The organism is Ralstonia flatus, from assembly GCF_958439105.1.
Lineage (GTDB): Bacteria > Pseudomonadota > Gammaproteobacteria > Burkholderiales > Burkholderiaceae > Ralstonia > Ralstonia flatus.
Genome location: NZ_CAUDLI010000002.1, coordinates 54,915 through 112,585 on the forward strand (window position 1 = coordinate 54,915; position 57,671 = coordinate 112,585).

General features: G+C 63.8%; 46 protein-coding genes (2 of these 46 cut by a window edge). 33 read left to right on the plus strand and 13 right to left on the minus strand.

All coding sequences use genetic code 11. The features are described 5' to 3' along the window. Positions 1-1,886 carry the 5' portion of a hybrid sensor histidine kinase/response regulator gene (locus tag R2676_RS03980; protein WP_206273852.1) on the minus strand. It extends 532 nt beyond the left edge of the window, so the window shows 1,886 of its 2,418 coding nt (coding positions 1-1,886); its start codon is at positions 1,884-1,886; its stop codon lies off the left edge, out of view. Positions 1,887-1,976: 90 nt separating this feature from the next. Beyond that, a complete protein-coding gene (locus tag R2676_RS03985; protein ID WP_206273853.1) occupies positions 1,977-2,759 on the minus strand; it encodes a DUF4397 domain-containing protein in 783 nt (260 codons plus the stop codon). A gap of 297 nt (positions 2,760-3,056) precedes the next feature. Between R2676_RS03985 and R2676_RS03990 the strand changes: the two genes are divergently transcribed. Beyond that, positions 3,057-4,319 (plus strand): integrase, encoded by a 1,263-nt coding sequence (locus tag R2676_RS03990; protein ID WP_206273854.1) that lies wholly within the window; start codon positions 3,057-3,059, stop codon positions 4,317-4,319. Positions 4,320-4,607: 288 nt separating this feature from the next. Here the strand turns inward: R2676_RS03990 and R2676_RS03995 are convergent, their stop codons facing one another. Beyond that, positions 4,608-5,912, minus strand: a complete 1,305-nt coding sequence (locus R2676_RS03995) for an NCS2 family permease (protein WP_206273855.1) — start codon at positions 5,910-5,912, stop codon at positions 4,608-4,610. A 1,437-nt stretch (positions 5,913-7,349) separates the two neighbouring features. On the opposite strand from R2676_RS03995, the gene R2676_RS04000 reads away from it, so the two are divergent. Continuing rightward, a complete protein-coding gene (locus R2676_RS04000) occupies positions 7,350-8,426 on the plus strand; it encodes a replication protein RepA (RefSeq protein WP_009240208.1) in 1,077 nt (358 codons plus the stop codon). Between the two features lie 78 nt (positions 8,427-8,504). On the opposite strand, the gene R2676_RS04005 is transcribed toward R2676_RS04000, so the two are convergent. Beyond that, positions 8,505-8,708 carry a cold-shock protein gene (locus R2676_RS04005; RefSeq protein WP_004632415.1) on the minus strand — a complete coding sequence of 68 codons (204 nt, stop codon included), beginning with the start codon at positions 8,706-8,708 and terminating at the stop codon, positions 8,505-8,507. Between the two features lie 415 nt (positions 8,709-9,123). Here R2676_RS04005 and R2676_RS04010 point away from each other — a divergent pair, with 415 nt between their 5' ends. From R2676_RS04010 to R2676_RS04040, 7 genes are all read left to right on the plus strand, one after another. Next, positions 9,124-9,792, plus strand: a complete 669-nt coding sequence (locus R2676_RS04010; protein ID WP_027679620.1) for a ParA family protein — start codon at positions 9,124-9,126, stop codon at positions 9,790-9,792. Further along, on the plus strand, positions 9,789-10,799 hold the full coding sequence (locus tag R2676_RS04015) for a ParB/RepB/Spo0J family partition protein (RefSeq protein ID WP_027679619.1): 1,011 nt from the start codon (positions 9,789-9,791) through the stop codon (positions 10,797-10,799). The genes R2676_RS04010 and R2676_RS04015 overlap by 4 nt, the downstream gene beginning before the upstream one ends. A 316-nt stretch (positions 10,800-11,115) precedes the next feature. Next, positions 11,116-11,931: a DNA-binding protein gene (locus R2676_RS04020; protein WP_206273857.1), complete on the plus strand. Its 816-nt coding sequence runs from the start codon at positions 11,116-11,118 to the stop codon at positions 11,929-11,931. 266 nt (positions 11,932-12,197) lie between these two features. Then, positions 12,198-13,148 (plus strand): UTP--glucose-1-phosphate uridylyltransferase GalU, encoded by a 951-nt coding sequence (galU, locus tag R2676_RS04025; RefSeq protein WP_206273858.1) that lies wholly within the window; start codon positions 12,198-12,200, stop codon positions 13,146-13,148. A 291-nt stretch (positions 13,149-13,439) separates the two neighbouring features. Then, a complete protein-coding gene (locus tag R2676_RS04030) occupies positions 13,440-14,780 on the plus strand; it encodes an MFS transporter (RefSeq protein ID WP_206273860.1) in 1,341 nt (446 codons plus the stop codon). Positions 14,781-14,783: 3 nt separating this feature from the next. Beyond that, positions 14,784-16,700 (plus strand): sensor histidine kinase, encoded by a 1,917-nt coding sequence (locus tag R2676_RS04035; RefSeq protein ID WP_206273861.1) that lies wholly within the window; start codon positions 14,784-14,786, stop codon positions 16,698-16,700. Next, positions 16,697-18,055 (plus strand): sigma-54-dependent transcriptional regulator, encoded by a 1,359-nt coding sequence (locus R2676_RS04040; RefSeq protein ID WP_206273862.1) that lies wholly within the window; start codon positions 16,697-16,699, stop codon positions 18,053-18,055. Before R2676_RS04035 ends, R2676_RS04040 begins: the two co-directional genes overlap by 4 nt. Here the strand turns inward: R2676_RS04040 and R2676_RS04045 are convergent. Continuing rightward, complete coding sequence (locus R2676_RS04045) at positions 18,052-18,852, minus strand: YhfC family intramembrane metalloprotease (RefSeq protein WP_206273863.1); 801 nt, start codon at positions 18,850-18,852, stop codon at positions 18,052-18,054. The two genes, R2676_RS04040 and R2676_RS04045, sit on opposite strands and share 4 nt — an antisense overlap. A gap of 129 nt (positions 18,853-18,981) precedes the next feature. Between R2676_RS04045 and R2676_RS04050 the strand changes: the two genes are divergently transcribed. The 7 genes from R2676_RS04050 to R2676_RS04080 all read left to right on the plus strand — a co-directional run bounded on the left by R2676_RS04050 (position 18,982) and on the right by R2676_RS04080 (position 27,277). Then, positions 18,982-19,422 carry a surface-adhesin E family protein gene (locus tag R2676_RS04050; RefSeq protein ID WP_206273864.1) on the plus strand — a complete coding sequence of 147 codons (441 nt, stop codon included), beginning with the start codon at positions 18,982-18,984 and terminating at the stop codon, positions 19,420-19,422. Positions 19,423-19,530: 108 nt separating this feature from the next. Then, the gene (locus R2676_RS04055) at positions 19,531-22,212 is read left to right on the plus strand and encodes a diguanylate cyclase domain-containing protein (RefSeq protein ID WP_206273865.1); all 2,682 of its coding nucleotides are present in this window, start codon (positions 19,531-19,533) and stop codon (positions 22,210-22,212) included. Positions 22,213-22,658: 446 nt separating this feature from the next. Beyond that, complete coding sequence (locus tag R2676_RS04060; protein WP_206273866.1) at positions 22,659-23,819, plus strand: ABC transporter substrate-binding protein; 1,161 nt, start codon at positions 22,659-22,661, stop codon at positions 23,817-23,819. Positions 23,820-23,949: 130 nt separating this feature from the next. Beyond that, positions 23,950-24,831, plus strand: a complete 882-nt coding sequence (locus tag R2676_RS04065) for a branched-chain amino acid ABC transporter permease (RefSeq protein WP_009240220.1) — start codon at positions 23,950-23,952, stop codon at positions 24,829-24,831. A 10-nt stretch (positions 24,832-24,841) separates the two neighbouring features. Continuing rightward, entirely contained in the window at positions 24,842-25,750 is a 909-nt protein-coding gene (locus R2676_RS04070; RefSeq protein WP_206273867.1) for a branched-chain amino acid ABC transporter permease, read from the plus strand. Between the two features lie 7 nt (positions 25,751-25,757). Next, positions 25,758-26,555, plus strand: a complete 798-nt coding sequence (locus R2676_RS04075) for an ABC transporter ATP-binding protein (protein ID WP_206273994.1) — start codon at positions 25,758-25,760, stop codon at positions 26,553-26,555. After that, positions 26,552-27,277: an ABC transporter ATP-binding protein gene (locus tag R2676_RS04080; protein WP_004632384.1), complete on the plus strand. Its 726-nt coding sequence runs from the start codon at positions 26,552-26,554 to the stop codon at positions 27,275-27,277. Before R2676_RS04075 ends, R2676_RS04080 begins: the two co-directional genes overlap by 4 nt. A gap of 108 nt (positions 27,278-27,385) precedes the next feature. Here the strand turns inward: R2676_RS04080 and R2676_RS04085 are convergent, their stop codons facing one another. Continuing rightward, the gene (locus tag R2676_RS04085; protein WP_206273995.1) at positions 27,386-28,258 is read right to left on the minus strand and encodes a LysR family transcriptional regulator; all 873 of its coding nucleotides are present in this window, start codon (positions 28,256-28,258) and stop codon (positions 27,386-27,388) included. 204 nt (positions 28,259-28,462) lie between these two features. Between R2676_RS04085 and R2676_RS04090 the strand changes: the two genes are divergently transcribed. From R2676_RS04090 to R2676_RS04110, 5 genes are all read left to right on the plus strand, one after another. Next, a complete protein-coding gene (locus R2676_RS04090) occupies positions 28,463-29,461 on the plus strand; it encodes a quinone oxidoreductase family protein (protein WP_206273868.1) in 999 nt (332 codons plus the stop codon). Between the two features lie 127 nt (positions 29,462-29,588). Continuing rightward, complete coding sequence (locus R2676_RS04095) at positions 29,589-29,906, plus strand: YciI family protein (protein ID WP_206273869.1); 318 nt, start codon at positions 29,589-29,591, stop codon at positions 29,904-29,906. A gap of 52 nt (positions 29,907-29,958) precedes the next feature. Then, positions 29,959-31,362, plus strand: a complete 1,404-nt coding sequence (locus tag R2676_RS04100; protein WP_206273870.1) for a ClcB-like voltage-gated chloride channel protein — start codon at positions 29,959-29,961, stop codon at positions 31,360-31,362. A gap of 284 nt (positions 31,363-31,646) precedes the next feature. Then, positions 31,647-33,875, plus strand: a complete 2,229-nt coding sequence (locus tag R2676_RS04105) for a TonB-dependent receptor (RefSeq protein ID WP_206273871.1) — start codon at positions 31,647-31,649, stop codon at positions 33,873-33,875. A 48-nt stretch (positions 33,876-33,923) separates the two neighbouring features. Further along, positions 33,924-34,610, plus strand: a complete 687-nt coding sequence (locus tag R2676_RS04110) for a Fe2+-dependent dioxygenase (protein ID WP_027679602.1) — start codon at positions 33,924-33,926, stop codon at positions 34,608-34,610. Positions 34,611-34,694: 84 nt separating this feature from the next. Here R2676_RS04110 and R2676_RS04115 read toward each other — a convergent pair whose 3' ends face one another. The 3 genes from R2676_RS04115 to R2676_RS04125 all read right to left on the minus strand — a co-directional run bounded on the left by R2676_RS04115 (position 34,695) and on the right by R2676_RS04125 (position 38,122). Then, complete coding sequence (locus tag R2676_RS04115; protein ID WP_180815217.1) at positions 34,695-34,841, minus strand: hypothetical protein; 147 nt, start codon at positions 34,839-34,841, stop codon at positions 34,695-34,697. A 123-nt stretch (positions 34,842-34,964) separates the two neighbouring features. Next, a complete protein-coding gene (locus R2676_RS04120; RefSeq protein ID WP_206273872.1) occupies positions 34,965-37,493 on the minus strand; it encodes a PEP/pyruvate-binding domain-containing protein in 2,529 nt (842 codons plus the stop codon). Beyond that, on the minus strand, positions 37,493-38,122 hold the full coding sequence (locus tag R2676_RS04125) for a TetR/AcrR family transcriptional regulator (protein ID WP_206273873.1): 630 nt from the start codon (positions 38,120-38,122) through the stop codon (positions 37,493-37,495). The genes R2676_RS04120 and R2676_RS04125 overlap by 1 nt, the downstream gene beginning before the upstream one ends. Before the next feature lie 119 nt (positions 38,123-38,241). On the opposite strand from R2676_RS04125, the gene pip reads away from it, so the two are divergent. The 5 genes from pip (at position 38,242) to cysC (ending at position 42,875) form a co-directional block, all read left to right on the plus strand. Then, on the plus strand, positions 38,242-39,195 hold the full coding sequence (gene pip, locus R2676_RS04130; protein ID WP_147214892.1) for a prolyl aminopeptidase: 954 nt from the start codon (positions 38,242-38,244) through the stop codon (positions 39,193-39,195). 3 nt (positions 39,196-39,198) lie between these two features. Then, positions 39,199-40,104, plus strand: a complete 906-nt coding sequence (locus tag R2676_RS04135; RefSeq protein WP_206273874.1) for a LysR family transcriptional regulator — start codon at positions 39,199-39,201, stop codon at positions 40,102-40,104. Positions 40,105-40,206: 102 nt separating this feature from the next. Further along, on the plus strand, positions 40,207-40,875 hold the full coding sequence (locus R2676_RS04140) for an HAD-IA family hydrolase (protein WP_206273875.1): 669 nt from the start codon (positions 40,207-40,209) through the stop codon (positions 40,873-40,875). Positions 40,876-40,885: 10 nt separating this feature from the next. Next, positions 40,886-42,034: a DSD1 family PLP-dependent enzyme gene (locus R2676_RS04145; protein WP_206273876.1), complete on the plus strand. Its 1,149-nt coding sequence runs from the start codon at positions 40,886-40,888 to the stop codon at positions 42,032-42,034. Between the two features lie 301 nt (positions 42,035-42,335). Further along, positions 42,336-42,875, plus strand: coding sequence for an adenylyl-sulfate kinase (gene cysC, locus R2676_RS04150; protein WP_206273877.1), 540 nt, complete (start codon positions 42,336-42,338; stop codon positions 42,873-42,875). A 171-nt stretch (positions 42,876-43,046) separates the two neighbouring features. Here cysC and R2676_RS04155 read toward each other — a convergent pair whose 3' ends face one another. Then, positions 43,047-44,978, minus strand: coding sequence for a sensor histidine kinase (locus R2676_RS04155; protein ID WP_206273878.1), 1,932 nt, complete (start codon positions 44,976-44,978; stop codon positions 43,047-43,049). A 132-nt stretch (positions 44,979-45,110) separates the two neighbouring features. Next, positions 45,111-45,818: a response regulator transcription factor gene (locus R2676_RS04160; RefSeq protein ID WP_316856913.1), complete on the minus strand. Its 708-nt coding sequence runs from the start codon at positions 45,816-45,818 to the stop codon at positions 45,111-45,113. A 415-nt stretch (positions 45,819-46,233) separates the two neighbouring features. Here R2676_RS04160 and R2676_RS04165 point away from each other — a divergent pair, with 415 nt between their 5' ends. From R2676_RS04165 to R2676_RS04185, 5 genes are all read left to right on the plus strand, one after another. Further along, entirely contained in the window at positions 46,234-47,604 is a 1,371-nt protein-coding gene (locus R2676_RS04165) for a nucleotide sugar dehydrogenase (RefSeq protein WP_206273880.1), read from the plus strand. A 68-nt stretch (positions 47,605-47,672) separates the two neighbouring features. Continuing rightward, positions 47,673-48,731, plus strand: coding sequence for a hypothetical protein (locus R2676_RS04170; RefSeq protein WP_206273881.1), 1,059 nt, complete (start codon positions 47,673-47,675; stop codon positions 48,729-48,731). Positions 48,732-48,805: 74 nt separating this feature from the next. After that, a complete protein-coding gene (locus R2676_RS04175; protein WP_206273882.1) occupies positions 48,806-49,879 on the plus strand; it encodes a hypothetical protein in 1,074 nt (357 codons plus the stop codon). Positions 49,880-49,937: 58 nt separating this feature from the next. Next, a complete protein-coding gene (locus tag R2676_RS04180; RefSeq protein ID WP_316856911.1) occupies positions 49,938-50,645 on the plus strand; it encodes a glycoside hydrolase family 16 protein in 708 nt (235 codons plus the stop codon). Continuing rightward, positions 50,639-51,913, plus strand: a complete 1,275-nt coding sequence (locus R2676_RS04185; RefSeq protein ID WP_206273884.1) for a glycosyltransferase family 2 protein — start codon at positions 50,639-50,641, stop codon at positions 51,911-51,913. The genes R2676_RS04180 and R2676_RS04185 overlap by 7 nt, the downstream gene beginning before the upstream one ends. A gap of 82 nt (positions 51,914-51,995) precedes the next feature. Here R2676_RS04185 and R2676_RS04190 read toward each other — a convergent pair whose 3' ends face one another. Continuing rightward, positions 51,996-52,883, minus strand: coding sequence for a glycosyl hydrolase family 18 protein (locus R2676_RS04190; protein ID WP_316856910.1), 888 nt, complete (start codon positions 52,881-52,883; stop codon positions 51,996-51,998). A gap of 572 nt (positions 52,884-53,455) precedes the next feature. Between R2676_RS04190 and R2676_RS04195 the strand changes: the two genes are divergently transcribed. Further along, positions 53,456-54,877, plus strand: a complete 1,422-nt coding sequence (locus tag R2676_RS04195) for a sensor domain-containing diguanylate cyclase (protein ID WP_316856943.1) — start codon at positions 53,456-53,458, stop codon at positions 54,875-54,877. Positions 54,878-54,903: 26 nt separating this feature from the next. Here R2676_RS04195 and R2676_RS04200 read toward each other — a convergent pair whose 3' ends face one another. Then, positions 54,904-56,115 carry a sensor domain-containing phosphodiesterase gene (locus tag R2676_RS04200; protein ID WP_206273887.1) on the minus strand — a complete coding sequence of 404 codons (1,212 nt, stop codon included), beginning with the start codon at positions 56,113-56,115 and terminating at the stop codon, positions 54,904-54,906. A 291-nt stretch (positions 56,116-56,406) separates the two neighbouring features. On the opposite strand from R2676_RS04200, the gene R2676_RS04205 reads away from it, so the two are divergent. Continuing rightward, positions 56,407-57,671 carry the 5' portion of an ATP-binding protein gene (locus tag R2676_RS04205; protein WP_206273888.1) on the plus strand. The gene runs 127 nt beyond the window's last position, so 1,265 of the gene's 1,392 nt are visible here — the first part of the coding sequence; it begins with the start codon at positions 56,407-56,409; its stop codon lies beyond the right edge, outside the window.

Below are 57,671 nucleotides of genomic sequence, written 5' to 3' on the forward strand. Positions count from 1 at the left end.
CCTTCGCTGCGCGCATACACGCGGCCGCCGTGCAGTTCGGTCAGCCGCTTGACCAACGCCAGCCCCAGCCCAAGCCCGCCTGTGCGCCGCGTGTGCGCACCATCGGCCTGCCGGAACGGATCAAACAGATACGGCAAGAAGGCAGGTGCAATCCCGCGGCCGTTATCGCGCACGACAATGCGCGCGACCTCGCCCAACAGATCGGCCGACAGCCAGACGTCGCCGCCCTCCTGTGTGAACTTGATGGCGTTGGTCAGCAGGTTCCAGACGATCTGCTCGACACGATCGGCATCGCCGTCGATCTCGTGTTCGTTCACATCAATGGTGGTGTGCAGCGTGATGCCGCGTTCGGAGGCCAGCGTGTGCACGCTGTTGAGCGCGCCCTCCAGGGCGGTGCGCAGCGCGAACGGTGCGCGCGTCAGGCGCAGCTTGCCGCTCATCACACGCGTGGCGTCCAGCAGGTCTTCGATCAGGCGCACCTGCTGCTCGACGCCGGTCTTGATGCCCGCCAGCGCGCGCTGCATGAGCGGCGCGCCACCGGCCACCTGGCTTTCCAGGACGTAGGCCCAATTCTGAATGCCGTTGAGCGGCGATCGCAGTTCATGCGACACCACCGCCAGGAACTGGTCGCGGGCCAGTGCGGCGGCTTCCGCCTGGGCGCGCGCGGCCTGTTCGCGTAGCAACAGCGCGTCGCGCTCGCGCTCGGCCTCGGTGCGCTCGGTCACGTCATAGACGATCAGCAGCGCCGACTCCATCGCGCCGCTCCGATCGGCTTCCGGAATGACACGCGCGTTGTAGTGGGCAGTGCGCGGACGCCCGGCCTGCACGTCCAAATGCAGCGTGATCGTCTGCTCCTCGCCCGCGGCGAAGGCGCGGCGCGCCGCATCCTCCAGCGGATGCGCGATGTCAGCCGAGAGCGGCGAGGCCGCCAGCGTCTTGCCGATCATCACGGCAGGCGTCACGCCAAACGCTTCGGTGACGGCGCGATTGACATATACGCAGCGCAGTTCTCGATCGAGCCGGGCGATCACGTCGGGTGCGTTTTCGACCAGCGTCACGAATTCGCGCTGATGGCGAAAGCGCTCCTGCTCGGCGTCCTTGCGTTCGGTAATGTCTTCGACCACGCAGACGAGCGCTTGCACGCGGCCGTCCGGACCGCGCTGCGGCGAATACGCGGCATGCACGAAACGACGGCCCACACTGGCCGGATACGGCAACTCCATTTCGAACTCGACGCTCTGCCCCGAGAAGGCATCGTTCAGGTGCGACAGGACACGCGCATAAGCGGCCTCGCCCATCACCTCGCGCAGATGGCGCCCCAGCACGTCTTCAGACCCGAAGCCAAGGCGCTGTGCGTAAGCCCGGTTGGCAAAGCGCACGCGGTGCTCGGGGTCGATCTGCACGAGCGGAAACGGCACGCTTTCAGTCAGCCATTGCAGTTGGAATTCCGACTCGGCGAGCGCGGCCAGGGTCTGCTGGCCCTGCGTGACGTCTTCAACGAGGCCCACGGCGTGGGCGGGGACACCGTCGAGAGGGGGCACGAGAAAGCCGCGTTCGCGGACGCGGTATTCGCGTGCCTCGCCGTCATCGGAGCCAAGCAAGCGGTATTCGATCGCAAACGCCTGCCCCTGCGCCAGGGCGTCCCAGGCGGCACGCAGCGCGACATGATCGTCCGCATGCACATGGGCAAGCCAGCGGTCACGGACACCGCACAAGGCGTCGGCCTGCACGCCCCACGTCTGCGCACCGGCGCTCACGTGCAAGCGTGTTCCCGTCAGCGGATCGTCTACCCAGAACACATCAACCTGCTTCGTGGCGGCCAGTGCAGCACGCGTCTCGCGCGCCGCGCGCACGGGTGCCGACCAGCCCGTTACGGATTCACTCATTGCGCCCTTCGTTAGCAGTTTTCATTCCTGAGGCCGCCGTCGAAAAAAAATGCGGTGCCGTAGCACCGCATCATAGGGCGATAAGCGACGTTACTGCGAGGGCAATTCGGAGGCCGTCTGGGAAGCGCCATTGGCCTGGGCCACCAGCACGCGAATCGCGTTCGGCGTAACGGCACCCACGCCCCCCGCCGGCAGCGTCGTGATCAGCCAGTCGGCGTTGTTGCCCAGGCTGAACGGCTGCGAGGTGAAGATGATGTTCTTCGTACCCGCCGTCGCCACGCGCACTTGGTACGTGCCGCCATCGACATAGATCGAATCCTGCGTGCTGGCCGGCGATGCGCCCCCATAGGCGGCACCGCTCATGGTCGGTGCGATGGCGGAAAGATCGACGTTCGGCGCAGTCACGTAGACGTCGACGTTGGGCGCGTTGTACGAAGCGTTGAAGGCACGCACGCGCGCCTTGTCCGACAGGATCGACTTGTTGTACGGATCATCGATCAGCGCGAGGCTCGTGGCCGAACCGTTGGCGCCCACGATGGCCAGCGCCGTATAGCGGTGGCCGTTGGCCGGCGTGAATCCGGTTGAGGCCAACGGCGTACTGCTGCCCGTGTTGGACACCGTGGCCGTGCTGGCCGTCGCGTCGATGCCGAAGTAGTTGCTGACGTTCTTGAACGCGACATTCGAGATCTTCGTGGTGCCGTTCACCCCGAAATCGACGTTGCCGATGAACGGGTTCGCGTGCACCGTGCGGTACTGCGGCGCGCTGGTGCCGATGATCTGGCCGATGTCATTGTCACCGCCACCGCACCCCGCCAATACACCTAACGAACCCAGCGCCAACACGGCGACGATCTTCCTGATCTGTATCTTCATCTTGCACCTCGGAGGGAGAGTCTTTTCATGAATCGGGCCGCATGCATCGCACGCCCATGGTCGTTGTTGTCGACTTGCGGAGCTGAAGATAAGCGCGCACATTCCGCGCGCCTATCGAACCGGTTCCGATCGTTTTGTCGGAGGCGTCCGACACACGAAGCGACGTTCCCGCATTGAGCATGGCACGTGCCCATCGCGCTTGAAGACTTCCTCGAATCGGCACGCACGGCCGCCTGCGAGTACGGATCGCTATACTTGCGCGATCTGTTTTTTCTTTGTGCGCCACACCCGCTTCGCATGCTCGAACCACGCCCCGCCGACGCCGCGCCTCGTCCCGACAACGCCGCTTCCCAGGCCGCTCTGCAGGCATTCGCCCAAGAGCGCGAGCGCGTGCAGGCATGGCTTGCGGCAAGGGCTTCAGGCGCGCGCGCGGTGAGTGCCTCCACGCTGTCGCAGTACCGCGTGGAAGCCGAGCGCGTGTGCTGGTATGCGCGCACCGTCGGTAAGCCGATCGCAAGCTGGCAGCGCGACGACGCATCGGCCTATCTGCGCTTTTTGCAAGAACCGCCTGCATGGGCGGTCAGCGCGCGCGGCACCGAACGTGACGATGCCAACTGGACGCCGCTGCGTGGTCCGCTCTCGGCACGTTCCGCGCGGCAAAGCAGCATCATCGCGGCGAACCTCTGCGGCTGGCTGCTGCGCACGGGCTATCTGCGCGCGAACCCGTTTCTCGATGACGATGCGATCGTCATTACCGTACCGGTGCCGAATGCGCGCGCGCCCAGAGCGCTCGCAACGTCCAACGTGGACACCGCACTGGGCGCGTCGGATATGGCATTGGTGATCGACGCCGTGCGGGCGCGCGTGGCCCTTGGCCGGGAAGCGCGCTTGCGCCAGGCGCGCGATCACTTTCTCGCCGTGCTACTCGCCCAGGCGGGCATGCGTGTGTCGGAACTGGTGAGCGCGCGGATGGGTGACGTGGCGCTCCACGCCGTGCCGGCCTCGCACGCAACAGCCGACGCACAGCTGCCGGCATCGGTCTGGCTTCTGGCGGTCGGCACGGGCCGCGCGCAGCGCTGGCTGCCATGCGATGCGCTGATGTCTGCACTGCGTGAGTACCGCACGGCTTTCGGCCTGTCGCCACTGCCGCTGCCGGACGAGGCCACGCCGCTGCTGCTGTCGGTGCGCAAGCGTTCGCCGCGACGCGCAGACGGCACCATCATCGACTCGCCCGCCCTGCGCCGCGACTTCGGCGAACGCAAGGGCATCGCCTCGCGTTCGCAACTCCTGCTCATCGTCAAGGCCATGCTGGGCGAAGCCGCTGAATACGCCCGCGCCATCGGCCACGCCGACGCGGCTGTGCGCCTCGAGAATGCCTCACTGCGCAGCGTGCGCGGTGCCCATTTGCGCGAGCGGCTTGCCACCGGTGAGCCGGCAGCCGACGTTGCGCACGCGCTCGGCCTTGCGGCGCTGCCGAGCGTCGCGGTGCGTGCGCGCGAAGCCGATCTGGCCGCCAGCATTGCCGACGCCGCCCACAAACTGGCCGTGCCGTCCACCTGACATTCCTCCACACATCGCGCAGAAACGGGTACGCCCTGCTCGCGTGGGCGCCGCATCAACGCATTGTCGAAACCAATTGTCGGCGCGATTTGCGCGACAGTTGTCGCTTACCTCGTCCGCAGAATTGGGTACGCTTTGCCGTTGAATCGTCGACGGCAGCACGCAGAAACGGGTACGCTCGCCTGCGCAATCGCACGCAGAAATGGGTACGCTTCGGCGCAAATGCCCAAAGAAAAAACGCGGACCTGAAAGTCCGCGTTCGTTGTGGCTCGCTTCAAGGCCCGGCGCTCAGTGCCCGCCGGACAGATAGAAGAAGCGGAACAGGAACACCGCCGAGATGATCCACACGATGACCGGCACCTCCCGCATGCGGCCCGTGAACAGCTTCAGGCCCGCGTAGGTGATGAAGCCGAACGCGACGCCATTGGCGATCGAATACGTGAACGGCATCATCAGGGCTGTCAGCACAGCAGGCACGGCCTCGGTGGTGTCTTCCCAGTTCAGGTCGACCAGCTCGCGCAACATCAGGCACGACACATACAGCAGCGCCGGCGCCGTCGCATAGGCCGGCACCACGCCCGCCAGCGGCGAGAAGAACAGACACAGCAGGAAGAGCGCGGCCACCGTCAGCGCAGTCAGCCCCGTTCGGCCGCCCGCCTGCACACCCGAAGCGCTCTCGATATAGGCGGTGGTCGACGACGTGCCCAGCAGCGAGCCCGCCATGATGGCCGTGCTGTCCGCCAGCAGCGCCTTGTTCAAGCGATCCATCTTGCCTTGCTTGAGCAGGCCCGCGCGGTTGGCCACGCCCATCAGCGTGCCGGTCGCGTCAAACAGCTCCACCAGGAAGAACACGAGCACGACGTTCAGGATGCCGACCGACAGCGCACCCATGATGTCGAGCTGCATCAGCGTGGGCGCAAGCGACGGCGGCATCGACACCACACCGTGGAACGTATTGCCGGCAAAGAAGAAGCTCGCAGCCGTCACGGCCAGAATGCCGATCAGGATGGCGCCCTTCACGCGCAGGTGGTCCAGCGCCACGATCACAAAGAAGCCGATCACCGCCAGGATGACCGACGGCTGGTGCACATCGCCCAGCGTCACGAGCGTCGCCGGATTCCCGACGATCAGCCCTGCGCCCCGCAGCGACACGATGCCCAGGAACAGCCCGATGCCGGCCGTGATCGCCACGCGAATCGAATGCGGGATGCCGTTGACGATCATCTCGCGAATGCGAAACACGCTCACCAGCAGGAACAGGCAGCCGGAAATGAACACCGCGCCCAGCGCCGCCTGCCACGTAAAGCCCATGCCCTTGACCACCGCATACGCAAAGTAGGCGTTCAGGCCCATGCCCGGCGCCATCGCGATCGGGTAGTTCGCGTACATCCCCATGATGATGGTGCCGATCGCCGCGGCAATGCAGGTGGCGACAAACACTGCGTTGTGCGGCATGCCGGCGTCGGCCAGGATGTTCGGGTTGACGAAGATGATGTACGCCATCGTGAGGAACGTTGTCAGCCCCGCAAGCACTTCCGTGCGGACGTTGGTCTGGTGTTCCTCGAGCTTGAAGGTGCGGGCAATCCAGGTCATTCAGGTTGTCTCCTCTTGTTGTGAAGTGTCATCGCTGGCTGGCGCTGTCCTGCGCCCCGCTCCCCCGATGCACGCCCGCCATGGGGCGAGGCTACTCTTAGCAAGATTCCGGCGCCCGCAGGCGGCACGGTTGAAATACGGTTCATGCGAATCGAATGATGGAAAACGCGCCAACCAAGTGCCAGGCCGGCGCGCGGGATGCGCATCATGCCCGAAACACCATGGGCGTGCACGCCCTCGGTAGCGCGCGCCGCCTGGGCCAGGGGAGGTCGACGCCTCTCGAGCAACCGTACCCGTTTCTGCGAAAGCCCGAAACGACGCGGCCTGCGCAGCGATTGGCGTACTCATTTCTGCGCGTGCCTTCGCAGAAACGGGTACACATTCCCGAATATCCGAGCGCGCAGGATGACACAGCGACGGCGTACCTGTTTCTGCGGACCAGCGGAGAGTTGGCCGTACCCGTTTCTGCGCATCATTGCGCGCGCCGCACGGCGCAACGCGAACCCGTTTCTGCGTAAAGACCTGGGTTGAGGCGTACCCGTTTCTGCGAGCGCTTACGCAGAAACAGGTACGCTCCTTTTGCAGGCTGCTACGCCAAGCCCTTGGCTGATAAGGCTTTTTACCCGCAGAAACAGGTACGGTGGCCTGCGATCAAGGGCCCGAAGTATCGGCAAACCAACCCTGTCGCCCAGGTTTCAGCGATGAAAGTTGTGAATCTTCCCGTCGTACTGAAGCCCGGAGCAATGTACCCATGCGCGGACCGCCCAGAGGATGGGCGCAGAAACGGGTACGCATGAAGACTGGGATAGCGCTTTCGAAGCGTGTGCTTGCTTTCAAGGGAAATCCTGCAACAAAAAGAAGTACGGAAATGGCAGAAGCGATTGCGCACGCAGATTCGGGTACGCACGCGCACGCTGAAACTGCGCTGGCGTACGCAGAAACAGGTTCGCTTTAGTGGCGATCAACCGCCCAGGGCTTCGAAAATCGGCAAATCGAGCGCAGAAACGGGTACGCAGACGAAAAAACGCATCGAATTGAGCCGGCGCGCGCCGGTTTTCTGTGGATAACACTGTGGACAACACGATGTTGTCCCCGCAGATTCCGGTACGCCCATTGCGCAGAAGCGGGTACGGTTTTGCGCAGAAGCGGGTACGCCATCGCGCAGAATCTGGTTCGCTCCTTCGCAGAATCTGGTTCGGTTTACCCCTCTGGACCCAGTACTGACAAGGGTTTGCGGGCCGCGTATACGGTTTACCTGTAGTAAACGTAGAAGGTATATATGGCTTGTAGTGAGGAAAGGTCTTCCGTGGACAACCTTGACGGTTGCCCACCGATGCCCTTCCCGCGACAACGAGCAAAATTCAGAAAACGTACCCAATTCTGCGTGACAAGCCGAAGGCGTTTTAGTACAAAGGCTCTGAACAAATCTTGCCCACCATGGTCACCAAACGCCTCACACCCAATGGGAAACCGGACGACGATTCGCCCGGCCGCATCATCGTCCCCTCGGGAGGGCAAGTCATTGCCGCGCCGGAGAAATTTCAGCGTCTGTTCGACGAGGCGCAGGCAATGGAACGCGAAGATGCCTGGCAAAGCGGCGAGGTCGGGTTTCTTAGCCGCGCGAGCGTGCAGGTCACCCTCCCCTATCGCGCGCCCAAAGGCGCACCGCCCGTCTGGACGCGTTCCAGCGGCAACATCTCGCTGATGATCCAGCCAGGCTACTTCACGCAGCAGCGTTCGGAGCGGGCCAGCAATGGGCGGCAGCGCATCGTCTCTGAAACCGTTTCCTTCGGCTATCCCTATGGCTCGTACCCGCGCCTGATGCTGGCCTGGATCGGCAAGGAGATCATGGCCAAGAAAAAGCGCGGCGAGTTCCAGGGCACGGTGGAAGATCGACGCATTTCGCTGGGTAACTCGTTGTCCGAGTTCATGTACAACTTGGGCATCCCGATGGCCACCGGCGGCAAGCGGGGCACCATGACGTTGGTGCGCCAGCAGATGATTCGTCTGTTCTCGGCCACGATTGCCATCGTGCAGAACAAGTCGGCACCGAGCAGCCAGAATCAGAACCAGGAACCGCTATCGATCGATCGCATCGGTTACCTGCTGGCCGATCAACTGTCGACCTGGTGGGATCCGATGCAGCCGGGTCAAGGTTCGATGTTCGAGAGCTTTGTGGTGCTGTCCGAGCCGTTCTTCAACGAGCTGGTGAATCGGCCGGTGCCGGTGGACATGCGTGCATTGAAGGCGCTCAAGCAGTCGCCGTTTGCACTGGATGTGTATTCGTGGCTCACCTACCGCTTCTTTACGATCCAGAAGCGTACAGAGATTCCTTGGGAAGCACTGCAGATGCAGTTCGGTACCGAGACCGAAAGCGAGCGGAAATTCCGTGCACTGTTCCGCAAGGCGCTGAAGGATGTGCTGGTTGTCTATCCGGACGCCAAGGTGGATGCTGACTCTTCCAAGGCCCTGATTCTGCAGCCTTCGCGTACCAGCGTGCGGAAATTGGCCTGAAGCTCGGCGGGTGTGACAGGCAAAAAGAAAGGGGAGCAGAAGCTCCCCTTTTTTCATCTCAGGCGATCAGCCTGAAACTTATTCCGGCTTGATCGCCGAGGCTTGCAGACCCTTCGGGCCTTGCTTCACCTCGAAGGTGACCTTCTGGCCGTCCTTCAGGGTCTTGAAGCCCGAACCCTGAATTTCGGAGAAGTGCGCGAACAGATCTGCGCCGCCGCCGTCCGGAGTGATGAAGCCGAAGCCTTTGGTTTCGTTAAACCATTTGACAGTACCCGTGGCCATGCAAAAATTCCTTTAAAAAACAAAAAACACGTCGTCCAGCCGATCCGGACATCGCACGAAGAACCGGCTGATTCCGAATCTTGCGTAGACAAAGTCTTCAGACGACTGTCTAAGCATCATAACGAGTTTGGGGCAGAGTGTCGATGGGCGGCATTTTTCCGAAATGTCGCTTTTATGCATCTCACTGGTAAACACCTAGGAAGCCTGTAAATGCAGGGTTGAATGCATGTAGTTATGCGCTAAAGACCGCATTTACATCTCAATTTAAGTGCATTGAAAACCGCGCGGCCCACGCTTTCTGTGTGCGGCCTTTTCGATGAAATTTGTATGAATTGAATTTTATCGATCTTGTGTTTTCTTGCCGTCTTCCCTAAGATGAGCGCTGCTGACTTTCAGCGCTGAAAGTGGAGGGCCAGTGAGCGCCAAGATCGTAACGGTATTCAATCAGAAGGGCGGCTGCGGCAAGACCACGGTCAGCATGCATATCGCAGGCACCCTCGGTTTGCGCGGTAATAAAACGCTGCTCGTCGATATGGACGAGCAAGGGACCGCCACACGGTGGGCCGCGCAGGCTCCGGAAGAGAAGCCCTTCCCGGCTTCGGTCATCGGTCTGGCGCCTTCTGGAGGCGCCATGCATCGCGAGGTCCGCAAATTTGTGGCGGACTACGATTACATCGTTGTGGATTGCCCCCCGGCGGTTCACTCGCCGTCGTCGTCCAGCGCGTTGTTGATCTCCGACATTGCCCTCATCCCTGTTGTGCCTTCCCCGCCTGACCTCTGGGCTGCCGTGGCCGCCAAAGCCCTGGCTCAGCAGGCTCAGGTCACCAATGAGACGTTGCGTATTCGTGTGCTGGCAAACATGGTCCAGCGGCGTGTCTCGCTCGCCAAGCAAGCAATTGAAATTCTTGGTGATGATGGTGATATTCCTTTGATGGATTCCATGATCGGTTCCCGCTCGGCGTTTCGGGAGTGCCAGGCGATCGGTGCCACGGTGCACGGGGTGTCCGGCGCCCGGGAAGCGATTAATGAAGTCGACATCTTGATCGACGAGGTGTTGCAGTTGTTGCAGGAGGAACGTGTATGAGCGCGAAGTTGAAATCGCTCAAGGACGGCATGCTGGCTGGCATCGCCGCGGAAAAGACCAAGGCGGCACCGGTGGACCGCTTTGCGTTGGCGGAAAAGGCGATCACATCGCATCCGCGCGGCCTGTTGGGGCAACCCGCGCCCGCTCCCGCTTTCAGCGCGGAAAGTCCGGCCGCTTCGAATGCTTCCGAACGTCGTGTCATCAAGATCCCGCTTGAGCGGCTGCAGGAGAATCCGCTCAACGCTCGCCGTATCTACGATCCGCAGATCGTTCAGGAGCGCGCTGCCTCCATCGCCACGCACGGTCAGCAAACGCCAGGGTTGGCGGCTCCGGACCCAGCGCGCCCCGGCTGGTACGTCCTGATCGACGGCCACTACCGTAAGCGCGCCTTGGCTGCCGCCGGCAAGGCCGAGATGGACTGCTTCATCGAAGACGGCCTGTCCGACATCGATTTCTACCGTCTCTCCTTCGTCCTCAACGAGCAGCGCTCCGGCCAGTCCGTACTGGACAACGCGATCGCGTGGCGTCAGCTGCTGGACGAAGGAAAAGTTAAAAAAGAAGAAGATATTTGTGAAATTACTGGCGTATCTGCCGGCACGGTCAACAAGACCCTCGCCTTGCTGAAGCTGCCGGAGTCCGTGCTCGAAGTGATGAAGGAGCGGCCGGCCGGAATCGGCATCGCCACCGGTTATGAGTTGACCCTGTATTTCAAGAGCGCCGGCGAAGACCGCACGCGGGAGTTGGTACACCGTGTGTTGGAAGAAGGGCTTTCGAGCCGCGATGTGGAGCAGATCCGCAAGGTGGCTCAGGAAGGACGCACTCGCAAGGTGAAGGAAGTCAGCCGCCAGTACAAGATCCGTAGCGCTGAAGGTGATCTACTCGGCACAATCAAGGAATGGGACTCCGGCCGCGTCATGCTTGATGTCAAGCTCGGCGATCGTGGTGCACGCGAGTCGCTGGTTGAAGCGCTGAAAAGCCGGTTTGGTCTGGACGTCGCTCTACTGTAGTTCTCCCGCAGACATGCTGAAGAGCGCCCGCAAGGGCGCTTTTTTTTCCCCTTTTTCTTGCGCTGTAGGGCCGCAGCGCCCGGGGCGTACCCGTTTCTGCGTTCTCTGTGCGGCGCTCCGCTCATAACGCCCCCAGCTGCCTCCCGCGTCGCCAAATCGTTGCAGAAAAGATCTGTTCGGTGGGCTGCAGGGGCCGTTCCCATTGCGGAACGGTACTACAAATATAAAGTAGCTATATTCAAATAATGACGTGTTGCAAAAGTACTTTGATGTTTTTAACCCTTTATGTACACTATAAATACACCTGATTAACCCCATGGCGCGACCCGGCCTCCATTTCTCTGCAGAGCAGCAGCAGCGGATCGTTGAAGCGATCCAGCGGCTGGATATTGCGTTCCCGCATGACAACGCGGTGTTCCTGGACGAGGTCATCGAAGCCGTTCAAGCGGTGACGCGCCGCATCTATGGCGTTCGACGATATGTGCAGTGGTTGGCGGAGGCGGGCGTACGCCGACGTCCGAGCAATACGACGCTGCAGAAAGCCGTGGATCGGGCGCACGGCCGCAACCCGGCCCCAAACAGCATCGCGGCAGATGCAGTGGAGCCGTGGCCGATTCCATTGCACGCAGAAACGGGTACGCTTTCTGCGCGCGACGAGCGTAATCGCATCGCCTCACGCGCCATTGGCGCCCCCGGTGCAGGCGCCGAATGGATGGAAGCGCGCATTCGCGCCGAGGTCGCAGAGCGCGCGCTCGAACACGAAGCCGCCCGCAATCGGCAGTTGCAGGCCGCCATGGCCGACTTGGAGCGGCGTCTTGGCGAGGCGCTCGCGACGGCGCCGGCCGTGCCGCCCAAGTTGACGGATGCAACGCTCGAGCGCCTTGAGCAGACCATAGAGACCGTCACCCGCCTCGAGGGCGCGGCCAGCGCACTGGCGGGTACAGAGCGCTTTCTGCGCCTGCAGAACGATGCTGTGCGCCAGCAAACGCAAAACGAAGCCGATCAACTGCGCCAGCGCATCCGCACGCTCGAGGCGGAAGTCGCGCAGCTGAACGCCCAGATCGATGCTTACCGACGGACGGCAGAGCGCGCGGCCCCGGTCTCGCGCGGCTGGGTCAAACCATCTTCCTGATGTTCTGATGCGCCGTTAGCGGGCGCTTACTGGTCTGCACAGGGTCAATATCTCAAAGACAGGCACGCAGAATTGGGTACGCTTTTCAACTTTCGGCGCTGAAAGTTCGTGTGACGGAGTTGCAACCCGTTGTAGGAAAGGCGTCGAGCCAGAGGTACTAAGCCGCCTCGCTCCGCCTCAGAACACGCGCAAGCCAAGCTCCCACGCGCTGGCGGGCACTGGCATATGACTTGCTCATGACGCTACGTCCCACCAATGGAGTTGTCATGAACGAGAAGATCACCAAGGCCGTGTTTCCCGTGGCGGGGCTCGGTACGCGCTTTCTCCCCGCCACCAAGGCCAGCCCGAAAGAGATGCTGCCCGTCGTTGATAAACCGCTGATCCAATATGCGGTGGAAGAGGCGGCCGCTGCGGGTATCACGGAAATGATCTTCATCACGGGCCGCGCCAAGCGGGCGATCGAAGATCATTTCGACAAGGCGTACGAACTCGAAACCGAACTGGCGGCCAAGAACAAGCAGGCGCTGCTGGAGATGGTGCAGTCCATCAAGCCGGCCGGCGTCGAGTGTTTCTATGTGCGCCAGCCCGAGACGCTGGGCCTCGGCCACGCGGTGCTGTGCGCGCAGAAACTGGTACGCGACGAACCCTTCGCCGTGATCCTGGCGGATGACCTGCTGGACAACCAGCCGCCTGTCATGCAGCAGATGACGGAGCTTTACGATCATTACCGTTGCTCCATCGTGGGCGTCGAAACGATTGCGCCGGAAGCCTCGCGTTCGTATGGCGTGGTGGCGGGCCGTGAATGGGATGACCGCCTCGTCAAGCTCGACGGCATCGTCGAGAAGCCGGCCCCGAAGGACGCACCGTCGAACCTGGGCGTGGTCGGCCGTTACATCCTGACGCCGCGCATCTTCGATCATCTGCGCAATTTGAAGCCGGGCGCCGGCGGCGAACTGCAATTGACCGACGCCATCCAGAGCCTGCTGGCTGAAGAGCAGATCCTGGCTTATCGCTATCGCGGTCAGCGTTTCGATTGCGGCAGCAAGTTCGGTTACCTGCAGGCCACCGTCGAGTTTGCCCTGCGCCATCCGGAAGTGCGTGCTGACTTTGAGGCGTACTTGCATGACCGCCTGGGCCTGGCCCAAACACATCGGGATGTTTCTGCCGAGATGGATCCGTTGGTCCGCGACACCATTCCGCTGAGCGTGGCCGCCTGAGCCTCGCCTCCCCCTTTCTCAGAATCGGTCGTGCGGGTTTCCGCACAGGTTGCCCCGGTCGATTCTGAGAAACCGCACACTCCTCCCGTCGTCCACTGTTCCGTCGATTTCCCGCAAGGCCTTGTGCCATGGGCATTTGCGGCGCATCGGCGCGTCTGCTTTTTGCATGGAATGCTTCTTGAGTAAGAGCGATCACCCATAAACCGGCGGACCGCTCGGACCTCGCGCACGCAGCCAAGTGTGCCGACATGTCACAAGCAAAGGTCGCCGCCAACGCTCCAAGGAGACACCATGACGCAGCCTCAGGCTGGCGCGGTCACGGGCGAGTTGTCGCCCACGCACGCCCCCACCAAAGACACTCCCGCAGATGTTCGCCGCCGTCTGCGTTCCATCTTTTCCGGTTCGGTTGGCAATCTGGTCGAGTGGTACGACTGGTATGTCTACTCGGCGTTTGCGCTGTACTTTGCCAAGTCGTTCTTCCCCAAGGGCGACCAGACCGCGCAGCTGCTCAATACCGCGGCGGTGTTTGCGGTGGGCTTTCTGGCGCGTCCGGTGGGCGGCTGGCTGATGGGCATCTACGCCGATCGGTACGGCCGCAAGCGCGCGCTGTTCTTCTCGGTGGTGCTCATGTGCGCCGGCTCGCTCATCATCGCGCTCACACCGAGCTACGCGACGATCGGCGTGGCGGCGCCGGTGCTGCTTGTGCTGGCGCGGCTGCTGCAGGGGCTGTCGGTTGGCGGGGAATACGGCACGTCGGCCACGTATCTGAGCGAAGTCGCCAACAAGGAAAACCGCGGCTTCTATTCGAGCTTCCAGTACGTCACGCTCATCGCTGGCCAACTGACGGCGCTGGCGCTGCTGATCGTGCTGCAGCAGTTCGTGCTGTCGCCGGCGCAGCTGGAAGCGTGGGGCTGGCGCATTCCGTTCTTCATCGGCGCGCTGTGTGCGCTGGTGGCGATGCGGATGCGCTCGCACATGGAGGAAACGCAGTCCTTTACCGCAGCGAAGGCCAACAAGAAACGCGGCACGCTGTCGGAGCTGGCCAAGCATCCGCGCGCCGTCGCGACGGTCGTGGGCCTGACGATGGGCGGTACGGTGGCGTTCTACACGTACTCGATCTACATGCAGAAGTTCCTCGCCAACACGGTCGGTCTGTCGAAGGACCAGGCGACGCTGGTGTCCGGCGCCACGCTGCTGCTTTTCGCCATGCTGCAGCCGATCGTCGGCGGGTTGTCCGACCGCATCGGCCGTCGTCCGATCCTCATTGCCTTTGGCGTGCTGGGTACGCTCTTCACCGTGCCCATCATGACCGGCATCAGCGAGACCACCAACGTGTGGATGGCGTTCTTCCTGATCATGGCTGCGCTGGTGATCGTCTCGGGGTACACGTCGATCAACGCGGTGGTGAAGGCGGAGCTGTTCCCCGCAGAAGTCCGTGCGCTGGGCGTGGGTCTGCCGTATGCGCTTACGGTGTCGATCTTTGGCGGCACGGCGGAGTACATCGCGCTGTGGCTTAAGCAGGCGGGCCACGAGTCGCTGTTCTATTGGTACGTGACGGGCACCATCTTCCTGTCGCTGTTGGTGTACCTGTTCATGCGCGATACTCGCAAGCATTCCCGCATCGAACATTGACCCATGTCGCCAACCGACGGCCACGCCGACCTTGCCCCACCCGCACGCGGGCGAGGCTGGCGCGTGGCCGTCGCGCTGGCCATGGTGGCGTGCTGCGCAGCGGCGGGGTGGGGCGCTTACGCCATCGCCCTGCAACGCTACGTTGCCACGCGCGCCGAAGAGGCCGGCCAGCGCACGACCTTCTACGCGCAGAACCTGCGCAGCACGCTGGCGCGCTATGAGTCGTTGCCAAGGCTGGCTGCGTTGGAGCACGTGCTGCACGTCGCGCTTTTAGAGAACCCCGAGGCCGGCGACGCCGTTCCGCGCCGTGCGGCCAACGCCTATCTGAAAGAAGTCCAGGCGGCCACCGACCTGGCCGCCGCTCACCTGATCAATAAGACGGGTCTCACGATTGCCGCCAGCAACTGGGACTTGCCCACCTCGTTCGTCGGCCAGAACTACGCATTCCGCCCGTACTTTGTCGAAGCCATGCGTGAAGGGCTGGGTCGCTTCTACGGCGTCGGCAACACCACGGGCGAGACCGGCTATTTCGTTGCCGCGCCCGTGCGCGAAGGCAACACGCCGATCGGCGTGGTGGTCGTGAAAGTCAACCTCGATGCGTTCGAGGCCACGTTGTCGCGCAGCGGCGATACGGTGCTGCTGGTGGATCGCCACGGGGTGATCTTCCTGTCGTCCGTACCTGAATGGAAATACCGCACGCTCGGCACCTTGAACGCGGACCAGCGCGCCGCACTCGACGCGACGCGCCAATACGCGCCGCATATCCTCACGCCGCTCGGCATGAGCGACGGGCAAGGCGCGAGCGTACCCTTTTCTGCGGACCAGCCGCCGCAGACTGTGCGCGTGGCGTTGCCCGGAAAATCGGTATCGACACTGCGTGTGCAGTACCGCCCGGTGGGCCTGCTCGGCTGGCAGGTCGCCGTGCTGATCGACCCGCGCGACGAGCAGCGCACTGCGCTCGTGGCCGGGGCGAGCGCGGCGTTTGCGATGGCGCTCATCTTTGCCGTGCTCGTCGCTTTGCGTTTGCGTCAGCGTCGGCGCGAAGAGCAGCACCGCGCGCGCGCCGCCCTGCGCGAAGTCCAGCGCGACCTGGAAGCGCGCATCGCCCAGCGCACCGCCGAGTTGACGTCCGCCAACACCGCGCTCGCCGGCAAGGTCGAGGCGCTCGACGCTGCGCAACGCATCCTGCGCGAAACGCGCGATGCCGCCGTGCAGGCCGGCAAGCTCGCCGTGCTCGGCCAGATGGCCGCCGGTATCACGCACGAACTCAACCAGCCGCTCACCGCGCTCACCACGCTGTCCGACAACGCCAACCAGCTTGCCGAGCGCGGCCGCATCGACGAGGTGCGCGGCAACCTCACGCACATCAGCCAACTTGCCGAACGCATGGGGCGCATCGTTTCACACATCAAGGCCTTCTCGCGCAAGGGCGATGCGGCACGCGCAGCGGTGTCGGTGGACGAAGCCATCCGCCAGGCGCTGATGCTGATCGAGACGCGTCGCCGGCAGGCCGGCGTGACCGTGGTGATCGAGCCGGCGCCGGCAGACCTTGCTGTCTGGGCCAATGCGGTGCGGCTCGAGCAGGTGCTCGTCAACCTCATCCGCAACGCCATCGACGCCACCGCCGAGGCGCCCGCAGCCGAATCGGCGATCGTGCGCGTGCGTGTCGAGCCCGTCGAGAAATGGGTACGCATCACCGTGCGCGACTGCGGCCCGGGCATTCCCGCCGATGTATTGCCGCGTCTGTTTGAGCCGTTCTTCACCACCAAGGACGATGGTCAGGGCTTGGGGCTCGGACTGGCGATTTCACTGGCGATCATCGAAGACTTTGGCGGCCGGCTCGAAGGTCGCAATGCCCACGACGGCACGCCGGGCGCAGAATTCATCATCGAGCTTGAACGCGTTGTGAAACCCACATGACTGAACACGGCACGCCCGATCCTTCCCCCATCGACCACGCGCCCGTCTTCCTGATCGAAGACGATGATGTCGTGCGCCTGGGCTGCGAGCAGGCACTCTCTCTGGCCGATGTGCCGGTGCAGTCCTTTGCCGATGCCGAGAGTGCGCTGGCTGCGCTTGCCACGCAAACGCCGGCCGTGGTCGTCACCGACGTGCGCCTGCCCGGGCGCGACGGCCTGGCCGTGCTGCGCGAAATGCTGCAGCACGACCGCCAGTTGCCGGTCATTCTCATCACCGGTCATGGCGATGTGACGATGGCGGTGGCGGCCATGCGCGCCGGCGCCTACGACTTCATGGAGAAGCCGTTCCACTCCGAGCGCCTCGTCGATGTGGTGCGGCGCGCGTTGGAAAAACGCCGGCTCACGTCCGAAAACCTGCGTCTGCGCGAAGCGCTGCAGGGCCGGCAGGCGTACCCGTTGATCGGCCAGAGCGCCGTCATGCAGAACGTCCGCCGGCTCGTCACCGCACTGGCACCGACCGATGCGGACATCCTCGTTACGGGCGAGACCGGCTCGGGCAAGGAAGTGCTCGCGCGCGCCATTCACGAAGGCAGCCGACGTCGCGGCCCGTTCGTCGCACTCAACTGCGCGGCCTTGCCCGAATCCGTGTTCGAGAGCGAGATGTTCGGCCACGAAGCCGGCGCTTTCACGGGCGCCAATCGCCGCCGCATCGGCAAGATGGAATACGCCGATGGCGGCACGCTGTTCCTGGATGAAATCGAATCGATGCCGCTGGCACTGCAGGCCAAGCTGCTGCGCGCGCTGCAGGAACGCAGCATCGAGCGGCTGGGCAGCAACGCCAGCGTGCCCGTCAATTGCCGTGTGGTGGCCGCTGCCAAGGTCGACTTGAAGGAGGCATCCGATCACGGCCAGTTCCGTGCGGACCTGTATTACCGCTTGAATGTCGTATCGATTGCGCTGCCTGCGCTACGTCAGCGTGCGGAAGACATTCCCCTGCTGATGGCGCACTTTCTGCAACAGGCCGCAGTGCGCTACGAGCGCCCCGCGCCCGACTGGTCTGCGCAGGACATGATGCGCTGGCAGCACCACGACTGGCCCGGCAACGTGCGTGAACTGAAGAACGTGGCCGAGCGTTTTTGCCTCGGATTGGACGATGGTCTGGTGGCGTCCGAAGCGAGCCAGCATTCCCTGGCCGGACGCATGATGGCAGTCGAACGCGCCACCATCGAAGACGCGCTGCGCGCCACGGAGGGGAACGTGGCCCGCGCGGCGGATTTGCTGGCGGTGCCGCGCAAGACGCTGTACGACAAGCTCAACCGGCACGGCATCGAGCCGGAGCGGTTCCGCAGCAGTTAGCGCAGCGAAGATTCGCCGATCTTGCGGCCGCCCTGCGGGGGCCAGCACGTTGCTGCCAGCAGCACGGCGGCCACCGCGTAGATCGCCTCGGTCACCGCCAGGGGCAACACATGCACCTGGTACAGCGCAGCCGGCAAGTCCGCCAGCGCATGCAGCAGGACCGCCAGCACGACGATCACAAAACGCCGCTGGCGCACCGCGTGCCACACCACCAGCGTGAGCGTGAACTGGATCAGTATCGCCGCAACGCGCTCGCTGATCGCACCGAGCGCGAGCCACGGCGAGAGCTGCGCCAGCATGGCGTGAATCGTCCCCGTCATGGCCTCGGCACCGCTGGCCGCGAGGCGCGATTCCAGCTCGCCCCGGTTGGCGGCAATGCCGAACATCACCATCTGCGCCTGGGATGCCGCACCGACCAGCCAGGCCTCGATGCCGGCGTGCCCGAGCGCGTAGGCCACGGGTGTCGCGGCGCCTCCGGGCTTGCGCACGAGAAAGCGCAGGCCGAGCCAGCGGCCGCTTTCCTCGAACACACCGGCCATCAGCGCGCCGTAGATGACGAACAGCGCGGGCATGCGCAGCCAATGCGCCGTCGTCGGATTGAGTTGCAGCAGATACAGGTGCAGCGTGCGCTCCAACACCAGCGCAAAGACGACGAACACGGCTGCGCCCACACCGATGTCGCGCCACGCCAGGTCGAAGCGCCGCCGCAGCCAGAACCACGCGACGACCGGCACGCTGGCGATCAGCAAGGCCGCGGCAGCGTGGGAAACGAGGGCAGACAAGGCAACGGTGGGCATGGCGGATGGCGGTTGGCGGTTGGAGCGGTCGAATTGGGCCGCATGCTACCCGAGGGGCAGGCGTGAGTCTTGCGGATCGATTGTTACAATACGTGCCTGCGGCAGCAGTGCCGCTTCTTGGCTTTTGATATGGCAGGACGGACGGTCGTGAAACGCATGATGTGGCGGTGGATCTGGATATGTGGTGTCGGCGTCGGCGCTTTCGGCATGGCGGCGTCTGCCCAGGCCGCACGCTGGCACGAGTACCTGACGACCACCTCCGTTGTGGCTTCCATCGACCGCACGTCGCTGCGTTCCAGCCGCACAGGTCACAAGACGTTTTTGGCGCGCACCGTGCTCAAGCGCAGCGAACGCCGCGCCCACGGCGCCCGCTACCGGCCCGGCACGGTCATCCTGTCGCGCCAGGAGATCGACTGCCACCGCCAGCGCATTCGCCTGGTCGACTACGTCGTCCGTGGTCCGGACGGCGCCACGCTCGATAGCGACACCGCAGCCGGCGCACACTGGATGCGCATCCGCTCCGGGACGCTGGCGGCGCGCTCGGCCGCTTACGTCTGCGGCCGCCGCTAGACGCCACGGCGGCTCGACAACGAGCGGCGGGCGGCGCACTATGGTGTCTGCCCTCCAACTACAACAAGACGCCGGCCGCGAGGGGCGCCGGTGCCAGCCGACCGTCCGATGAAACTGACCCTGAAGTCGCAGGCGGCCATCATGGCGACCGTCATCAGCGTGACGGTGGTGAGCCTGTTCGGCTGGTCGCAGCGCGAGCCGATCCGCCGCGAGGTGATGGCGCAGATCAAGGTGCAGCAGACGGCCCTCGTCAAAGAAGCGGCGGAAGACCTCAAGCAGCGGCTGGACACGTATCTCGGCGTGCTCGAGCGCACCGCGCAGCAGATGCGCACCGTGCAGTTCAACACCCCGGCGGAGGAAGCCGCGTTCTACCAGTCCATCCAGCCGACCAGCGGCCTCTTCGACGGCGTGTTCCTGGCCTCGGCCGACGGCAAGGTGACGACGACTTCGACGCGCCGCGCGAGCGTGGTCGGCATCGACATTTCGGATCGGGACTACTTCAGGCAGGTCATGGTGGTCGATCAGCCGACCATCTCCGCACCGCTTCGCAACCGCGTGGGCGGCGAGCCCATCGTCATCATGGCGGCGCCCGTGCATGATCGGGACGGCAATCTCGTCGGGCTGATCGGCGCGTCGCTGTACCTGCTCAAGCCGAACTTTCTGGGCGATCTGCGCGACATGCGGGTGGGCCAGACGGGCCATGTCTATCTGGCCACGCGAGGTGAGAACCCCGTCTATATCGTCCACCCCGAGGCCGACAAGACGCTTGCACCGCTCGATGCCGATCCAGGGGTGGCCGCAGCCTTCCGCGCGGACCCCGATGCGCTGCCTGAGCGCGGCGACGACGTGGTCACCACGCAAGACATCATCGCCGCCGGCTGGACGCTCGCTGCCGTGTTGCCCGGCGCCGAGGCCAACCGGCAACTCTTCCTCATGCGCCAGCGCTTCCGCTGGTCGCTGCTGGTGCTGGCGGCGTTGATCGGCGTGTCGGTGTGGGCGGCGATGCTGTGGCTGCTGCGCCCGCTCGGCCGGCTGCATGCCGCCATGACGCAGCTCTCCGCCACGGACTTGCGCAATGCGCCGCCGCTCGAGCGGCTCGGTGCTTCAGCCGAAATCGACGCCGTGTCGACGGCGTTCCACAGGCTGATGGGCGAGGTCGTCCGGCAGCGCGCAGAACTGGAAGCCGTGAACGACGCCTCCCCGCTCGGGCTGTTTCGCTCGGATGCGGACGGCCGGACCGTCTATACCAACGAGGCGTATCGCCGCCTGCTCGGCGCCACGCACGAAGAGGCGCTGGCCGACGTATGGCTTGCGCGCCTGCATCCAGACGACCGCGATGCCATCATGGCCGGCTGGCGCGATGCGGTCGCGCGCGGGGCCGGCTACCACGCCGAGCAGCGCGTGATCGTGCCGGGCCTCGGCGAGCGCTTGCTCGTTGTTACGACGGCACCGGTGCGGGTGGATGGCGAGGTGGTCGGCCACGTCGGCGCCATGGAAGACATCACCGTCCGGGCGCGTGCGCAACAGGCGTCGCGCGTGCTCACCAAGATCCTCGATTCGACCACCGACTTTGTCGCGCAGAGCGACATCCAGGGCAACGTCACGTACATGAATCCGGCCGGCCGCCGCTTCGCCGGCATCCCGCTGGACGCCAATCTCGAAGGCCTGACCGTTGCCGATTTCTACCCGCCCGAGACGATGGGCTGGCTGCGCGAGGTGGCCGTGCCGGCAGCTGCGCGCGATGGCGTCTGGATTGGCGAAACCACTGTGCGTGGGGCCGAAGGTCAGGTCGTCCCGATCAACCACATGATCATCGCGCACCGCAATCCGGCCGGGCATATGGAGTACTTCTCGTCCGTCATGCGCGACATCACGCAGGACAAGGCCGCCAAGGAAGCACTGCAGCGCAGCCGCGAAACGCTGCAGACCGTGACGGATGCGCTGCCGGCGCTGGTGGCCTTCATCGACACCGAGGAGCGCTTCCGCTTCCTGAATGCCGCCTACGAGAAAGCGTACGGACGCTCAGCCGCGAGCATGCTCGGACAGACGTTGCGTGAAGTCGTGGGTGACGACGCTTACAGCCTCCTTCGTGATGCGTTGCGGCGCGCGCTGGGCGGCGAGACGATGGTCTTCGAGCGCGAACTCCGCGGCCGCGACCTGTACCGCTGCGAAGAGGTCAGCTACCTTCCGCAGTTCGACGCGCAAGGCCGCGTGGCCGGCGTGCATTCGGTCACGCTCGACATCACGGAGCGCAAGAAACAGGAGCTGCGCCTGCGCGCGCTGACGACCACCGACCACCTCACCGGCCTGGCCAACCGAGCCGGCTTTGAAGAGCGTTTGCTGGCGGCGCTCGACCAGGCGCGTGTGACCGGATCCACCGGCGCGCTGCTGCTGGTCGACCTCGACGGCTTCAAGGTCGTCAACGACACGCACGGACATGCCGTTGGCGATGCGCTGCTGCGGACCTTCGCACAGCGCCTGGCGCGTGCCGTGCGCCCGTACGACGGCGTGGCGCGCTTTGGCGGCGACGAGTTCGCCGTCATCCTGGAGCACCTGTCGCTCCCGGACGACGCAAAGACGGTTGCGGGCAATATCCTCTCGGCATGCAACAAGCCGTTTCGCTTGCGTGAGGCGATGGTGCAGGTCGGTGCGAGCATCGGGATCGCGACTTTCGACGCGCGCACGTTGGCGCAAAGCGCCGTCTTCGAAGCCGCCGACGAGGCGCTGTATGAAGCCAAATCGCGCGGCAAGGGATTGTTTGTCAGTGCCGACGAGCTGTCGACGGGCTGATTTCGCAGCGCCGCACGGCACGCAGAAACGGGTACGCTCGGCGCCGATCCGACGGTATTGCGCATGCAATATTGCAACGCAACATCGGCCCCCCAGGCCGGGCGGCGGACAATCCCCTATCGCACGGTCGTGCGCTTTCCGGTAAAGTCCCGCGACTGACTGCACGCGCCGGCCACCCCGGCGCGTCGCACAAGAGCGCTGCACCCATGGCGCCTTCGCTTCACACTCCGACGCACTTTCGGTGCGCGCATGCCCGATCCGGCATCGCTCGCCCGGCAGGTCTACCGCCGTTTCGCCAACGTTGTCATGCGTGGCGCGAAACCCGGCAGGCGAGCGTCCGGACGCGATGCAGGGCGCATGCGGGGGAGCGACGGTGTTGGGCCAGCGCATCTTCGAGACGCATCGCATTCAAGCAATCGCGACGGACAAACAAGGAGCAGGTTCGCATGCAAAAAACGATCAAACGGCTGCTGTTGACGGCAGTGGCTGCGGGGGCGGCAATCGCAACGGGCACGACATTCGCGGCCCAGGACATCAAGATCGGTGTGGCAGAAGCGCTGTCGGGCGGTGCAGCCCAATACGGCGTGGCGATCCGCAACGGCTTCCAGCTGGCGGCTGATGAGATCAACGCTGCAGGCGGCATCAACGGCAGCAAGATCGCGCTGGTGATCGAAGACGAGCAGGGCAAGAAGGAAGAGGCCATCAACGTCTTCAAGAAGCTGATCTTCCAGGACAAGGTGGCGATGGTGTTCGGCCCCACGCTGTCCAACTCGGCCCAGGCGGCTGACCCGATCGCGCAGGCTGCCAAGACGGTGGCCTTTGGCACCTCCAACACCGCAGACGGCATCACCAGCATCGGCGATTTCGTCTTCCGCAATTCCGTGACCGAAGCCGATGTGCTGCCGGCCACCATCCAGACCGTTGTGAAGAAGGCCGGCGTGAAGAAGGTGGCCGTGCTGTACGGCAACGACGACGTCTTCACCAAGAGCGGCTACGACAACTTCAAGAAGGCGCTCGAAGACCTGAAGATTCCGGTCACGACCACCGAGACCTTCGCCAAGGGCGACGTGGACTTCAAGGCCCAGCTCACCAAGATCAAGGCGACGAACCCGGATGCGATCGTGCTGTCGGCGCTCATTGCCGAAGGCGGTCCGATCATGGTGCAGGCGCGCCAGCTTGGCCTGAACGTGCCGGTCATCGGCGGCAACGGCATGAACTCGGTCAAGGTGTTCGACCTGGCCAAGGACAAGTCCGACAACCTGTGGGTGGGCAGCCCGTGGTCGATCGAGAACCACACGCCCGAGAACAGCAAGTTCATCACCGCCTACACCACCAAGTACAAGGCAGCGCCGGATCAGTTTGCGGCGCAGGCGTATGACGCCATGTACATCGCGAGCAAGGCGCTGAAGACGGTCAAGTTCAGCGGCAACCTGGAAGCCGACCGCAAGGCGATTCGCGATGCACTGCCGGCAGTCAAGCACACCGGCGCGACGGGCGCGTTTGCCTTCCGCCAGGTCACCGCGCGTGGCAAGCCGGCCGGCTACGACGCCGTGCAGACGCCGATCGTGAGCGTGACCAAGAACGGCAAGTACACAATCGAGAAGTAATCTTCGGTTCTCGTTGAAACCCTTTGAACGAGACAGGCGGGGCGTAGCTAAACCTACGCCCCATCGCTTTTTTTGTGGCTGCACGGTGACTGCCTTGGTCACGTTCAGCCGCACCTCACTCTGATTCATCATGCTGGAACAGCAACTCGTCAATGCGCTGTCGCTCGGGTGCGTGTATGCGTTGTTCGCCCTGGGGTTCACGCTGGTTTTCGGCATCCTGGGCGTGATCAACCTGTCGCACGGCGCGGTCTTCATGCTCGGTGCCTATGCGGCGCTGCAGGTCGTTCTTCACTTCGAGCTGCCGCTCTGGGCGGCACTGGCCGTCGGCTTTGTCGTCAGCGGCGTGGCCGGCCTCATCATCGACGTGCTGCTGCTGCGCCCGCTGCGCCGCCGCAACGCGCCGCACCTGATCCCGATGATTGCCACCATCGGCGCGGGCATCGCGATCAACAACGCCATGCAGGGCGTGTTCGGGGCCGAAAACCTGCGCTTCCCGGCCGGGCTCGTCTCGGATGCCTCGCTGGATCTGGGCGGCATCCACCTCACCCCGCTGGAGCTGAGCATCATCGTGCTGTCGTTCGCACTGATGGCCGCGCTCATGCTGCTGCTCAAGCGCACGCAACTCGGCCGCGCGCTGCGCGCGATTGCGGAGTCGCCGAAAGCCGCGGCGCTGCTGGGCATCAATGTCGAAGGCCTGTTCCTGCTGACCTCGTTTGCAGCGGCTGCGCTGGGCGGGTTGTCGGGCGTGCTGATCGGCCTGTACTCCAACGCGGTCTTCCCGTTGATGGGCCAGCCGATGCTGCACAAGGGCATCGCGGTCATCATCCTGGGCGGCCTGGGCGATATTCGCGGCGCGATGCTGGGCGGCCTGTTCCTGGGGTTTGCCGAGGTGCTGTCGGTGGCCTACATCGGCTCGACCATGCGCGACGCGGTGGCGTTCGGTCTGCTGTTCCTGATCCTGCTGGTGCGGCCGCAAGGGCTGTTCGGCAAGGTGCTGGAACGCAAGGCCTAAGGAGACCGACATGGAATGGTTCGACAATTTCTGGTCGGTCTACAGCAACCTGGTGCTCACGCTGGGCATCAATGCATTGCTGGCGTTGTCCATTTACCTGACGCTGTCGTGCGGCTTGCTGGCGATGGCGAATGCGGCTTTCATGGGCATTGGCGCGTACACGGCGGCGCTGCTGACGATGAACGCCGAGATGCCGTTTTCCGTCGCGCTGCTGGGCGGCATGGCGGCGCCCGCCGTGGTGGCCGTGGTCATCGGGCGGCCGACGCTGCGTCTTTCGGGCGTGTATCTGGCCATGGCCACGCTGGGTTTCGGTGAGGTCGTGCGCGTGCTGATCCTGAACACCGAAAACTGGACCGGCGGCGCGCTGGGCCTGAACGGCATTCCGCAATTGACCGAGTGGTGGCATGTGGCGGTGGCCGTGTTGGCGACGCTGTTCGTGCTGGCACGCATGCGTCGCTCGAAGGTGGGCCGCGCATTCGAGGCCATCAAGGAAGACGAAACGGCTGCAGGGCTCATGGGCATCAACGTGGCCGGCACCAAGCTGTTGGCCTTCACGCTGGGTGCGGCCATCGCCGGGTTGGCCGGTGCACTGAATGCGCACCTCACGTTCTTCATCGGCCCGAACGAATTCGGCTTCGACCGCGGCGTCGAAATTCTGACGATGACGATCCTGGGCGGCACGAATGGCCTGACGGGGCCGGCGCTCGGCAGCCTGATCCTGTCGCTGCTGCCGGAGTTGCTGCGTGCGTTCAAGGATTTCCGCCTGGTCGTCAACGGCGTGATCCTGATGGTGATTGTGCTGTTCCTGCCCAAGGGCATCTGGGATCCGGCGCGTTTCGCGCGCTGGTTCGGCATCAAGCGCGGCGGCACCATGCCTGGCACGGGCGCCACCCCGGCTGCTTCCAATGAATCGCACTGAGGCCGCCATGCTGAAACTCACCTCCATTTCCAAGCGCTTTGGCGGCCTGTCGGTTTTGCAGGACGTCAACATTGAAGTGCCGCAAGGCAGCATCTTTGGCTTGATCGGCCCGAACGGCGCCGGCAAGACGACGGTGTTCAATCTGATCACGGGCCTGCTGGCACCCACCGGTGGCTCGCTCACGTTCAACGGCGATAACCTGGTCGGCAAGAAGCCGCACCAGATCACGCAGATGGGCATCGCTCGCACGTTCCAGAACATCCGCATCTTCAAGGAGATGACGCTGCTGGAGAACGTCGTGGTGGGCATGCACCGGCATCTGGACTACGGTGCGCCGGGCCTGCTGCTCTCGCTGCCAAAGTACCGCGCTGCCGAGCGGCGCGCGCGCGACCGTGCGCTTGAGCTGCTCTCGTGGGTCAAGCTCGACCACAAGGCGCATGACATTGCCGACAACCTCTCGTACGGCGACCAGCGCAAGCTCGAACTGGCGCGCGCGCTGGCGACCGAACCCAAGCTGCTGCTGCTCGACGAGCCCGTCGCCGGCATGAACACCGGCGAGAAGGTCGACCTGATGGCCGAGATCGAGAACATCAAGGCGCGCGGCTACACGATCTTCATGATCGAACACGACATGCGCTTCGTGATGGGCCTGTGCGAGCGTATTGCGGTGCTGAACTTCGGCCGCATCATCGCTGAAGGGCCGCCCGAAGCGATCCGCAACGATCCGCAAGTCATCGAGGCGTACCTGGGCCGCGATGACGACGATGACGCGAACGGCAATGCCGCGCAGAAGGAGACGGCATGACCACGTTGCTGGAAGTCAAAGGGCTGGACGTGTCGTACGGGCACATCGCAGCCGTGAAGGGCATCGACTTTGCGCTCAAGGCCGGCGAGATCACCTCGCTGGTGGGCGCAAACGGTGCGGGCAAATCGACCACGCTCCTGGCGCTCTCGGGCCTGATCCCGAAGTCGCAGGGTGACGTGCGGGGCCAGATCCTGTTCGAAGGCGAAGACGTTACGCAGTGGTCTGCCCACAAGCGTGTGGAACGCGGCATCGTGCAGGTGGCCGAAGGGCGCGCCACGCTCACCACGATGACCGTGCGTGAAAACCTGGAGCTGGGCGCCTACACGCGCAAGGACAAGGGCCAGATCGCCTCCGACCTGGAGCGCGTATTCCACCTGTTCCCGCGCCTGAAAGAGCGCATCGACGGTCTGGCCGGCAACCTGTCGGGCGGCGAGCAGCAGATGCTAGCCATCGGCCGCGCGCTGATGGCGCGCCCGCGCGTGCTGCTGCTGGATGAACCGTCGATGGGCCTCGCGCCGATCATCGTGCAGGAGATCTTCCGCATCCTGCGCACCATCAACGCCGAAGGCCTGACGATTTTCCTGGTCGAGCAGAACGTGCGCCAGGCGCTGAAGATCGCGCAACACGGCTACGTATTGGAAACCGGCGAGATCGTGTTGGCCGACAGCGGCAAAAACCTGTTGGGCAATCCGCGCGTGCTCGAAGCCTACCTGGGCGGCTGAGTGTTTCGAAGGCGCCTCGGCATGCAACATTGCCGAGGCGCAAGGACCGCATATCCATTGGGTTTGCGGTTCGTTTTCATCCAAAAGCGTACCCGTTTCTGCGTACGTTCAACTCCCCGCCAAAACGTGTCGCTGTGCCTCGAACAGCGCGATCAATGCGTCGGCCACGGCCCGCACGCGCGGCGATCGTCGAACGTCGGGGTGGATCACCAACCAGATTTCTCGATGCAGCGCCGGGTCGTCGACGGGCACGCGGCGCAAAGGCGTACCCGTTTCTGCGGGCGCACCGAGCAGGTGAGGCAGCGCCGCGACACCCAGTCCGGCCAGCGCCGCCTGGTGCATCGCGGCCAGATCGCTGCAGCGCAAGACCACGCGACGTTCGCCTGCGTAGTTGTCCAGCCAGCGCTGCTGCGGGACGTGACGCAGGTTTTCGTCGTAGCCGATGAATTCCCATTCGGATTCGGGGCGTGCGAGCACTTCTGCGGTGGCGTACAGACCGTAGCCGAGGTCGCCCAGCGGCCGTGTCGCGAGGGCTGATGACGTCGGGCGCGACAAGCGCACCGCCAGGTCGGCTTCGTGCGCCATCAGGTTGGCGTTGCGCTTTTCACCCAGCAGCACGAGGTCGATGCCGGGCCATTGACGGCGCAGCGTCGCCAGGTTGGGAGCGATGATGTGGCTGGCCACCGTGGGCGGCGCAGAGATGCGCACCGTCCCGCGCAAACTGCCCGCGCCTGCTGCGGCACGAGCAAAGCCGGCCGCTTCCTGCTCCATGCGTTCAGCGCGTTCGGCCAGCGCGTTGCCTTCGGCAGTCAGGCGCCAGCCGCGCGGCAGGCGGTCGAACAGGCGCACGCCCAGCGATTGCTCCAGTGCGTCTGCGCGCCGCGCCACCGTGGTGTGTTCCACCGCCAGTCGCCGCGCAGCAGCCGACAGGCTGCCCTCGCGCGCGAGCACGAGAAAGTAGCGCACGTCATCCCACTGCAACGAAGAAGAAGGTTCGGCCGCTGCCGCACGCGCCAAGGCACGCGCATTTTTTGGCCTACCTGGGCTTTTTTGCACAGAAGCTGATCTGTTTTTGTGAATTCCCGGGTGATTCTGAACGGATTACGCTTGTTTCACAACGTGACGAACGCAGTACCCGTCATCGAAGAATCCAAAAGCGTACCCATTTCTGCGAGGACTTTTGCCATGCATGCCAAGGTGATCCAACTCCGCGAACCCGGACCCGCATTGGGTTTGCGGCCCGCCAGCCTGATGTTGCCGCCGCCTGCGCCGAATGCGTTGACGGTGCGGCACACGGCCATCGGCGTGAACTTTGTCGACGTGTATCACCGTACCGGCTTGTATCCGGTGGCCGCGTTTCCGGCGGTGCTCGGAGTGGAGGCCGTCGGCGTGGTGGAAGCGATGGGTACGGAGGTGCGCGGCTTTGTGGTGGGCCAGCGCGTGGCGTGGGCTGGCCTGATGGACGGCGCGCCCGGCGGCTACGCCAGCCACCGCAACATCCCCGCACAGCGGGCGATTGCCTTGCCTCATGCGCTGGATGACGAAACCGTGGCGGCCACGTTGGTCCGCGGCATCACCGCGCACATGCTGCTCACGCGGGTACGGCAGGTGCGCGCCGGCGATACGCTGCTCGTGCATGCGGCAGCCGGTGGCCTGGGCGCGTTGCTGGTGCAGTGGGCCAAACGTCACGGGGCGCGCGTGATCGGCACGGTGGGCAGCGAAGCGAAGGCCGCCATCGCCATCGGCCACGGCGCGGACCACGTCGTGCTGCATCGCCAGCAAGATGTGCGCGAAGCCGTGCTCCAGCTCACCGGCGGGGAAGGCGTCGACTACGTGATCGACGGCATCGGCGGTGCCATGCTGCAGACCTCGTTGGCGGTGACGCGACCCTTCGGCATGGTGGCGAGCATCGGTCAGGCGGGCGATGTCGGCAACGCCCAGACGAATGCCGTCGATCTTGCAGCGCTTGGGCCATCGCGATCCATTGCGTTGGCGCGGCCGGGTGTCATCCGCTACATGGCCGATCTGTCGAACTACCGGACCGGGGTGCAGGCCGCCTTGCAGCGCATGCTCGATGGCGTGCGCGTGCCGGTGGGCGGTACCTACGCACTCGAAGACGCCGCTGCCGCACACACTGCACTGGAGGCCGGACAGACCGTCGGGGCGTTGCTCTTGCGCCCTTGAGAACCCTGCGCGGCGAAGGGTTTCCGCGCAAAGCGTACCCATTTCTGCGGGACACTGAGCGTGGTTGTTTCACGCCGCCGGGTCTCGCGTTTCGAAGGTGTTACCTCATCCCATAAGGAGCCATCGCATGCTGTACCTGATTCTTTTCAACTACACCGCACCGCTTGAAGCGCTCGATCGTGTGCTGCCTGCGCACCGCGCGCATCTGGACGCCCACTATGCGAGCGGCCACTTCCTGATGTCGGGGCCGTTCTTCCCGCGTGAAGGTGGTGGGATCCTGGCGCGTGCCGAATCCCGCGAAGAGGTCGACGCCATCGTCGCGCGCGATCCTTTCGTGATCGAAAACCTCGTGCAGGTGCGCGTCATTACGTGGGGGCCGAATCGTCGCAGCGCAGACACACCGCAGGCGTGGTTGCCAGACGCCGTGGTCGCAACGTCGGCTTAAAACCGTTGCGGCGCCGTCGCTATCATGTCGACCTGTCCTGATGTGAATCGACATGACCGACACGCCGCCGCCTCAACCGGATATGCCGCGCCAGCCATGGTGGCGGCGCGCGATTGCCCGACTGCCCTTCGGTCGCGAGCATCTGGTGTTCGTGATTGCCGGGCTGATCGGTTGCGCGGGCGCCTTGTCGACGATCCTGTTTCGCGAATGCCTGCGTCAACTGCAATGGTGGCTTTCGGGCACGGACCAAGGTTTGGTGGCCACGGCGCGGGCGCTGCCTTGGTGGGCGCGACTGCTGGTGCCGACCGTGGGTGGACTGCTGGCCGGCATCACTTTGCAAGTGGGCCTCAAGTGGATTCCGCGAAAAGGCGCTGAAGACTATATGGAAGCCATTGCCGTGGGCGATGGCGTGCTGAGCGCACGGCAGAGCTTGGTACGCAGTGCGTCGTCGTTGTGCTCGGTGGCCAGCGGCGCGTCGATCGGGCGAGAGGGGCCGATGGTGCAGCTGGCGGCAATGTGCGGCTCGCTGGTCGGCCGTGTGCTGCGGCACTGGACCGCCGTGCCAGTGGAGCAATTGCGTCTGCTGGTCGCCTGCGGCGCCGCTGCCGGCATCACGTCTGCCTACAACGCGCCTATCTCGGGTGCCGTGTTCGTCTGCGAAATCGTGTTTGGTGTCATCACCACGGCGACGCTCGGGCCGCTGCTGGTGGCGGCGGTCACCGCGGACATCGTCGTGCGCCAATTCTTCGGCTACGGGGCCGTGTACGAGATGCCGCACTTCGATTTCGTTTCCGGCTGGGAAGTGCTGACGTATCTGGGCCTGGGTCTGGCCGCGGGGATGGCGGGGCCGCTGCTGCTCGGTTTGATCGACCGTGCGCGCGATGCGTTTGCACGTACCAAGCTGCCGCTTACGTTGCGCCTGGCCGCCGGCGGGCTGATCGTCGGCGCGCTGTCCACGGGCGTGCCCGAGGTCTGGGGTAACGGCTACAGCGTGGTCAATGCGTTCCTGCACGAGCCGTGGCTGTGGCAGACGGTGGCGCTGGTGCTGATCTGCAAGGTGGTGGCGACGGCGTCGAGCGCAGGGTCGGGCGCCGTGGGCGGTGTGTTTACGCCCACGCTGTTTTGCGGCGCTGCATTGGGTTTGCTGTATGGCACAGGCATGCACGCGCTGCTGCCGGATGCGGCGCCGGTGCCGGTCAGTTACGCCGTGGTCGGCATGGGCGCGCTGCTGGCCGCCACCACGCATGCACCGCTCATGTCGATCCTGATGATCTTTGAGATGACGCTGTCGTACCAGGTCGTGCTGCCGCTCATGCTGGCCTGCATTACGGGCTATGTGACGGCCCATGCAGCAGGCGCGCCGTCCGTGTATGCGCGTGCGCTGGCGCGTAATCGTCAGGACACGGGCGACGATGCCGCACAGCTTCCATCGCCGTCAGACGGCACGCAGAAATAGGTACGCTTTAACGCTGATCGATCGCCCCATCATAAATACTCCCACGCGACAAGCTTGCCTTGTCAGCTAAATGGAAGCAAAAGCGATCGATAGATTGCTTTTTGGTGTGCGTTTTCGGGAACTTTTAGTCAATACTGCGACAATTTGTTGATATTGCGAATCGTTATCATTTATATTTGCGTCCGCAATACGTAGTGCGCTCTCGTGCACGGCGGTACGGACGCAGGAGGGCGTTCCGTCTCGGCTGGCACTCAATAGAAGAGCGCCGCCGGAGAAACCACGCAATGAACCGCCGCACGCCCGTCGCCAGCGCCCTGTTGGCTTTATTTGCCACGCCCACCGTCGCCCTTGCCCAGCAGGCCACGCTTGCGCAGGCACCCGCCACCGCCACGTTGCCGGAAGCCGTTGTCAAGGGCGCCGCCCCGCGCGACGACTACAACGCCGCCAAAAGCTCCATTTCCAAGCTGCCCGAGAACCTGCGCGATGTGCCGCAATCGGTGACGGTCGTGCCCAAGGCGCTGACTGACGCGCAAGGCGGCAGCTCGCTGGCCGATGCGTTGCGCAACGTGCCGGGCATCACCATCGGTGCGGCCGAAGGCGGGCAGATCGGCAACAACATCAACCTGAACGGTTTTTCTGCACGTACCGACATCTACCTCGACGGCTTCCGGGATCGCGGCCAGTACTACCGCGACCTGTTTGCCCTCGATTCGGTGGAAGTGTTGATGGGTCCGTCGTCGATGCTGTTCGGCCGCGGTTCGACGGGCGGTGTCATCAACCAGGTGACGAAGAAGCCGAAGCTGAAGGCCGCGACGGAAATCACCGGTTCGGTCACCACCAACGGCCTGGTGCGTGCCACCGCCGACGTCAACACGCCGACGTCGGACACTTCGGCCTTCCGCATCGCCGCGATGGCGCAGAACGGCAAGACGAGCACGCGCGACGAGATGACCGCGCAGGATTTCGGCATCGCCCCGTCGTGGCGTTTCGGCATCGGCACACCGACCGAGGTGACGCTGTCCGCGCTGCTGCAGCACAACCGCGACATGCCCGATTACGGCCTGCCGAACCTCAACGGCCACCCGGTCAACGTCAGCCCCAAGACGTACTACGGCTACACCGACGACCGCACCACGCAAGATGTGGCGTCGTTCTCGGCCAATATCGATCACAAGTTCTCGCCCAACCTGCGACTGCGCAACCAGACACAGTTCAACTACGTGCAGACCGACGCGCGCGAGACAGCGCCCAACGCGGTAGGTACGGTCAATTCGTCGGGCGTGTTCACGGCGCTGACCAACAGCAATCTGCCGCTTTCGGCGCTGTCGGTGCGCCTGCAAAGCCATGACCGCCGCATCCGTGATTACTCGTTGTTCAACCAGACCGAGCTGACGGCCAAGTTCGATACGGGTTCGGTCAAGCACACGCTGCTGGTCGGCACCGAGTTCGGCCACGACGGCTACGACAACCAGAATGACTATCGCAACGGTTCGTGCAACGGTACGCCGCTGGCGCAGTCGAGCATGACGAGCGGCTTTGTCTCGTGCGAGCCGCTGGTCAGCCCGAGCTACACCGCGTCGCCGTCGAGCACGCCGTCGAGCCTGGGCAACCTGCAGGGCGGTTCGGCCAACACGGTCGCGGCGTACTTGAACGATTCGATCGAATTCACCAAGCAATGGAAGGCCGTCGCGGGCCTGCGCTATGACCGCTACGTGGCGAGCATCTCGAACTCGCTGAATTCGGCGAACACGCCGGCGTCGGCCAAGATCACCGCGCTGCCGTACGCGCAGCAGACCGTCAACTTTATCAGCACACGCCTGGGCGGCATCTGGCAGCCGACGGACTGGCAGTCGTACTACGTGTCGTACGGCACGTCGTTCAACCCGTCATTGGAACAACTCGTGGGCACCACGGGCCAGCAGGGGTTGGACCCGGAGAAGAACAAGTCGTATGAGGCCGGCGGCAAGTGGGATCTGCTCAACGGCGACCTGTCGGTCAGCTCGGCGCTGTTCCAGATCACCAAGGACAACGCCCGCACGCAGATCGACAGCACGACGTACACCTCGGCCGGCAAGATCCGCGTGCGCGGTGCGCGCCTGGGTGCGACGGGCCACGTCACCGACAAGCTGCAGATCTTCGCGGGCTATACGTACCTGGACGCGCAGATCGTCAACGGCATCGCCGCAGGCACGCAGGGCATGACGCCGGCCAACACACCCAAGCACGCCGCGACGGTGTGGACGAGCTACGCCTTCCTGCCGAACTGGGAAGTGGGCGCAGGCGCGTTCTACATGTCGCAGCGCTACGCCAACAACACCGACACGGTGCAGGTGGGCGGCTTCGTGCGCTGGGATGCGATGCTGGCCTACCACCAGCCCAAATACGACGTCCGTCTGAACCTGTTCAACGTGTTCAACAAGACGTATTACGATGCCCTGATTCCGTCCGATGGCGGCCGCGCCGTGCCGGGCACCGGCCGTGCGGCGATGCTGTCGGTGGTGTATCGGATGTAATGGCTGGGGGATGGGCCCTCGGCCGCATCCCCGTTTTCTTCGAGCGCCATGCTTGTCTGCATTCCGAACGTCTTCAACGCCGCGCAGGTGGCTGCACTGCGCGATCTGCTCGACAACGCGGGCGACGCCTGGGTGGATGGCCGCGTGTCGGCCGGATATTCGGGGGCGCCGGTCAAGGTCAACCAGCAGATCGATGAGGGCGCGGAAGTGGCCCTGCAGTGCCAGCAGCTCATCCTGAGCGTGCTGGAGCGGCACCCGCGCTTCATCAGCGCGGCGTTGCCCAACGTGGTGTACCCGCCGATGTTCAACCGCTACGGCGAGGGCATGACTTTCGGCGCGCACGTCGATGGCAGTGTGCGCATCCACCCGCACAACGGCACAAAGCTGCGTACCGATATCTCGGCCACGCTGTTTCTGTCAGACCCCGCCAGCTATGACGGTGGCGAACTGCAGATCGAAGACACCTATGGCATGCACAGCGTCAAGCTCAATGCCGGTGACCTGGTGATCTATCCGGCAACGAGCCTGCATCAGGTGACGCCCATCACGCGCGGGGTGCGCGTGGCGAGCTTCTTCTGGATCCAGAGCCTGATTCGCGACGACGCGCAGCGCGCCATGCTGTTCGACCTGGACAACGCCATCCAGACGCTCAACCAGACCGATGCGGATGCCACCGCGCGTCGCACGCTGATCGGCGTGTATCACAACCTGATGCGGCAGTGGAGCGAGACCTGATCTGAGCGTGCCGCGCCGCACCGAGGATGGCGCGGCGCAATATTCATGAGCGCCGTGCGATGGGGCTCATGAGGCTGATTCGGCTCAGTGGCCCGAACGGCGATACAGCTCGGCCATCATGCCGCAGCTTTCCACGTGCAGCGCAACGGCGCGGCGGGCTTCACGGCGCACAATTTGCCAGAAACGGGCGAAACGCGAGGTGCGGGCGGCTTTGAGAGCGACGGTGTTCATGGCGATTCCTTCTGCGGACTGATTTAGGGATAACCCTAGTAGGGAATACCCGGATTTTAGTCGCGATATTGCAGCGCAGCAAACTGCATTTGACAGTGTCGCTCGATCGCCACATCGATGTGGCTAGCCCGCCACTCTGCTGACCGTGCCGGCGTTGCCATCCACGCGGATCGTCTCGCCGTCGTTCAATTGGGCCCGGATGCCGGGCACGTTCACCACCGCCGGAATCCCGAACTCGCGCGCCACGATGGCGCCGTGCGACAGGTAGCCGCCGGTTTCCATGACGAGCGCGCCGGCCTTCAGGAACAGCGGCGTCCAAGCCGGGTCGGTGCTGGGAGCGACCAGGATGTCGCCCGCTTGCAGCGCCGTGCCGGCGGCAGCGTGGTCGACCAGCCGTGCCAGCCCCTGTGCCGAGCCCGCGCCCACCGCGGTGCCGGTCCAGGTCTCTCCGGAGAGAGCGATTGGCGCAGTGGAAGCGACGGGCGCGTCGCCGTGTTCGGTGACGATGTCTGACGCTTGCACCGCCGCCCAATCGTTCAACTGCTGGCGGCGTTCACGCGCACGCTGGGCGACAAAGCGCAGCGGCAACGCGCCGGTGCCCGCGGCCACGCATTCGTCCAGCGTCAGGTTGAAAATGTCTTCCGGCGCATCGAGTCCTTCCTCGCCGACAAGCCGGTCAGCCAGTTTCAGCAGGCCGATGCGCAACGCCTCCAGATACGCCACCAGCGCGCTGCGTGCCGCTTCGCGTTGGTTGCTGTCGCGCACGGCACTCCTGAGCATGCCCCGCACGATCGGCCGCCACCAGAACGGCAGGCGCGCCCACGCACGCTCGGACGCCGCCTGCTGCCGTTGCCGCACGGCGCGCGCATCGCTGCCGATCAGGCCGACCACGAGGTCCAGCAAATAATCCGGCTGCTCGCGCCAGCGCGGGTGGCGGAAGTAGCTCTCTTCAATGGCGCGATGGCCGTAGCGCTCCAGAAACACACTGAAATGCTGGCGGAAGGGGCTGTGCGGCGGCAGTTGCTGCGCCCATTGCGCACCGATACGTTTGCCGGCGCGAAGCCAGGCGAGCGCTTCGATGTCGGCGGCGGCCGTTTGTGCCAGCGCCATCAGGTCGTAGCTCTGCTGTGCAGTGACGCTGGGTTCCGCGCCGGCCATGAGCGCGGCGGCCAGCGCATGGCCCTCGCCGGGGCACTGTTTTTCGATCACGTCGACCAGCCCCGAAACGGCGCCGCCCGCCGAGCCCTGCAGGAAGAACAGGCTGTCTGCGCGGCGGGCAATGTTGAAGCGCTCGCGCAGGCAGGTGGCCAGCTCGGCGGTTGTTTCTGGCCATGCGTCTTCACGCCATTGCGCGGCTTGCTTGCGGGCCCGGTTCAGATCGCTCTGCGCATGGCGGCGCGCCGCGCCTGCTCTCAATAGATATCGCACGAGCCGTGCGCCGCGCGCCAGCCGCTGCGGCCATGTGGTGCGGGGCAGCGCAATCTCGGGCTGCGTGCCGCCCAGCATGCGGTTGATGGCATCGGGCGCAATGCCGAACGCGTCAAACGCCTCCCACTGCATCAACGAAACATCGAGATACACGTGGCCGCCGAAGAGCCTGGCGCGCTCCAGGCCCGGCAGCAGCGCGTAGCCCGCCAGCGAGTACGCCAGCGTCAGCATCCGGTTGGCCGCATGGCCGTACAGCGACCAGTCGATGGGCGACAGCGGTGTGGGAAACATCTCGCGCGTGTTGCCGCGCGTCCAGAACGTCGGTTGGGTTTGCAGGGCGGGGTAGGTGGAGCGGGCGGCCGTGGTGATCGGGCGCGCCTGCACGATCCAGAAGCGCTGCCCGTCCCACACCCATTCGATGTCATAGCGGGGCTGTGCAAAGTCGAGCGCGCGGGCCGTGTCGCGTGCAACCGTGGCCAAGGCGATGAGCTGCGCGTCGTCCAGCACGGCGCGGCGGGCGTCTTCTGTCGCGGTGTCGGCGAGTGCCGTGCCGCCTTCGGCCAGCGCGCGCGTCATGCGGCGCTTGGTACCGATCCGGCGTTCGACCACGCGCAGCGTGTCGTCTTGCGGCGCCACTTCCAGCCGGTCGACGTCGCCGTCGGCGTGGCCGCCCACCAGCGCTTCGCCCAGTCCCCAGTGCGCGTTGATGACGATGTGGTCATCGCGGCCTGTGAGCGGGTCGCCCGTGAACGCGATGCCTGCGGCCACCGCCGGCAGCATCGGCATGATGACCACGGCCATCGCCAGGTCGGTGGTGTCGATGCCGAAGCGTTCGCGGTATGCCAGCGCCTGCGGTGCCTGCGCGGAGTCCCACACGGCGCGCACCGCGTCTGCCAGCGCCTGCGCACCGACGACGTTCAGGCGTGTCTCATGAATGCCCGCGAACGAGCGTTGCGCGGAATCCTCCTGCGGCGCGGACGAACGCACAGCCAGCGGCGTGTTCTGCCAGCCGCGCGCCGTCAGCGCTTCGGTAATGGCAGCCAACACGGCGTCGGGCACGGCATTTCCGCGACTGCGCCCGCGGCTGGCATCTGCCACCAGCACAAAACCATCGGGCACCGGCACGCCGAGCATCGCCATGCGACCAAGCTGCCAGCCCTTGCCGCCGGCCGCTGCGGCGCCGGCCGCCGCCGCAGCCGGCCAATCGAGCACGAGCGGGTTCATCACGCCTCCTTGTGGGCCATGCCGTGCAGGAACAGGTCGATAACGGCGGAGAAACCTGCGTGCAGGTCGGTGTCCGGACGTGCAAGCCAGCGCATCAGCGCGCCGAGATACAAGTACTCGAAGAGCGCCGCGAGGTGCTCCGCATCGAGCCGCGTGTCGAGTTCGCCTGAGCGCTGCGCTGTGTCAATGAGTGCCATGAACACCGCTTCGAGTCCGCTGCGCTTGTCTGCGTCACGGTTGCGGGCGGCCAGGTCGGCGCTGGCAAAACGGTAGCGGAAATACGCGGCTAGATAGGGCCGGCGCACGTTGCACCAATCGGCCGAGGCGGACAGCAGCACCGCCAGGCGCGAGCCGAAGTCCGGCTGGGCTTCGATCTGCGTACGCAATTGCGCGCCGCCCGCCGCAAGCTCGGCGTGGAACTGGTGCGCCAGCAGGGCTTCCTTGACTGGAAAGTGGTTGTACAGCGTGCCTTTGGACACATCGGCCTGCGCGGCAATCTGCTCCATCGTCACGGCGTCGTAACCGTGCTGCTCGAACAGGGAAAACGCCGTGGCCGCCAGGTGGTCCAGCGTCTGGGTGCGCTTGCGTTCTCGGCGGCCGGCTTCGATGGGGGACGGACTGGACGACATGGTGGGCTCGCTATTATTAAACGACGTGCAATTTTATACGTCGTTCAAAAATATGTGCAAGCGGAAACCCGTCTGTAGAATCAGCCCATTCTCCCGGCAACCTTTCGACAGGACCGACCATGTCTGCACTGCGCACGCTGTATCCCCCAATCGAACCGTATGAAACCGGCATGCTGGACGTGGGCGATGGCCACACGATCTATTACGAGCGCGTCGGCACGCCCGGCGCCAAGCCCGCGGTGTTCCTGCACGGCGGGCCGGGCGGTGGTGTTTCGGCGGACCACCGCCGCGTGTTCGATCCGGCACGCTACGACGTGATGCTGTTCGACCAGCGCGGCTGCGGGCGATCAACGCCGCATGCGGGTCTGGAGGCCAACACGACGTGGCACCTTGTGGCCGATATCGAACGCCTGCGCGCAATTGCCGGTGCGGAACGTTGGCTCGTCTTCGGCGGCTCGTGGGGCTCGACGTTGGCGCTCGCTTACGCGCAGAAGTATCCGCAGCATGTGAGCGAACTGGTGCTGCGTGGTATCTACACCGTCACGCAAGCCGAGCTGCGCTGGTATTACCAGTACGGCGTGTCGGAGATGTTTCCCGAGAAATGGGCACGCTTCCAGGCGCCCATTCCCGAGGCCGAGCGCGGCGACATGATTGCCGCCTATCGCAAGGTGCTGACCGGCAACGACACCGCCAGGCAGATCGAAGCCGCCCGCGCCTGGAGCGTGTGGGAAGGCGAGACCATCACGCTGCTGCCCGACCCCGCCAACAGCGCGAAGCACGCCGACGACCATTTCGCCCTGGCCTTCGCGCGGCTGGAGAACCACTACTTTACGCACCAGTGCTGGCTGGAAGAGGGCCAGCTGCTGCGCGAGGCGCATAGGCTGGCGGGCATTCCCGGCGTGATCGTGCATGGCCGCTACGACATGCCATGCCCCGCGCGCTATGCATATGCGCTGCATCAGGCGTGGCCGGATTCGGACTTCCACCTGATCGAAGGGGCCGGCCATGCGTGGTCCGAACCGGGCATTCTCGACCAGCTGCTGGCCGCAACGGACCGCTTTGCCGGTAAGTAACCCATGACGGATTCCGCCGACCTGCGTTTCCTGCTCGCCATCCAGGACAACGGCAGCCTGGTGGCGACGGCGCGCGCGTTGGATCTGACGCCGTCGGCCGTGTCGCAGCGCCTGCAGCAACTGGAGAAAAAGCTGGGCACACGGCTGGTCGATCGCACCGCGCGCAGCCTGCGCTTTACGCAAGAGGGCGCGCTGCTGTGCGAGCGTGGGGCAGAGCTGATCCGTCAGCTCGACGCGCTGTCGGAAGATTTGCACACACGCCGGGGCGGCCTGGTCGGTACGCTCAAGGTGAATGCCCCGCTGGGGTTTGGGCGACGCTACGTGGCGCCCGTCATTGCGGATTTTCAGCAGCAGCATCCTGATGTCGACATCGAATTGGCGCTCTCCGATGCGCCCCTTGTCGAAGCGGCGGACCGCTTTGATGTGGTGGTGCATATCGGCGCGCTGCAGGTATCGAACCTGGTCGGCCATGCGATTGCGCCGAACGCGCGCTTTGTCTGCGCGTCACCCGCTTTTGTGAAGCGCTTCGGCTTTCCGGAAACGCCCGATGACCTTGCCGCGCTGCCCTGCATCGTGCTGCGCGAGAACAAGGAAGACGTGTCGCTCTGGCACTTCAGCAAAGGCCGCACGAGCCGCAGCGTGCGCGTGCCCAGGCAACTCATCTGCAACGACGGCGATGTCATCCGCCAATGGGCGTGCGAAGGGCGCGGCGTGATCCTGCGCTCGGAATGGGACGTCGCCGACGACCTGCGCGCAGGCCGCCTCGTGCGGTTGCTGCCCGGCTGGAAGGCGCCGGACGCCAACGTGATCGCCCTCACGCACAACCGCGCAGGGTTGCCGCAACGTACGCGTCACTTCATGCAGGCGCTGCAAAGCCGTTTCAAGCCGCAGCCGCCTTGGCGTGCTTGATGTAGCGCCACTGAATCTTTGATTCAAGCTGGCTTCACCGAAAGCCGGCGTGCGGTGCCTACAATCGGTTGCATCGATGTCCACCGATTTGCAGGTCACCACGTGAACGCTTCCACCGCCTCGACCGTTCCTGCCGACTCCGGCTATCCCAAGGCCATCCTCTTCGATCTGCTGACCGCGTTGCTCGATTCGTGGTCGCTGTGGAACCGCGCCGCCGGCTCCGAGCAGGCGGGCCGCACATGGCGCGCCGAGTATCTGCGGCTGACGTACGGCTGCGGCGCGTACGTCCCGTATGAAGCGATGGTGCGGCAGGCTGCGCAGAACGTCGGCTTGCCGGCTTCCGCGCCCGAAGCGCTGGAAGCCAATTGGCTACAGCTCACACCGTGGAGCGGCGCTGCGCAAGCGCTGGCTGAACTCCAGCCGCACTGCAAGCTGGCCGTGGTCACCAACTGCTCGGAGCGGCTGGGCCGGCAGGCCGCGGCGCTGCTGCCCGTTACGTGGGATGTCGTCATCACGGCCGAGCAGGCCGGTGTGTACAAGCCCGATCCGAAGCCGTATCGCATGGCGCTCCAGCAGCTTGGCGTGGACGCAGCCAACGCGGCATTTGTTGCGGGCTCCAGCTACGACATGTTCGGCACGGCGGTGGTCGGCCTGCGCACGTACTGGCACAACCGCATCGGGCTGACGCCGGTGCAGGGCGCTCAGCTGCCGGAAATCACGTCGCCCACGCTGGACGACCTGCTGCCCTGGGCCCGCCGTTTTGCCGCATGAGGATGCAACCATGACCACCGACACACATGTGATTGACACCATCGACACGCCCGCAGCGTTGATCGACCTGCCGCGCATGCAGCACAACATCGCCCGCATGCAGCACCGCATGAACGCGCTGGGCGTGAAATTCCGCCCGCATGTGAAGACGACCAAGTGCCTCGACGTGGTACGCGCACAGGTAGCGGCCGGCGCGCAGGGCATTACCGTCTCCACGCTGAAGGAGGCCGAGGCCTTCTTTGCCGCCGGCATCAAGGACATCCTCTACGCGGTCGGCATTGTGGCCTCCAAGTTGCCGCGCGCGATGGCGCTGCGCAAGCGAGGCTGCGATCTCAAGCTCGTGGTCGACAACGCAGAGGCGGCCCACGCTGTGGTCGATTACGCCCGCACGCACGGCGAGCGCTGCGAAGTCTGGATCGAAGTCGATACCGATGGGCACCGCTCCGGCATCACGCCCGAGCAGGATGCATTGCTGGAAGTCGGCCGCATCCTGAAAGACGGTGGTATTGACGTGGGCGGCGTGATGACGCATGCCGGCTCCAGCTACGACTTGAACGACCGTGCCGCGCTGGCGGCCCTGGCCGAGCAGGAGCGTGCCGGTTGCGTGCGCGCGGCGCAGCGCCTGCGCGAAGCCGGCGTGCCCTGCGCAGCGGTGAGCGTGGGTTCCACCCCCACGGCATTGGCCACCGAACACCTCGAAGGCGTGACGGAGGTGCGCGCGGGCGTCTATGTGTTCTTCGATCTGGTCATGCACAACGTGGGGGTGTGCGCGATGGACGAGATTGCGCTGAGCGTGCTGACCACCGTGATCGGGCATCAGCCCGACAAAGGCTGGGTGATTGTCGACGCAGGATGGATGGCGATGAGCCGCGACCGTGGCACCGCCAAGCAGTCGCACGACTTTGGCTATGGGCAGCCCTGCGCGCTCGACGGCACGCCGCTCGACGGGCTTACGTTGATCGGCGCGAACCAGGAGCACGGCATTCTGGCGGCCAGCAATGGCTCGGTGCGTGACGACCTCGTGGCGCGTTTCCCGGTCGGCACGAAGCTGCGTGTGCTGCCGAACCATGCGTGCGCCACGGGCGCGCAGTTCCCTGAATACCAGGCGGTATCGCCGCGGGGTGCGGTGCAGACGTGGGCGCGGTTCCACGGCTGGTGAGTCGTCCGCCCGGCGTGTCAAAAAAGCAAAAGGCCCGCAGGAATACCGCGGGCCTTTTGCTTGAATCCAATCTGCCGAATGTGCCTCAGTCGCGTCTGACGCGTCCGATAGGCCGGGGAGCGACTCGGAACCAGCGCCGTCAGCGGCAAGGTGTCGGAATTGTAAATGCACCGTCCGGCTGCGCGCTGTAGCACATTTGTTCTACAGAGCGGCGCCGTATAGCGTTCGTATACTTGGTTGCACCAGGCCAGTTGAACCCGCCGTGGCAGCGCGATGGCGCATCTGCGGCGGACTACATGACATGCAACCCACTCCTTCCACACTCTGGCTGACCGGGCTGAGCGCCGCCGGCAAAACCACCTTGGCGCTGGCCGTGGCCGAGACGATGACCTCGCGCGGCCTGCCGTGTCGCGTACTCGATGGCGGAGCCTTGCGTCAGCAGCTCTGCGCCGACCTTGGTTTCTCGCGCGCGGATCGCAGCGAACACGCGCGCCGCGTGGCGCAGTGGTGCGCGCAGATGAACAACACCGGGACGTGGGCCGTTGCCGCGCTCATCTCTCCATACCGTGGAGACCGGGAGCGCGCGCGACAGATTGTGGGCGCGTCACGCTTCTTCGAGGTGCACGTGGCGACACCGCTGGCAGTGTGTGAATCGCGCGACCCGAAGGGTTTGTATCGCATGGCCCGAGCCGGAACGATCGCCAACCTGACGGGCGTTGGAGAACCCTACGAGCCGCCGTTACATCCACAGTTGATGGTGGATACCGGCGTGCAATCCGTTGAAGAGTGTGTTGCACAGGCGCTGGCCCTGCTGGGGATGCAGGAAGCCGTTGCGGCTTGATGCGGGGCCATGTAACGCATTTGTTCCACAGACGAATCCAGCGCACGTCGCTATGCTGCGACGGCTTCAAGAAAAAAAAGAGCACAGCATCAGTCAAAACGGGGGAGAGCTGCGGCGCGCACTGCATAGCGGGAACAGCAGTGCGCGCCAGACAGCCAGGGTGCCGGTACGTCAGGCGCTGCGCGCCAGCGGCAGCCACAGCGTAAAACGCGTCCCATCAGGTCCTGACGCCCACTCGACCGAACCATCCAACGCCTGCGCGCGGCGCTGCTGATTGCGCAGGCCATGCCCTTTGCCGTCGCGCAGGGCACGGTCCACGTCGAACCCCTGGCCGTTGTCTTCGATGATGACGCGCACGCCATCCGGATCGGCAGCGGTACCGACGCGGATTTCGCTGGCGCGCGTGTGGTGCAGGATGTTGGCAATGCACTCCTGCACGATGCGCAGGATATGCAGCGCGCTGGACGGGTCGAGCCACGGCAGCGTCGGCAGCTTTTTGACCTCCCACAGCAGCGCGATGCCGGTGCCGTCCAGCCGCGGCTCGAGCCGAAAGCGCAGCGTGGCGAGCAACAGCAGCAAGTCGGCCTCGACCGGCTCCATCGAATCGATGGTCAGTTTCAGATCGTCCAGGCAGCCCTTCAGGATGTGCGAAATATCCACCTCGCTCAGGGCTCCGCGCTCCACCGAGCGGATCGCGCTGATGAGCGATGCGCCCAGTCCGTCGTGCATGTCCTGCATCAGGCGCTGGCGTTCCGCGCTGATGGCGCGCTGCCGCTCGGCTTCGCGCAGCTTCTGGTGGCTGACTTCGAGTTCGGCCTCGCGCGCTTTCAGGCGCTGGGCAAGGTTGGCGTTGGCCTGTTCGACTTCACGAATGGCGTTGACGTAGCGCCGATACATCAGCGTGCCGAAAATGCCGAAGGTGATGGCGTTGGTGTACGCGCCGAAATACCAGCCTTCCGGGCTGCTGAAATTGTTCTGCAGCAGCCAGTCGGTCACGCCGAGCAATGTGCAGATGCCAACGCCAATGGCCACCATGACCCCTTCGTTGGAACGGCGCCACGCGTTGGCCACGCCGGCCACGCCAACGGCGGCGCCCATGAGGGCCGCAATCGGGTAGATCAACGGCGTCACCGTGGGCGTGTTGGGCAGCACGGCCAGCATCGGGAGCGTCAGCACGCCAATCGCGACGGTCACCATGACGAGCGTGCGCGTGAACCACACGAGCGGTCGCCCATGCAGTTGGCGCAGGAAGAAGTGCACCACCAGCACGAGCCACAGCAGTGAATTGACCGTCAGCCAGGCAAACCAGTCGTTGGCAATCGGCTGCGCCACGTAGAAATGCAGCCCGCGCAGGAACGAGGTGACAGCCAGGTTGAAGAACAGCAGATAGGCGGTTTCGTGGCCGCGCCGAAACCAGACGAACAACGCGAAGACGCCGATGGCGAGGAACGCGGCGCTCAGCACGGCCGGCAACTCTTGCTGCAGCCACTGGCGGACGTTGTAGCGACCCTTCAGCGCATCCATCGGGCCCAGCCACAGCGACGACACGGCCACCTGCGTGCGCTGCGTGTGCTCCAGCCGCAGCAGAATCTCGCGCACCGGCACGTCGTCGCGGGGCTCGTCCAGCGCGACCCACAGCGGCGTGCGTGTGCTGTTCCACAGCGGCCCTCGTTCCTGCGCCCGATGCACGAGCCGGCCGTTGACGTACACGGCGATGGTGCCGTCGGCCTTGATGCGTACACCGTACAGCGCCAGCGGCATCGAATGCCAAGCCGATGCGGGTACCGCGATCCTGATCCAGGTCGTATGGACGACCCCGGACTGCGCCTTCGCGCCGGCCTGGCGCAGCAGCGCTATGGGCGGCGCATATGGCAGCGCGGCGTGCTGCCAGGCGTTCGGCAGCGATGCGCTGTCGACGGTGGGCGGCGGCGCCTGAAAGCCCGATCCATCCGTGGTCTGCCAATCGGCCTGCGTGAGGTGCAGGCTCTCGGCCGATGACGGACCACTGCCAGCATCTGCGTAGAACACGCCGACAATCACCAGCAACGTCAGCGAGAAAACGAACACCGCTTTGGCAAAGAGGGACGCAGGACGGGTTCTCATGCAACGCGCGTGTCGCAACGCTCGAAGAGATGGACGGGCCAATATGAGATGCGTTCGGGCGCAGCTTGGGAACCCCTGCTCACGGGGGGGGGCAACATCACGCGGTGCGCTCAGCCCCGCCTGCGATACGGCCTATTCGGACAGCAGCCCGAGATTCCTCGCTTCGTAAATGGCTTCCGCTTTCGACGTCACTTTCAGCTTGCTATAGATGCGCCGCACGAAGCTGCGCACCGTGAAGTGCGACAGCTCCATCAGCTTGGCGATTTCCTGCGTCGTGAAGCCCTTGGTGATGTAGTCCAGGACTTCCTTCTCGCGTGCCGACAGCAGCGGTGCCGACGACTCGGCAGCGGCCGGCTCCGGTTCCGAACGCATGGCGGTGCCCGCTGAACCTTGCTGGAAGCGCGCCAGAATCTGCCGCGCAATGATCGGGCTGATCGGGCTGCCGCCGCTTGCCAGGCTGCGAATTTCTTCCGCCATCCGGGCGGGCGAGCTGTCCTTGAGCAGGTAGCCTGCGGCGCCCGCCTCGATCGAGCGCATGACGTGCGTCTCGTCGCCAAAGTTGGTGCTGACCATGATGCTGCAGCTTGGCCACAACTGCGCCGCCGCGCGGATCACGTCAATCCCGGAGCCATCCGGCAGGCCGAGGTCCACCAGCAAAACATCCGCCGGCGGGCCTTGCAGCAGGGCAAGGCCATCTGCACGTGACATGGCAATACCGGCCAGCCGCATGTCGGACGCGGCCTGCACCGCGCGGCTGAGCGCGTCGCTAAAGCCGGCGTCGTCTTCGACGATTGCGACGTGGATGGGATGCGGCTCGGAGCCGGTACGTACGGATTGCATGATCGTCGATTGTACGGGCGCTGGCCGGCCACCCGTGTAGCGCATTTGCGCTACAGCTGGGCGCTCGCCGTTGTGTCGGCGCGCAGCTGCATGGTGCGGCGCATTATGCGGATTCCGTGATTCTTTCCGTCGTACGCATGATCGACATGTGCGGGTGTTACGTAACGCGAAACGTTTTCAAGTGCCGCAAAAGGCCTTTTTGGCCAAAGATGCCCGCACTTTGTGTGGCCCGCATCGCCTTGTGCGGCAACGTTTTCATCTGGTTTAGGTGATGTTGCAATCGCGCATGGCACGCACTTTGCAGAAATCGCTCCCATAAAAAGGTCGCCAGCCGCTGCCGGAACTGCGTCTGCGTGAACCATCACAACGGGTCGGCCCACGGGTAGCCGATCGGATTCAACGAGGGGAGCGGGCAATGTCACGGGGTGGCGAGTCGACGTTTGCAGACAATCTGTTCATCAAGCCAGCGCCGCGCTGGCCGGATCCGGTAGCGCCGGCGGTCGAGCCGGCCACGGTCAAGATTGCGGTGGTGGGGCTCGGTTATGTGGGTGCGCCGCTGGCCGTGGCGTTCTCGAAACACTTCGCCGTGTCGGGCCTCGACATTGACGCCACGCGCGTCGCCGAGCTGACCGAAGGGCGCGATCGCACCAACGAACTGACCGGCAACGAGCTGCTTGAATCCGGCGCGCGCTTCACCACCGACGCCACGGTGCTCGGCCAGGCCGACGTGATCGTCGTGACGGTGCCCACGCCCGTCGATCAGGCTCGCGTGCCGGACCTCAACCCCGTGATGCAGGCGTCCATCTCGGTGGGCAAGCACATGAAGCGCGGCGCGGTCGTGGTGTATGAAAGCACCGTCTACCCCGGCGTGACCGAAGAAATCTGCATCCCGCTGCTGGAGCGCCACAGCGGCCTGAAGCATCTGAAGGATTTCCACGTCGGCTATTCGCCCGAGCGCATCAACCCGGGCGACCGCGTGCACACGCTCACCACGATGACCAAGATCGTGGCCGGCGACACACCCGAAACCCTTCAGGCGCTGGTCAGCCTGTACGGCGCCGTCACGCAGGTGCATCCGGCCAAGAGCATCAAGGTGGCGGAGGCTGCCAAGGTGCTGGAGAACACGCAGCGCGACGTGAACATCGCGCTGATGAACGAGGTGTCGCAACTGCTGGCTGCACTCGGCGTGGACACGCACGACGTGCTGGCCGCCGCGCGCAGCAAGTGGAACTTCCTGGATTTCCGCCCGGGGCTGGTGGGCGGGCACTGCATCTCGGTCGATCCGTATTACCTGACGCACAAGGCGGCGTCGTGTGGGTTCAACGCTAGCCTGATCCTGGCCGCGCGCGAGACGAACGACAGCATGTCGCAGTTCGTGGTGGACCAGCTCATGCGCCGCATGACGCAGTGCCATCTGCTCGGGCCGCACACGCTCGTCACCATTCTCGGCACCACGTTCAAGGAAGACGTGCCCGACATCCGCAACTCCAAGGTGGCCGACATCGTGAAGAAGCTCGGCGCGCTGGGCATCCGCACGCAGGTGATCGACCCGTTGGCGGACAGCAATGAAGTGGCGCACGAATACGGCTTCCGCCTCACGCGGCTGGCCGATGCCAAGGCCGCCGACGCCATCGTGCTGGCCGTGCCGCACACGGAGTACCGCGAGGGCGGCTGGGCGCTGGTGGAGTCGCTCGCCAGGCCCGGGTCGCCTTTTGTGGTGAGCGATCTCAAGGCGGTGTTGGATCGGGATGCTTGCCCGGACCGGGCTGTGTTGTGGCGGCCTTGAGTTGATTGGTCGCGTTCGTTCTCAAAATTTCGCGATGTGCCTGCAGTGGGCCAGCATCGCCTCAAGCCATGCAATTCAATCTTTTCCAGAAGGGAATCATCTCGACCTATCGCATCGTCATGACCTCGGTTTTGATCGTCGTGATGGTCGGCATACTGTCCTATCTATTCCTGATGCTCTTCTACGGCGTAGATCGAAACTGGGCAGCGCCACTGGTTTTGTCGCCGACGCAATCCAAGGTGCTGGCTTTCCAGCCGGACGTTGCAGCGTTAGAGGCGTCGTTGCTGAAGAACCGCGTAGAGCTGAATACCGCGATCCGTAAGTACCAGGCCATCGAGGACCAGGTTACCCAACTGCAGTCTCTTAGCGCTCAATTCGCCCGGGCGCAGCGCTTCGAGGCGAAGGCACTTGCGAGCGTCAACGCTTCTCTGCAAGGGGTGCTACGGCAGAAGCGCATGGACATCGACCAGACTCGACAGGCAGTGGACGAAGCGCGTCCGATGTTGGCGTCGCTCGACGCTGAGCTTTCGGCTGGTCTCATTACCAAGGACGAAGTGGCCCGGCGACGCATGGACATGCGTACCGCCCAGAATGCCTTGACCGATTCGCAAGTGCAGACTGTTCTTCTGGCGACGCAAGCCTCCCAGGCCTCGGCGGCCAGCAATACCCTGACCCAGAGTGGCGCCGCGTCACTGACTGCACTGCAATCGCTGACTAGCGATGCGCAGATCAGGATCGCCATCGCCCAGGCATCAGTAGATGCCGGTACAGCGAAGGAGGCAATTCATCAGCTCGAGGCGACCGTAAAAGAGGGCGAGCGGGTGCTACAGACCGCCAAGCGATCGCCCTACTACCGAGCGTTGACCACAAGTGTTCCGGTCGTTTTCGTTCCCTATGACAACGTGAGTGCCGCCAAGGTTGGTGCGCCCGTGTTCGACTGCATGCTGCAGGTTCTGCTGTGCCGCAAGGTCGGAAAGGTGGTCGAAGTGTACGAGGCGGAGGAGTACGCGCGCCATCCACTGTTCAAAACCGACATACGCGGCAAGTTCGCGGAAATCGACTTCGAAGAACGAGAGGCCAGTGAGTCCTCAGTGGTTTTTCTTTCATTTAAGCCGCTGCTACTTTGACTGCTGCGCGGCGGGGCGGGGCTGGAAGTGAGTGGTGAGACGCCGGGGAATATTCGAAGTGCAAGGACGAATCGATGAAGTACGCAGCGACATTACTGCTCTTTTCCCTGATTGCGCGGCCGGGGCTGGCACAAGAGGATACCGGCGTGGAGAAAGCGGCGTACTGCCAATATGTGCGCGCCCAGGCGGAAGCCGAGCGGACATTGGCGGCGGGCTTCAACGCCGTTGGACGCTTCGGGCAATCTGATGTCAGCCCGTCAGAGAAGCAAGCTGTTGTTGGCGTGTCGAAGAGCATCTCAAAGCATCTGCAAGGCGCTGCGGCAGTTGACGCGGGTAATCTTGAGTGCGAGCTGTATGCGTACACCACAGACCTGCAACGCGTGTTGAAGTACCAACTCGCGGCCATTGACCAGCGTATTGCCGGGCGTCGGGCGCACATGATCGGTGAAGTGCTTGCCATTCTGGACGACGAGATCGCACAAACGCAGCGTCGTCGGCGCGCCGGTAACGCAACTCTGGCCGACGTTTTCTCGCTCGATCAGCAGCGTCAGCAACTCTATTCCCAGTATCGGCTCGCACAGCAGGATGCTGCGAATCCCTCTATCCCTCCTGTACGGCGCCTCGATCCAGTCTCGACCCTTGGCAAGGTTGAAGCCGTGACCGCGACCCTGCAGGAGGTGTTGAACAGAAAGCAGCGGCTGCAAGCATGGGACGTGGTGCTCATCGTCGGGATGCAGAAGCCCGTCCTTGGGGGTACGACCGCGAGCGCTCCCGGTACAAAGCCCTATGCATCCATGTCTTTCACATACAACCTGAACGCCCATGCTTACGCCGGACAGCTCGATGAGGCATCGCGTTCTCTCATTGCGTTGCGCCGCGAGCAGAACGATGAACTGAATAAACAAGTCAGTGTGCTGCTGCAAACGGTGGCGGAGCGGATACAGCTCGAGCGCAGCGCATTGCAAAGGCTCGCCGCAGACGTCAAGCGCATTGCGGACGAGTCTGAGCGTATACAAGCGATTGACACCGCCGAGGCCGTTCGCATGCGCGCTTTGCTGCGCGTCGACCTTGCGCTCGCAAAGATGGAGCAGAACCTTGCGACCGATCGTTTGACGTTGCTGGCCGAGGCCTTTGATGAGGGCCGATGAAACCCGCGTCAGGGCGTGGTGTATTGAACACGTGCGAGATGGTATGTGTGCAATCTACATGCGTGCTCGCCACCTGCTGCACCCCCTCTGCGTGGCGTTGCCATTTGCCCTTCATGTTTCAGTGGTGATGGCGCAGGTTCACACCATCGACTGGGCGGGGATGAAGTGGCGTGTCAGGACGGAGCAAGGTGGGCCGTGTGCGACTCAGCGTTGGAATGCGGACGGCGTATGGGTGGATGCGGCAGGGCAACTTCACCTGAAACTGATCCGGATGCCCTCAGGTGTCCTCAGTTGCGCGGAGATCATTTCGCTCGAGCAGTTTCGTTTCGGTACCTACCAATTCGAGGTGACAGGACCGATCGGCACCATCGACGCGAACGTGGCGCTGGGTATCTTCTTCTATCCATCTCCGGATGTTGGTCCCGACGGCACAAACGAGATCGATATCGAAGTTGCCCGTTGGGGACGTCCCGATGGCCCGCAAGTGCATTACACCGCCTGGTACAGGAGTCGGCCAGGCAGTTGGCACTTGCCAATGCGCGTGGCTGATCAAGCGAACCATGCGCAATTTGGTATCCAGTGGTTGCCGGGCAGCGTTCGGTGGACATCCAGCCTGCAAGGCGCCACGGAAGCTCATTTTGAAGGTGATGTCGCGTCGCAGCCGCAGACGCTGCGTTTCAATCTTTGGCTATTTCGGCAGCCGGCTCCGGTGGATGGCCGGGAGGTCGAGTTCGTCATCAAATCAATGAAGGTGCGTGAATGGTAGTTCTGCTTGAAGTGATGTCAGCCCTACCGTTATTGATGATCGCCATCAATTTCGTCTTCGCCCTCTTGGCGCGTATCGGTCTTCGATCCACTTTCATCTACAAGGACTACACGTTCCAGCCGTCGGTGAGCGTGCTGTTGCCTGCCTTCAATGAGGGACAGCATGTTCTCAAGACGATAGAAAGCCTGATGGCAAGCAACTACCCGCCCGAACGGCTCGAGGTGATCGCCGTTGATGACTGCTCCATCGACGATACCCATATGTGGATCGAGAGGGCTGCCTCGAACTGGCCGCGTGTGCGCGCACTGCGCAACCCGGTGAACGTTGGAAAACATCACACGCTACTGAACGCCCTTTCGTATGCTAGCGGAGACATCATCGTCTGCATCGACTCCGATGCCATCTTTGACTGCAATGCCATCTCCGAGGTCACCGCATGTTTCGCGGACCCTGAGATCGGTGCCGTCGGAGGCAGAATCGGCATCAGCAATCCCAACGAGAACTGGCTCACGCGCTGTCAGACGTTGCTCTACTACTACGTGTTCCACGTTGCGAAGATGTGGCAGAACTGGACGCGGAATGTGCTCTGCATTTCTGGTTGTTTCTTCGCCGTGCGGCGCGAGCACTTGCTTGCCATTGAGCCGGAGATCAAGGCGCGAGCCTGGTTCGGCATCGGGGTGCGGGACGGGGAAGACAGCTTTATGACGCTGCAGCTCCTGCTGCGCGGTTTAAAGACGTACTGCAATATCGAGGCGCAGTGCTGGACGGCAGTCCCGAACAACTCGCGGCAGTTCTTCATGCAGCAGTTGCGTTGGAGGCGCAGCACTTTCCGCAACCTGTTCTGGATGCTGAGGCGATTTAATGCAATGGTGAAGGTTCTGCACCCGGTGACGGCGGTCTACGTGTTGGTGCAATGCGCGTCGCTTGTGCTGTGGCCGATGGTGATGATTGGCAGCTTGGTCTCGAGTTCACTGGTCAGTATGGCCTCGCACGTTGCGCTCGGCATGGCGTCGTACGTCGCAACGGGATATGCCTTCGGTCTTTACGCCCGGCGCCATAACCCGGAGCAGCATGTCAGTGCCCTGTCAGTGTCCATCGCCGGTGTTTGGATGGTGCTCGACATGTTCTTCTTGTCGATTCTGGCGTTGTGCACGCAAGACGTTGGGGAATGGGGCACCCGTGGGGTAGCGCAACCGCACCAACCTGTTCCGCAGATGCGGGCTACGGAAGAGCTGGCCAATTCAGGCGGAGGGCAGCTTGCGGCGTAGGCGAGTGTGGAGGTCGCTCTTCGGAGCGGCGCCAACGCGGCACGCAGTCCGCGATGCGTCGGCGCTGCGTCGCAGAGGAGATTTACTGCAGTCCAGCAGACACGCCAGCCCAAAAGCTCGAATCTTCGCTTCCCAGCACCCAAACTGACACCCCGGCGAGGCTCAAGGTATTGGCCAGATGGGCTTTGGCCTGGATGCCCTGGCTCGTTTCGTACCAGACGACGTGAGCGCTGCCGTCCGACGCGACATAGTTGATGTGTGCGGACAGCGTAGCTGCGTCCCATTGAGCCACCGCCTTGGTGGCGCTTAGCATAGCTGGCATGTCCTTGAATGACACCGATACGCCGGTATTGGTGGTCTGGTTCCAGTCGTAGCCGTAGGCAGGAAGTCCGAGCAGGATCTTGCCGGCGGGTACCACGCTCGTGGCGTATTGCAGCGCAGATTGCATCCACGAGATGCTTGCAACGGGTCCAGGGGCGCTTCGACTGTAGTGCTGGTCATAGGTCATCACCTGCAGAAAATCGACCGATTGGCCAAGCGCTGCATAGTCGTAGGGCCATGCCCATGTGTTTGTGGTCGAATCGGTGAGCTTCGGCGGGACGCTTACCACGAGCCTGGCTGGGATCTGATGTAGTTGAGATGCCAGCTCCGCCACAAAACTGCTGTAGGCGGCACGGTCGGCCGGATAGAGCCCTTCAAAATCAAGGTTGATTCCTGTGAGACTTTGCGTGCGCGCCAACGCAACGATGTTCTGCAGCGTAGCGGACCGGTTTGTCACCAGCGCGGCATGGGCGATGTCAGGGTCGATCCCGGACGAGCCATGAGCGACGATGATGCACGCGTAGGAGGCCTTGCCTGCTGCCTGATTGCTGGCCAGGATATTGGTGGGAAGTGTGCCCGTCAGGCTGCCGGAGGCAGAAACCTGCAGGACGTCGATCGACACCGCATTCACGGGAGTCGTGTTGCTCATGGCAGAGGTGAGCGACGCGGTTGTATTCACAGCGTAAGCCAGTACAACTTTGCCCGGTGCAGAGGGTGCTGAAGGTGCTGACTGCGTGCCGGCAGTTGTCGCACTTCCGCCGCCGTCGCCGCCCCCGCATCCGGAAAGCATAAGTGCGACGCACGCCGCGCTGATGAGACCGACAACTTTCATGTGAAACCCCGTTCTTTTTTATGTTCTCTCCGGGCTTATCGGTCCACCGCCTGGAACCTTGAGACGTCAACGTCTCAGCCATATCGCCTAGGGCAGTGTTGAAGTCAGGCGTTTGAATCGGCTGTCCGGCACGGAGGATCATCGATCTTCTAGACTGTTTCTGACGGGTCTGCGGCGGCCATTGCGGCGTCAGGTCGGCCACGGCGAGGGTGGCATTGATGTATTCGCGCGTTTTGCGGTTTTCCCGACAAGAGCACACGAATATGGCGATCACGGTGAAGGGCAATCACAAGACCAATCGGCTTCGCTGGCTTTTTTCCCATTGGGATCACCGCAAGGTGACGACACCCCATGCCATCGTGGCGGCGGGGGTCGTCATCGCGCTGTCGATGGTGGTGATCTGCGCGGTGGTGCTGTACCAGAGCCGGCTGGACGCGATGGCCCGCGCCACCGAGGCGTCGCGCAACCTCGCCTTGCTGGCGGAGCGCGATATCGAAAGAAATTTCGAACTCTATGCGCTGTCGCTCCAGGCCGTCGTCGATGGCGTGAACGATCCTGAAGTGATGAACGCGTCCCCGCGCCTGCGCGGCTTCGCGTTGTTCGACCGTGCTGCAACGGCAACGTATCTGGGGTCGATGCTCGTGCTGGACGCCGAGGGCAACATCGTCATCGACTCCGCCGGCGATGTGCCGCGCAAAGCCAACTTCTCGGACCGCCAATACTTCAAGGTGCACCGCGACAATCCCAACGTGGGGCTGTACGTCGGCAATCCCTACGCGTCGCGTTTGCGGGATGGCGCGCCGAGCATCCCGCTGAGCCGGCGGCTTTCCCGGCCGGATGGTTCATTTGCGGGCGTGGTGCTGATTGCGATCCAGCTCGAGTATTTCCACAAGCTGTTTGCCGCGCTGTCTCTCGGGCCGCACGGATCGGTGGCGTTGATTGCGCGAGACGGCACGATGGTCATGCGGCAGCCCTACGATGTGAAGGTGATTGGGCGGAACATCCGCAACGCAAGTACCTTCAAGCAGTTCCTGTTGGCGCCGGAGGGCAGTTTTTCGGACATATCGACCCTCGATGGCGTCGAGCGTCTGTATTACTTCAAGAACCTGCCCAACCTGCCGCTCATCATCATGGTGGCGGAAGCCCACGCCGACATTTACGCGGCCTGGCAGCATCGCGCGCTGACCATCGCGTCGTTGATGGCCGCGCTCGCGCTGGGCTTCATCGGACTGTCCTTCGCCTTCGCGGCGCAGCTGCGGCGCCGCATGCGCGCGGAATCGGAACTCGCCATGCTGGCGCGCACCGATGGGCTGACGGGGCTGAACAACCGTCGCACCCTGGGCGAAATCCTCGATCAGGAATGGCGTCGCGCCAAGCGAACGCGCAGCGTGCTGTCCCTGCTGTTCGTCGATATCGACCGCTTCAAGATGTACAACGACACCTACGGGCACCAAGCCGGCGACGATGCCCTGGCGGCCGTCGCGAAATGCATTGGCGACAATATTCGCCATCCGTCCGACAGTGCCGCACGGTATGGCGGTGAAGAATTCGTGGTGGTTTTGCCCGATACGTCGCCAGAGGGCGCGGCCTCCATTGCCGAAAAGATACGCGCGGCGATTGCCAACCTCGCCATCGAGCACAGGGCCAGCGAGTATGGCCGGGTGACCGCCAGCATCGGCGCGGCAGCGTGGACGCCGGAAGAGGACGTTGACATGTCGGCCGTCATCCGTGCGGCCGACGAAGCCCTGTACGACGCAAAGGCGACGGGCCGTAACCGGGTGGCGCAGTCCAAGCTGCGGGCGGCCCAATGACGATTGCCATTCCGTGCGGGCCTGGTCTACGCCGCGGCGCTCACCAAAATGGCTTCAAGCGGGGCGGGTCGCCCTAGAAGGTAGCCTTGCCCGTTGCGCACACCCAGGTTGGCCAGTATCGCTCTCTGCGCCTCCGTCTCGATACCCTCGGCGACGAGGTCGCACCGTATTTCGTCGGCAAACGTCACCATGGCCCTGAGCAGCGCCCGCTTGATGGGGTCGTCTTCCAGTTTGGTCGTCAGATAGGCATCGAGTTTGATCAGGTCCGGCTTGAGCGCAATGATGTGATTCATCGTGGAGTAGCCGGAACCCGCGTCGTCGATGGCGATTCGGACGAAGTGACGGCGCAGCGGCACAAGCGCCTCGTGCAGGCTCGGGTAGTCGTCGACCAGTGCATGCTCCGTAATCTCCAATACGAGGCGACGCGGCGGAACGTCATGGAGCAACGCTTCCAGCTTGCCGCTCAGGACGGTGGCGGGCGACACATTGACGGCTACATAGGCCCCTCCAATCGAGTGCAATGCCCGCAGGCCTTTTTTGATGGCAAGCATTTCCAGCTCAACACCAAGGCCCACCTCCCAGGCCTCTGCAAACCAGCGATACGGCGGCCGGGGGTGTTTACCGGGGAACCTGGACAAGGCCTCGAGCCCGACCAGCCGTCCGTTGACCAAAGAACGTATGGGTTGGAAAAAGACCGAGAATTGGTCGTGTTCGATCGTGTGTTTGATGCGCGAGAGTTTTTCGTTCTTTTGTTGTGTCGCCGCCTTGTGTCGCTCGATTTGCCGCGCGATCACACCGGAAAAGGCGGTCATGAGTTCCAGGTCGCGCGCATTCAGCGAGTAATCGGGCCGGTCGCTGAAGCAGCAGAACGTGCCGAACACGGATCCGTCGGTCAACTGAATCGGCACGCTGATGTAAGCGCCCACCGGGATCGCGCTTGTCGCGGGCAACGACCGCGCGGCGGCATGCTCGGCCGTGTCCTGCATCAGCGGCGGCAGGCGGCCGTCAATTACCTGTGCGCAATAGCTGTCGCGCAGCGGCCCCGAATCGCCCGCCCTGAAGGGTTGCCGCTGCGCGTTGCTATCGACATACCTGAAAACGCGCTGCGTCCCCACCAATTCGGACACGAATGCGAAGGGCATGCCCAAATGGTTGCGCACTGCGCGGAGAATTTCTGCAATGTGCGCTGTCGCCTCGAGGTCGGCTTCGATGAGGCTACCGGTGAGAAGGTGCTCCAATTCCTCTCTCCCTGACCAAACCATTTTCCCGCCCATTACCGTCTACCCGTTTTTCGGGCCACCGCCGTAGCGCGGCGCAATAGGTGCGGGCAGTCGCGCACTTTATGCGCAAAAAGTGTCGCCAACTGTACTTCCGATTATGTGGCGGTAAATGGCGGCCATCAGATATTCCAGGGTTAATAGGGATTTATACGCATCTGCCTGGGCAAAATTCTGTCGATAGATAAACCAGCCGCCACGGAAAAGGCGGTTGATCGCGGGCATCTTTATGCCGCAGGAAGCGTGCCGGACATGACAGACATTACCCAACCCCAGTTATCTGATGCCATTGCGCAATTGGTCAGTTGCGGCGTGTTTTCCGTGGATCGTGAAATGCACATTTTGTCGTGGAACCGCTTTATGCAATATCACAGCGGTTGTTCCGCCGACGATGTGATCGGTAAGGACATGTTTGCGCTGTTTCCGGAGCTGCCCGAGAAATGGCTGCGCAAGAAAATCGAAAGCGTATTCATCCTGGGTGTCTCTGCGTACACATCGTGGGAGCACCGCCCGTATCTGTTCCGTTTTCGGCATACCCGGCCCATAACCGACACGATCGAATGGATGCAGCAGAACTGCAGTTTTATTCCGATCGAAGATGCAAATGGTGCCGTTATCGCGGTAGGAATTACCTTGCTCGATGCGACCGACGTGTGCCTGGCGTACGGCGAATTGAAGAAGCGCGAAAAAACCGTAACCGATGCCCTGCAGGAACTCACTGTTCGTAACGCGCAGCTGAGCGCGCTGAACGAAGAGCTCGCCCAGGCACACCAGCAATTGCTGCAATCGGAAAAGCTCGCCGCCATTGGTCAGCTCGCTGCCGGTATTGCGCACGAGATCAACAACCCCGTGGGGTTCGTGCTCTCGAACCTGAACAGCCTGCAGCGCTACATGAACACGCTGCTCGACTACGCTCGTCATCTGGATCAGTTGATTGGCCGTCACGCGCCCTCGCTCGATGGGCAGCTTCTGGCGCTTGCGCAGGCGGCTGACATCGAATTCCTGGCCGAAGACGGGCCCGCACTGGTGGCTGAATCGCAGGAAGGCCTGACCCGCGTGCGCGACATCGTGGTGGACCTGAGGGATTTCTCCCGCGTGGACAGCGCCCACCAGTGGGACCAGGTCGACATTCACCGCTGCATCGAGTCGACGCTGAACATCGTCCACAACGAAATCAAGTACCAGGCTGACCTGGTGCGCGAGTACAGCGAGTTGCCGCCCGTAACCTGCATCCCGTCGCAGATCAATCAGGTGGTGCTGAACCTGGTGGTCAACGCGGCGCAGTCATATGCGGGCAAGGCCACGCAGGGCGGTGAGCGCGGCACCATTGCCGTTCGCACCGGGGCCGATCCGACACACCCTGATTCGATCTGGTTTGAGGTGGCGGATGCCGGCAGCGGCATCGCACCCGAAAACCTGAAGCGCATCTTCGATCCGTTTTTCACCACGAAGCCGGTTGGCAAGGGCACCGGGTTGGGGCTGTCGCTCACCTACGGCATCGTCAGATCGCATGGCGG

Excerpts from the sequence above, each read along its gene's own strand:
- R2676_RS03985 (WP_206273853.1), bottom strand. The coding sequence starts at position 2,759 with ATGAAGATACAGATCAGGAAGATCGTCGCCGTGTTGGCGCTGGGTTCG.
- R2676_RS03990 (WP_206273854.1), top strand. The coding sequence starts at position 3,057 with ATGCTCGAACCACGCCCCGCCGACGCCGCGCCTCGTCCCGACAACGCC.
- R2676_RS03995 (WP_206273855.1), bottom strand. The coding sequence starts at position 5,912 with ATGACCTGGATTGCCCGCACCTTCAAGCTCGAGGAACACCAGACCAAC.
- R2676_RS04000 (WP_009240208.1), top strand. The coding sequence starts at position 7,350 with ATGGTCACCAAACGCCTCACACCCAATGGGAAACCGGACGACGATTCG.
- R2676_RS04005 (WP_004632415.1), bottom strand. The coding sequence starts at position 8,708 with ATGGCCACGGGTACTGTCAAATGGTTTAACGAAACCAAAGGCTTCGGC.
- R2676_RS04015 (WP_027679619.1), top strand. The coding sequence starts at position 9,789 with ATGAGCGCGAAGTTGAAATCGCTCAAGGACGGCATGCTGGCTGGCATC.
- R2676_RS04020 (WP_206273857.1), top strand. The coding sequence starts at position 11,116 with ATGGCGCGACCCGGCCTCCATTTCTCTGCAGAGCAGCAGCAGCGGATC.
- galU (WP_206273858.1), top strand. The coding sequence starts at position 12,198 with ATGAACGAGAAGATCACCAAGGCCGTGTTTCCCGTGGCGGGGCTCGGT.
- R2676_RS04030 (WP_206273860.1), top strand. The coding sequence starts at position 13,440 with ATGACGCAGCCTCAGGCTGGCGCGGTCACGGGCGAGTTGTCGCCCACG.
- R2676_RS04035 (WP_206273861.1), top strand. The coding sequence starts at position 14,784 with ATGTCGCCAACCGACGGCCACGCCGACCTTGCCCCACCCGCACGCGGG.
- R2676_RS04040 (WP_206273862.1), top strand. The coding sequence starts at position 16,697 with ATGACTGAACACGGCACGCCCGATCCTTCCCCCATCGACCACGCGCCC.
- R2676_RS04045 (WP_206273863.1), bottom strand. The coding sequence starts at position 18,852 with ATGCCCACCGTTGCCTTGTCTGCCCTCGTTTCCCACGCTGCCGCGGCC.
- R2676_RS04050 (WP_206273864.1), top strand. The coding sequence starts at position 18,982 with ATGGCAGGACGGACGGTCGTGAAACGCATGATGTGGCGGTGGATCTGG.
- R2676_RS04055 (WP_206273865.1), top strand. The coding sequence starts at position 19,531 with ATGAAACTGACCCTGAAGTCGCAGGCGGCCATCATGGCGACCGTCATC.
- R2676_RS04060 (WP_206273866.1), top strand. The coding sequence starts at position 22,659 with ATGCAAAAAACGATCAAACGGCTGCTGTTGACGGCAGTGGCTGCGGGG.
- R2676_RS04065 (WP_009240220.1), top strand. The coding sequence starts at position 23,950 with ATGCTGGAACAGCAACTCGTCAATGCGCTGTCGCTCGGGTGCGTGTAT.
- R2676_RS04070 (WP_206273867.1), top strand. The coding sequence starts at position 24,842 with ATGGAATGGTTCGACAATTTCTGGTCGGTCTACAGCAACCTGGTGCTC.
- R2676_RS04075 (WP_206273994.1), top strand. The coding sequence starts at position 25,758 with ATGCTGAAACTCACCTCCATTTCCAAGCGCTTTGGCGGCCTGTCGGTT.
- R2676_RS04080 (WP_004632384.1), top strand. The coding sequence starts at position 26,552 with ATGACCACGTTGCTGGAAGTCAAAGGGCTGGACGTGTCGTACGGGCAC.
- R2676_RS04090 (WP_206273868.1), top strand. The coding sequence starts at position 28,463 with ATGCATGCCAAGGTGATCCAACTCCGCGAACCCGGACCCGCATTGGGT.
- R2676_RS04095 (WP_206273869.1), top strand. The coding sequence starts at position 29,589 with ATGCTGTACCTGATTCTTTTCAACTACACCGCACCGCTTGAAGCGCTC.
- R2676_RS04100 (WP_206273870.1), top strand. The coding sequence starts at position 29,959 with ATGACCGACACGCCGCCGCCTCAACCGGATATGCCGCGCCAGCCATGG.
- R2676_RS04105 (WP_206273871.1), top strand. The coding sequence starts at position 31,647 with ATGAACCGCCGCACGCCCGTCGCCAGCGCCCTGTTGGCTTTATTTGCC.
- R2676_RS04110 (WP_027679602.1), top strand. The coding sequence starts at position 33,924 with ATGCTTGTCTGCATTCCGAACGTCTTCAACGCCGCGCAGGTGGCTGCA.
- R2676_RS04115 (WP_180815217.1), bottom strand. The coding sequence starts at position 34,841 with ATGAACACCGTCGCTCTCAAAGCCGCCCGCACCTCGCGTTTCGCCCGT.
- R2676_RS04120 (WP_206273872.1), bottom strand. The coding sequence starts at position 37,493 with ATGAACCCGCTCGTGCTCGATTGGCCGGCTGCGGCGGCGGCCGGCGCC.
- R2676_RS04125 (WP_206273873.1), bottom strand. The coding sequence starts at position 38,122 with ATGTCGTCCAGTCCGTCCCCCATCGAAGCCGGCCGCCGAGAACGCAAG.
- pip (WP_147214892.1), top strand. The coding sequence starts at position 38,242 with ATGTCTGCACTGCGCACGCTGTATCCCCCAATCGAACCGTATGAAACC.
- R2676_RS04135 (WP_206273874.1), top strand. The coding sequence starts at position 39,199 with ATGACGGATTCCGCCGACCTGCGTTTCCTGCTCGCCATCCAGGACAAC.
- R2676_RS04145 (WP_206273876.1), top strand. The coding sequence starts at position 40,886 with ATGACCACCGACACACATGTGATTGACACCATCGACACGCCCGCAGCG.
- cysC (WP_206273877.1), top strand. The coding sequence starts at position 42,336 with ATGCAACCCACTCCTTCCACACTCTGGCTGACCGGGCTGAGCGCCGCC.
- R2676_RS04155 (WP_206273878.1), bottom strand. The coding sequence starts at position 44,978 with ATGAGAACCCGTCCTGCGTCCCTCTTTGCCAAAGCGGTGTTCGTTTTC.
- R2676_RS04160 (WP_316856913.1), bottom strand. The coding sequence starts at position 45,818 with ATGCAATCCGTACGTACCGGCTCCGAGCCGCATCCCATCCACGTCGCA.
- R2676_RS04165 (WP_206273880.1), top strand. The coding sequence starts at position 46,234 with ATGTCACGGGGTGGCGAGTCGACGTTTGCAGACAATCTGTTCATCAAG.
- R2676_RS04170 (WP_206273881.1), top strand. The coding sequence starts at position 47,673 with ATGCAATTCAATCTTTTCCAGAAGGGAATCATCTCGACCTATCGCATC.
- R2676_RS04175 (WP_206273882.1), top strand. The coding sequence starts at position 48,806 with ATGAAGTACGCAGCGACATTACTGCTCTTTTCCCTGATTGCGCGGCCG.
- R2676_RS04180 (WP_316856911.1), top strand. The coding sequence starts at position 49,938 with ATGCGTGCTCGCCACCTGCTGCACCCCCTCTGCGTGGCGTTGCCATTT.
- R2676_RS04185 (WP_206273884.1), top strand. The coding sequence starts at position 50,639 with ATGGTAGTTCTGCTTGAAGTGATGTCAGCCCTACCGTTATTGATGATC.
- R2676_RS04190 (WP_316856910.1), bottom strand. The coding sequence starts at position 52,883 with ATGAGCAACACGACTCCCGTGAATGCGGTGTCGATCGACGTCCTGCAG.
- R2676_RS04195 (WP_316856943.1), top strand. The coding sequence starts at position 53,456 with ATGGTGGTGATCTGCGCGGTGGTGCTGTACCAGAGCCGGCTGGACGCG.